The organism is Corallococcus terminator (assembly GCF_049194865.1).
In the GTDB taxonomy this organism is placed as follows: domain Bacteria; phylum Myxococcota; class Myxococcia; order Myxococcales; family Myxococcaceae; genus Myxococcus; species Myxococcus terminator_A.
Window position 1 is genome coordinate 1 of sequence record NZ_JBLZWL010000131.1, and the last position, 48,945, is coordinate 48,945.

43 protein-coding genes and 6 tRNA genes are annotated in these 48,945 nt (G+C 68.8%); 36 read left to right on the forward strand and 13 right to left on the reverse strand.

Translation table 11 applies throughout. From position 1 onward, the window contains the following. Positions 1 to 83: 83 nt before the first annotated feature. Positions 84 to 971 (reverse strand): patatin-like phospholipase family protein, encoded by an 888-nt coding sequence (locus ACN469_RS39150; RefSeq protein WP_498776735.1) that lies wholly within the window; start codon positions 969 to 971, stop codon positions 84 to 86. An 84-nt stretch (positions 972 to 1,055) separates the two neighbouring features. On the opposite strand from ACN469_RS39150, the gene ACN469_RS39155 reads away from it, so the two are divergent. Together ACN469_RS39155 and metH are read left to right on the forward strand one after the other, a co-directional pair. Further along, on the forward strand, positions 1,056 to 1,952 hold the full coding sequence (locus ACN469_RS39155; RefSeq protein WP_498776736.1) for an ArsR/SmtB family transcription factor: 897 nt from the start codon (positions 1,056 to 1,058) through the stop codon (positions 1,950 to 1,952). Beyond that, a complete protein-coding gene (gene metH / locus ACN469_RS39160; RefSeq protein WP_498776738.1) occupies positions 1,949 to 5,458 on the forward strand; it encodes a methionine synthase in 3,510 nt (1,169 codons plus the stop codon). Before ACN469_RS39155 ends, metH begins: the two co-directional genes overlap by 4 nt. A gap of 99 nt (positions 5,459 to 5,557) precedes the next feature. On the opposite strand, the gene ACN469_RS39165 is transcribed toward metH, so the two are convergent. Beyond that, on the reverse strand, positions 5,558 to 6,157 hold the full coding sequence (locus ACN469_RS39165) for an outer membrane beta-barrel protein (RefSeq protein WP_498776740.1): 600 nt from the start codon (positions 6,155 to 6,157) through the stop codon (positions 5,558 to 5,560). Positions 6,158 to 6,290: 133 nt separating this feature from the next. Here ACN469_RS39165 and ACN469_RS39170 point away from each other — a divergent pair, with 133 nt between their 5' ends. After that, a complete protein-coding gene (locus tag ACN469_RS39170) occupies positions 6,291 to 7,382 on the forward strand; it encodes a uroporphyrinogen decarboxylase/cobalamine-independent methonine synthase family protein (RefSeq protein ID WP_498776742.1) in 1,092 nt (363 codons plus the stop codon). Positions 7,383 to 7,398: 16 nt separating this feature from the next. Here ACN469_RS39170 and ACN469_RS39175 read toward each other — a convergent pair whose 3' ends face one another. The 3 genes from ACN469_RS39175 to ACN469_RS39185 all read right to left on the reverse strand — a co-directional run bounded on the left by ACN469_RS39175 (position 7,399) and on the right by ACN469_RS39185 (position 9,970). Then, complete coding sequence (locus ACN469_RS39175; protein WP_498776744.1) at positions 7,399 to 7,611, reverse strand: DUF2934 domain-containing protein; 213 nt, start codon at positions 7,609 to 7,611, stop codon at positions 7,399 to 7,401. Positions 7,612 to 7,781: 170 nt separating this feature from the next. Next, positions 7,782 to 8,864 carry an A/G-specific adenine glycosylase gene (gene mutY, locus ACN469_RS39180; protein ID WP_498776800.1) on the reverse strand — a complete coding sequence of 361 codons (1,083 nt, stop codon included), beginning with the start codon at positions 8,862 to 8,864 and terminating at the stop codon, positions 7,782 to 7,784. Positions 8,865 to 9,145: 281 nt separating this feature from the next. Then, positions 9,146 to 9,970 (reverse strand): SDR family oxidoreductase, encoded by an 825-nt coding sequence (locus ACN469_RS39185; RefSeq protein WP_498776746.1) that lies wholly within the window; start codon positions 9,968 to 9,970, stop codon positions 9,146 to 9,148. A 109-nt stretch (positions 9,971 to 10,079) separates the two neighbouring features. On the opposite strand from ACN469_RS39185, the gene ACN469_RS39190 reads away from it, so the two are divergent. After that, on the forward strand, positions 10,080 to 11,054 hold the full coding sequence (locus ACN469_RS39190; RefSeq protein WP_498776748.1) for a PD-(D/E)XK nuclease family protein: 975 nt from the start codon (positions 10,080 to 10,082) through the stop codon (positions 11,052 to 11,054). Between the two features lie 4 nt (positions 11,055 to 11,058). Here the strand turns inward: ACN469_RS39190 and ACN469_RS39195 are convergent, their stop codons facing one another. Beyond that, complete coding sequence (locus ACN469_RS39195; protein WP_498776750.1) at positions 11,059 to 11,946, reverse strand: tRNA threonylcarbamoyladenosine dehydratase; 888 nt, start codon at positions 11,944 to 11,946, stop codon at positions 11,059 to 11,061. A gap of 28 nt (positions 11,947 to 11,974) precedes the next feature. Beyond that, positions 11,975 to 12,772, reverse strand: a complete 798-nt coding sequence (locus ACN469_RS39200) for a TatD family hydrolase (protein WP_498776752.1) — start codon at positions 12,770 to 12,772, stop codon at positions 11,975 to 11,977. Positions 12,773 to 12,890: 118 nt separating this feature from the next. Here ACN469_RS39200 and ACN469_RS39205 point away from each other — a divergent pair, with 118 nt between their 5' ends. Then, on the forward strand, positions 12,891 to 14,396 hold the full coding sequence (locus tag ACN469_RS39205; RefSeq protein WP_498776754.1) for a TolB family protein: 1,506 nt from the start codon (positions 12,891 to 12,893) through the stop codon (positions 14,394 to 14,396). Positions 14,397 to 14,647: 251 nt separating this feature from the next. On the opposite strand, the gene ACN469_RS39210 is transcribed toward ACN469_RS39205, so the two are convergent. Beyond that, the gene (locus ACN469_RS39210; RefSeq protein WP_498776756.1) at positions 14,648 to 14,890 is read right to left on the reverse strand and encodes a hypothetical protein; all 243 of its coding nucleotides are present in this window, start codon (positions 14,888 to 14,890) and stop codon (positions 14,648 to 14,650) included. A 407-nt stretch (positions 14,891 to 15,297) separates the two neighbouring features. Here ACN469_RS39210 and ACN469_RS39215 point away from each other — a divergent pair, with 407 nt between their 5' ends. Both ACN469_RS39215 and ACN469_RS39220 read left to right on the forward strand, forming a co-directional pair. After that, the gene (locus ACN469_RS39215) at positions 15,298 to 16,380 is read left to right on the forward strand and encodes a zinc ribbon domain-containing protein (protein WP_498776758.1); all 1,083 of its coding nucleotides are present in this window, start codon (positions 15,298 to 15,300) and stop codon (positions 16,378 to 16,380) included. A gap of 13 nt (positions 16,381 to 16,393) precedes the next feature. Beyond that, complete coding sequence (locus ACN469_RS39220) at positions 16,394 to 17,356, forward strand: hypothetical protein (protein ID WP_498776760.1); 963 nt, start codon at positions 16,394 to 16,396, stop codon at positions 17,354 to 17,356. Between the two features lie 18 nt (positions 17,357 to 17,374). Here the strand turns inward: ACN469_RS39220 and ACN469_RS39225 are convergent, their stop codons facing one another. Next, positions 17,375 to 17,956 carry a Maf family protein gene (locus tag ACN469_RS39225; protein ID WP_498776762.1) on the reverse strand — a complete coding sequence of 194 codons (582 nt, stop codon included), beginning with the start codon at positions 17,954 to 17,956 and terminating at the stop codon, positions 17,375 to 17,377. 107 nt (positions 17,957 to 18,063) lie between these two features. On the opposite strand from ACN469_RS39225, the gene ACN469_RS39230 reads away from it, so the two are divergent. After that, positions 18,064 to 19,281, forward strand: coding sequence for a metallopeptidase family protein (locus ACN469_RS39230; protein ID WP_498776764.1), 1,218 nt, complete (start codon positions 18,064 to 18,066; stop codon positions 19,279 to 19,281). Positions 19,282 to 19,286: 5 nt separating this feature from the next. After that, positions 19,287 to 20,474 (forward strand): class I SAM-dependent rRNA methyltransferase, encoded by a 1,188-nt coding sequence (locus ACN469_RS39235; RefSeq protein ID WP_498776766.1) that lies wholly within the window; start codon positions 19,287 to 19,289, stop codon positions 20,472 to 20,474. 27 nt (positions 20,475 to 20,501) lie between these two features. Here ACN469_RS39235 and ACN469_RS39240 read toward each other — a convergent pair whose 3' ends face one another. Next, positions 20,502 to 20,999 carry a caib/baif family protein gene (locus ACN469_RS39240; RefSeq protein ID WP_498776768.1) on the reverse strand — a complete coding sequence of 166 codons (498 nt, stop codon included), beginning with the start codon at positions 20,997 to 20,999 and terminating at the stop codon, positions 20,502 to 20,504. A gap of 53 nt (positions 21,000 to 21,052) precedes the next feature. Next, positions 21,053 to 21,616: a hypothetical protein gene (locus tag ACN469_RS39245; protein WP_498776770.1), complete on the reverse strand. Its 564-nt coding sequence runs from the start codon at positions 21,614 to 21,616 to the stop codon at positions 21,053 to 21,055. A gap of 34 nt (positions 21,617 to 21,650) precedes the next feature. Between ACN469_RS39245 and ACN469_RS39250 the strand changes: the two genes are divergently transcribed. From ACN469_RS39250 to ACN469_RS39265, 4 genes are all read left to right on the forward strand, one after another. Then, positions 21,651 to 23,714 (forward strand): ATP-dependent helicase, encoded by a 2,064-nt coding sequence (locus ACN469_RS39250; protein ID WP_498776772.1) that lies wholly within the window; start codon positions 21,651 to 21,653, stop codon positions 23,712 to 23,714. Positions 23,715 to 23,909: 195 nt separating this feature from the next. Continuing rightward, complete coding sequence (rplM, locus tag ACN469_RS39255; protein ID WP_253997607.1) at positions 23,910 to 24,356, forward strand: 50S ribosomal protein L13; 447 nt, start codon at positions 23,910 to 23,912, stop codon at positions 24,354 to 24,356. Between the two features lie 14 nt (positions 24,357 to 24,370). Further along, on the forward strand, positions 24,371 to 24,772 hold the full coding sequence (gene rpsI / locus ACN469_RS39260) for a 30S ribosomal protein S9 (protein ID WP_046712181.1): 402 nt from the start codon (positions 24,371 to 24,373) through the stop codon (positions 24,770 to 24,772). A gap of 136 nt (positions 24,773 to 24,908) precedes the next feature. Then, positions 24,909 to 26,294, forward strand: coding sequence for a type IV pilus twitching motility protein PilT (locus ACN469_RS39265; RefSeq protein WP_498776774.1), 1,386 nt, complete (start codon positions 24,909 to 24,911; stop codon positions 26,292 to 26,294). 206 nt (positions 26,295 to 26,500) lie between these two features. Here ACN469_RS39265 and ACN469_RS39270 read toward each other — a convergent pair whose 3' ends face one another. Further along, positions 26,501 to 27,238 (reverse strand): hypothetical protein, encoded by a 738-nt coding sequence (locus ACN469_RS39270; RefSeq protein WP_498776776.1) that lies wholly within the window; start codon positions 27,236 to 27,238, stop codon positions 26,501 to 26,503. 35 nt (positions 27,239 to 27,273) lie between these two features. Between ACN469_RS39270 and ACN469_RS39275 the strand changes: the two genes are divergently transcribed. The 13 genes from ACN469_RS39275 (at position 27,274) to ACN469_RS39335 (ending at position 34,888) form a co-directional block, all read left to right on the forward strand. Then, positions 27,274 to 27,777, forward strand: coding sequence for a regulatory protein RecX (locus ACN469_RS39275; protein ID WP_498776778.1), 504 nt, complete (start codon positions 27,274 to 27,276; stop codon positions 27,775 to 27,777). 10 nt (positions 27,778 to 27,787) lie between these two features. Beyond that, positions 27,788 to 28,564 (forward strand): outer membrane protein assembly factor BamD, encoded by a 777-nt coding sequence (locus ACN469_RS39280; RefSeq protein WP_498776780.1) that lies wholly within the window; start codon positions 27,788 to 27,790, stop codon positions 28,562 to 28,564. Beyond that, a complete protein-coding gene (locus ACN469_RS39285) occupies positions 28,561 to 29,265 on the forward strand; it encodes a hypothetical protein (RefSeq protein WP_498776782.1) in 705 nt (234 codons plus the stop codon). Before ACN469_RS39280 ends, ACN469_RS39285 begins: the two co-directional genes overlap by 4 nt. A 41-nt stretch (positions 29,266 to 29,306) precedes the next feature. Continuing rightward, positions 29,307 to 30,029, forward strand: coding sequence for a tetratricopeptide repeat protein (locus ACN469_RS39290; RefSeq protein ID WP_498776784.1), 723 nt, complete (start codon positions 29,307 to 29,309; stop codon positions 30,027 to 30,029). A gap of 5 nt (positions 30,030 to 30,034) precedes the next feature. Continuing rightward, a complete protein-coding gene (locus ACN469_RS39295) occupies positions 30,035 to 30,970 on the forward strand; it encodes an FHA domain-containing protein (RefSeq protein ID WP_498776802.1) in 936 nt (311 codons plus the stop codon). 72 nt (positions 30,971 to 31,042) lie between these two features. Beyond that, positions 31,043 to 32,083, forward strand: a complete 1,041-nt coding sequence (gene selD / locus ACN469_RS39300) for a selenide, water dikinase SelD (RefSeq protein ID WP_498776804.1) — start codon at positions 31,043 to 31,045, stop codon at positions 32,081 to 32,083. 68 nt (positions 32,084 to 32,151) lie between these two features. Beyond that, positions 32,152 to 32,961, forward strand: coding sequence for an N-acetylmuramoyl-L-alanine amidase family protein (locus tag ACN469_RS39305; protein ID WP_498776786.1), 810 nt, complete (start codon positions 32,152 to 32,154; stop codon positions 32,959 to 32,961). 99 nt (positions 32,962 to 33,060) lie between these two features. Next, a complete protein-coding gene (rph, locus tag ACN469_RS39310) occupies positions 33,061 to 33,774 on the forward strand; it encodes a ribonuclease PH (RefSeq protein ID WP_498776788.1) in 714 nt (237 codons plus the stop codon). Continuing rightward, positions 33,771 to 34,376, forward strand: coding sequence for an XTP/dITP diphosphatase (locus ACN469_RS39315; RefSeq protein ID WP_498776790.1), 606 nt, complete (start codon positions 33,771 to 33,773; stop codon positions 34,374 to 34,376). Before rph ends, ACN469_RS39315 begins: the two co-directional genes overlap by 4 nt. 70 nt (positions 34,377 to 34,446) lie before the next feature. Further along, positions 34,447 to 34,520 (forward strand) — tRNA-Pro (locus tag ACN469_RS39320). A gap of 36 nt (positions 34,521 to 34,556) precedes the next feature. After that, positions 34,557 to 34,633: transfer RNA gene (locus tag ACN469_RS39325), tRNA-Arg, on the forward strand. Between the two features lie 84 nt (positions 34,634 to 34,717). Then, a tRNA-His gene (locus ACN469_RS39330) sits at positions 34,718 to 34,791 on the forward strand. 23 nt (positions 34,792 to 34,814) lie between these two features. Beyond that, a tRNA-Arg gene (locus tag ACN469_RS39335) sits at positions 34,815 to 34,888 on the forward strand. A 149-nt stretch (positions 34,889 to 35,037) separates the two neighbouring features. On the opposite strand, the gene bet is transcribed toward ACN469_RS39335, so the two are convergent. Continuing rightward, positions 35,038 to 36,126 (reverse strand): phage recombination protein Bet, encoded by a 1,089-nt coding sequence (gene bet / locus ACN469_RS39340; protein ID WP_498776806.1) that lies wholly within the window; start codon positions 36,124 to 36,126, stop codon positions 35,038 to 35,040. Between the two features lie 397 nt (positions 36,127 to 36,523). Between bet and ACN469_RS39345 the strand changes: the two genes are divergently transcribed. The 10 genes from ACN469_RS39345 (at position 36,524) to ACN469_RS39390 (ending at position 48,945) form a co-directional block, all read left to right on the forward strand. Then, positions 36,524 to 36,596 (forward strand) — tRNA-Lys (locus ACN469_RS39345). 117 nt (positions 36,597 to 36,713) lie between these two features. Then, positions 36,714 to 36,795, forward strand: a tRNA-Leu gene (locus tag ACN469_RS39350). A gap of 101 nt (positions 36,796 to 36,896) precedes the next feature. Then, positions 36,897 to 38,174, forward strand: a complete 1,278-nt coding sequence (tig, locus tag ACN469_RS39355; protein WP_498776792.1) for a trigger factor — start codon at positions 36,897 to 36,899, stop codon at positions 38,172 to 38,174. A 51-nt stretch (positions 38,175 to 38,225) separates the two neighbouring features. Beyond that, a complete protein-coding gene (gene clpP, locus ACN469_RS39360) occupies positions 38,226 to 38,846 on the forward strand; it encodes an ATP-dependent Clp endopeptidase proteolytic subunit ClpP (RefSeq protein WP_253997618.1) in 621 nt (206 codons plus the stop codon). A 215-nt stretch (positions 38,847 to 39,061) separates the two neighbouring features. Continuing rightward, a complete protein-coding gene (gene clpX / locus ACN469_RS39365; RefSeq protein WP_253997619.1) occupies positions 39,062 to 40,345 on the forward strand; it encodes an ATP-dependent Clp protease ATP-binding subunit ClpX in 1,284 nt (427 codons plus the stop codon). A 291-nt stretch (positions 40,346 to 40,636) separates the two neighbouring features. Further along, positions 40,637 to 42,706 carry a prolyl oligopeptidase family serine peptidase gene (locus tag ACN469_RS39370; protein WP_498776794.1) on the forward strand — a complete coding sequence of 690 codons (2,070 nt, stop codon included), beginning with the start codon at positions 40,637 to 40,639 and terminating at the stop codon, positions 42,704 to 42,706. A 198-nt stretch (positions 42,707 to 42,904) separates the two neighbouring features. Continuing rightward, positions 42,905 to 45,355: an endopeptidase La gene (lon, locus tag ACN469_RS39375; protein WP_498776796.1), complete on the forward strand. Its 2,451-nt coding sequence runs from the start codon at positions 42,905 to 42,907 to the stop codon at positions 45,353 to 45,355. A 242-nt stretch (positions 45,356 to 45,597) separates the two neighbouring features. Beyond that, on the forward strand, positions 45,598 to 47,184 hold the full coding sequence (locus tag ACN469_RS39380; RefSeq protein WP_498776808.1) for a peptide ABC transporter substrate-binding protein: 1,587 nt from the start codon (positions 45,598 to 45,600) through the stop codon (positions 47,182 to 47,184). Positions 47,185 to 47,251: 67 nt separating this feature from the next. Then, entirely contained in the window at positions 47,252 to 48,136 is an 885-nt protein-coding gene (locus ACN469_RS39385) for an ABC transporter permease subunit (RefSeq protein WP_498776798.1), read from the forward strand. Continuing rightward, on the forward strand, positions 48,133 to 48,945 hold the full coding sequence (locus tag ACN469_RS39390) for an ABC transporter permease subunit (RefSeq protein WP_253997622.1): 813 nt from the start codon (positions 48,133 to 48,135) through the stop codon (positions 48,943 to 48,945). Before ACN469_RS39385 ends, ACN469_RS39390 begins: the two co-directional genes overlap by 4 nt.

Below are 48,945 nucleotides of genomic sequence, written 5' to 3' on the forward strand. Positions count from 1 at the left end.
AGGTGGTGCAGGACCGCTGCCTGATGGTGGACCACCGACGCTACGGCGGGCGCTGAAGGCCGAGCGCGCCCGCGAGGGTCAGCTCACCACTGTGCCTGGGCGAATGGCACGGGAGGCCGGGCCAGCGAGACGGCGGCGGCCAGGCGCGCCTGGTCCAGGGCGTCGAAGCCGCGCTCCATGGTGGTGGGCGTCACCGGGGGCAGGTTGGAGACGACGACGTAGACGGGAATCTGCCGGCCCTCCAGCACGGTGAGCTGGAGGCGGAAGTGGTCCCTGCGCAGCGCGGCCGAGCCCGCCGCGAGCCCCTGCGCGTACGCCATGGGGCCGCCGACCACCTTGCGCGTCTTGCTCGGCAGGAAGTGCACGAGGATGGCGTCCAAATCCTTCCCCACGCTGCTGTCATGCAGCGACAGCGCGGGCGCCTTGTCCACGAGCCCGCCGTCCCAGTACAGGTTGCCCTCCAGCGGCACCGCGCGGAACAGGCCCGGGTACGCGCAGGTGGCGTGGACGCGCGGGGCCAGCTCGCCCGTGGTGAACACCTCGTGGCTGCCCAGCGTGAGGTTCGCGCCGACGAGCAGCAGCGGGTGCGGCAGGTCCTCGAACGTCCTGGCGCCCAGCGTGTCCTCGAGCAGCCTGCGGAAGCGCTCGCCCTTGAGCAGGCCCGTCAATCCGTGGCCGTTGGCGTCCGCGTTCATCACCGCGCCAATCGGGTCCGGGTCCCAGAAGTTGGCCCGCGTCTGGCGCAGCACCAGCTCTTCAATCGCGTGCACCGGCATGCCCGCCGCCGCGTAGGCCGCCACCATGCCGCCCGCGCTCGTCCCCGCGTACGCATGCGGCTTGAGCCCCGAGCTCGCCAGCCCCTTGAGGAAGCCGGCGTGCCCATAGAAGCCGAAGTAGCCCGCGGAGAGGACCAGGCCAAACCGCTTGCCTTGGAGGAGCTGGTGCAGGGAGGGAGACGCCATGTCCCACATCTACCACTGTTCGCCATGAAGCACGCGGTGCGTCGAAAGTCCGCTGGCCTCCGTTAGGGCATCGACGTATGTTGATGCGGCGATATGGAAGCCCTCTCCCAATCCTTCCGGGCCCTCGGAGACCCGACGCGGCTGCGCATCCTCCGGCTGGTGGCGGAGGCGCCGCTGAACGTGACGGAGCTGGTGTCGCTGGTGGGCGTGGCGCAGTCGTCGGTGTCGCACCACCTGGGGAAGCTCAAGGGGTTGGGGCTCATCCGCGAGGAGCGGCAGGCGGGCTTCAGCTACTACTCGCTGGCGCTGGAGGGGGATGACACCCGCTGGCCCCTCATCCGGTTGGCGAGGGAGGCGGAGGACGCGGCGGGTGACTCGGCGCGGTTGATGGACCTCTTGCGCGCGCGCGAGGACCGGCAGGCGCTCAACGAGCGGCTCCTGGAGCCGGGCCAGTCCTGGTTCCTGTGGGCGGGCGCGCTGGCGTCGCTGCTGCCGCCCCTGGACGTGGCGGACTTCGGCTGCGGCACGGGGGTGTTGAGCGTGGCCATCGCCCGCTGGGCGCGGCACGTGTGGGCCATCGACCAGAACGCGGCGGCGCTGGAGCAGGCGCGCGAGCGGGCCGGACGTGAGCAGGCCACCAACGTCACCTTCCTGTGCGAGGACCTGCAGCGACTGTCGCTGGAGCCGGGGCGGATGGACCTCGTGGTGATTTCTCAGAGCCTCCACCACGTGGAGGACCCCGCCAGCGTGCTGGCGGAGGCTGCGCGGCTGCTGAAGCCGGGCGGCAGGTTGGTGTTGCTGGAGTTGATGCCGCACGAGGAGCGCTGGGTGGTGGAGCGGCTGGGCCACCGCCACCTGGGCTTCGAGCCGGCGCAGTTGGAGACGGCGCTGCGTGAGCGGGGCTTCGCGTCGCTCACGCGCGAGGCTCATGCCCGCGACGGTGCCAGCCCCTTTCGAGTCTTTCTGCTGACTGGAGTGAAGCCATCATGACGAGTCCCGCTGCCCTTCCGCCCCCTTCTGGAGAGAACGGTCGCCGCGTGGAGGCCCTGCGCACCGCGATGCGTGAGCGCGTGCTGGTGCTGGACGGCGCCATGGGCACGCTGCTGCAGCAGCTGGACCTCAAGGCCGAGGACTTCGGCGGCGCCGAGTTCGAGGGCTGCAACGAGAACCTGGTCCTCACCCGACCGGACGTCATCAAGGACATCCACGCGCGCTACTTCGCGGCGGGCGCGGACGTGACGGAGACGGACAGCTTCGGCGGCACGCCGGTGGTGCTCAACGAGTTCGGCCTGGGGCACAAGGCGCTCGAAATCAACGCGGCCTCCGCGCGACTGGCGCGTGAAGCCGCCGCCGAGGCCGAGGCGAAGGACGGGCGGATTCGCTGGGTGGCGGGCTCGGTGGGCCCGACGACGAAGGCCATCAGCGTCACCGGCGGCATCACCTTCGAGGAGCTGGTGGAGAACTTCGCGGTGCAGGCCGAGGGCCTCGCGCTCGGCGGCTCCGACTATCTCCTGGTGGAGACGGCGCAGGACACGCGCAACATCAAGGCGGCGCTGCTCGGCATCGAGCGCACGTTCCGCAAGCTGGGCTACTCGCTGCCGGTGGCGGTGTCCGGCACGATTGAACCCATGGGCACCATGCTCGCGGGGCAGAGCGTGGAGAGCCTGGCCGCGTCGCTGGAGCACGTGGAGTTGCTGTACCTGGGGCTCAACTGCGCCACGGGGCCGGACTTCATGACGGACCACCTGCGCTCGCTGGCGGCGCTGAGCTCGTTCCCGGTGTCGTGCGTGCCCAACGCGGGCCTGCCGGACGAGAACGGCAACTACCTGGAGACGCCGGAGATGCTCGCGCGCTCGCTCACGCGCTTCTGTGAGCAGGGCTGGCTCAACGTGGTGGGTGGCTGTTGCGGCACGCAGGAGGGCCACATCCGCGCGCTGGCCCAGGCGGTGAAGGGCTTGAAGCCGCGCTCGGCCCTGCCCAAGCCCCGCTCCACGCTGTCCGGCGTGGACTACCTGGAAGTGACGGACGAGCTGCGCCCGGTCATCGTCGGCGAGCGCACCAACGTCATCGGCAGCAAGAAGTTCAAGGAGCTCATCGTCGCGGGGCAGCTGGAGGACGCCTCGGAGATTGCCCGCGCGCAGGTGAAGCGGGGCGCGCAGATAATCGACATCTGCCTGGCCAACCCGGACCGTGAAGAGCTGGAGGACATGCGCGAGTTCCTGGAGGTGGTCATCAAGAAGGTGCGCGTGCCCTTGATGATTGACTCCACCGATGAGCGCGTCATCGAGATGGCGCTGACGTACAGCCAGGGCAAGGCCATCATCAACTCCGTCAACCTGGAGGACGGAGAGGAGCGCTTCGAGAAGGTGGTGCCGCTGGCGCGCCGCTTCGGCGCGGCGCTGGTGGTGGGCTGCATCGACGAGATTGGCATGGCCGTGACGCGCCAGCGCAAGCTGGAGGTGGCGGAGCGCTCGTTCGAGCTCTTGACGAAGAAGTACGGCATGAAGGCGGAGGACCTGTACTTCGACCCGCTCGTCTTCCCGTGCGCCTCTGGCGACGCGCAGTACACGGGCAGCGGCGTGGAGACGGTGGAGGGCGTGCGGCTCATCAAGCAGCGCTTCCCGCAGTGCCGCTCCGTGCTGGGCATCTCCAACGTGTCCTTCGGTCTGCCGACGGCGGGCCGCGAGGTGCTCAACTCCGTGTTCCTGTACCACTGCGTCCAGGCGGGCCTGGACATGGCGCTGGTCAACTCGGAGAAGCTGGAGCGGTACGCGTCCCTGCCCGAGGAGGAGCGCAAGCTGGCGGAGGACCTGCTCTACAACCGGGGAGCGGATCCGGTGACGCCGTTCGCCGCGCACTTCCGCGAGCGCAAGCCCGCCAAGGCGCAGGTGAGCACGCTGCCGCTGGAGGAGCGGCTCCAGCGCTACATCATCGAGGGCTCGCGCGACGGCCTCTTCGCGGACCTGGAAGCGGCGATGGCGAAGTACCCGCCGCTGGAAATCATCAACGGGCCGTTGATGAAGGGCATGGACGAGGTGGGCCGGCTCTTCGCCGCCAACGAGCTGATTGTCGCGGAGGTGCTCCAGAGCGCCGAGTCGATGAAGGCGGCGGTGGGCTTCCTGGAGCCGCACATGAGCTCCGCCCAGGCGGCGATGCGCGGCAAGATTGTCCTGGCCACGGTGAAGGGTGACGTGCACGACATCGGGAAGAACCTGGTGGAGATCATCCTGGCCAACAACGGGTTCCACGTCGTGAACCTGGGCATCAAGGTGCCGCCCGAGCAGTTGGTGAAGGCGGTGCGCGAGCACAAGCCGGACATCGTCGGCCTGTCGGGGCTGCTGGTGAAGAGCGCGCACCAGATGGTGGCCACGGCGGAGGACTTGAAACGCGCGGGCGTGGACGTGCCGATTCTGGTGGGCGGCGCGGCGCTCAGCCGCAACTTCGTGGACCGCAACATCGCTCCGGCTTACGGCGGCGGCACGGTGGCCTACGCGCAGGACGCGATGAACGGCCTGGACCTGGCGAAGCAGATTGTGGACCCGTCCTCGCACGCGAAGCTGCGCGGAGAGCTGGCCGAGCGCCGCGTGAAGCTGGCGCAAGAGGTGAAGGAGCGGCCTCGCGTGGAGGCTCCGACGTCGCGTGCGCGCAGCGCGGAGATTCGCATCCTGGACACGGTGCCCGTCGCGCCGGACTGGGAGCGGCACGTGCTGACGAACACGCCGCTGGACCACATCTGGAAGTTCATCAACCCCGTGATGTTGTACGGCCGCCACCTGGGCCTGCGCACGTCGTCGCGCGCGCTGGGGACTCCGGCGGAAGCGGAGCTGGCGAAGACGGAGGAGGGGCGCAAGGCGCTGGCGTTGAAGGAGGCGGTGGAGGAGCTCAAGGGCATGCTGCGCGGCGGGCTGATGCAGGCGCGCGCGGTGTTCCAGTTCTTCAAGGCGGGCAGCGACGGCAACCGGGTGGTGCTCTTCGACGGGACCACGGGCAAGGAAGCGGCGTCCTTCGACTTCCCCCGGCAGGACCGCGAGGGCGGGCTGTGTCTGGCCGACTACCTGCGTCCGCTGGAGCGCGGCGTGCCCACGGACAACGTGGGCATGTTCGTGGTGACGGCGGGCTCGGGCATTCGCGAGCTGGCCGAGGGCCTCAAGGTCAAGGGCGAGTTCCTGAAGATGCACGCGGTGCAGGCGCTCGCGCTGGAGACGGCCGAGGGCTACGCGGAGCTGCTGCACACGCAGCTGCGCAGCATGTGGGGCACGCCGGACAAGCAGGACATCACGATGCTGGAGCGCTTCCGCGCGGAGTATGCGGGCAAGCGTTACTCGTTCGGCTACCCCGCGTGCCCTCGGCTGGAGGACCAGTCCAAGCTCTTCGTCGCGCTGCGCCCGGAGGACATCGGCGTGCAGCTCACCGACGGCTGCATGATGGAGCCGGAGGCGTCCGTGTCCGCCCTCGTCTTCCACCATCCGCAGGCGTCGTACTTCTCCGTGACGTGAGCCGAAGGCGCGGTGAGGCCCGGGGGGCGGGCTGCACCATCCCGGGCATCGTGCTCTCCCGTGACGTGAGTAGCGGTGCCGTGAGGCTCGGGTGGACTGTCAGAACCGTCCGCCCAGGCTGAGCCCGGCGGTGAAGAGGTCGCCGCTGTCGTCGGCGCCGGGGGCGAAGTCTCCGCCGCCGGCGAACACGCGATAGGTGGCGCGGGCGCCCGCCGTCACTCCGTTGTACCGGTACTCGAGTCCGGCGGTGAGCGGGACTTCGGCCAGGAAGGTGTCGTCGAACTGGCGTGCATTGGCCTCGGACGTCGCGTCCAGGTAGCTGACGCCCACGCCCGCGCCGACGAAGGGCTTCCAGCGCTCGCGCACGGTGGGCCCCACCTTGGCCAGCGCGCCCAGGTTGTGGCGCCACAGCGTGGCGTTGTCGATGTCAGCGAAGCCGTTGGCGGAGCCCTCGTAGCCCAGCTCCAGTCCCATCGACGGGAGCAGCTGCGCATCCGCCTGGAGTCCGATGAACGTGCCCACGTCCACCTCCGTGCCCAGGTCGCCGGTGTAGGCCGTGACACCGCCTCGGACGGTGAGGCCGGGGGCTCCGAAGAACGGCGCCGCCTGCTGCTTGCGCGGCGGGTCCTTCGCGAGGGAGGGAGCAGCCCATCCCAGGGCCGCCAGCAGGAAGCCTGCTCGCCAGCTTGGACGCACCATGTCGGATTCCTCCTCCTTTGGACGCCCCGAGGGGCCTCTGGCAAGGATGAGGTCGTCCCGTTCAGGGAAGGCCCGGCGCCCGGGGAAGCCCGAGCCGCCCCGCTGGCGGAGGGAGCGAGTAGACTCCGCGGCCATGAGCGCCCCGAACATCCGCCGAGCCGTCCAGCTACTGCCCGCCTGTGCGACGACGGGCATTGGAAGCCTGCCCCATACGCAGGTGGAGCTGGGGCTCCAGGTCGCCCTGTCGATGGACATCCCGTTCCTCCCGCAGCTCCCGGTGGGAAAGCCCTCGGAGCTGATGATTCCCGCGGCGCTCGAGGGCCTGCCGGGCCTGCGCTTCGACGAGGAGGGCCTGTGCACGGTGGACCTGAAGGCCTGGGAGGAAGGGCGCGGCGAGTTCGAGGCGAAGCTGGATGCGGCCCTCGCCGCGGGGACGCTGGAGGCGTACGAGCCCACCCCCGAGGCCTGCCGCGCGTGGCGCCCGTTCCTGTGGGAAGTGGAGCATCGCAAGCTGGCGTTCGCGAAGGCGCAGCTCGCCGGTCCGTTCACGGTGCGCTCGGTGGCGCGCACGGACTCGGGCCTTTCCGCGCTGGAAGTCCCGGGACTGGACCAGGTGATTTTCCGACTGGTGCTGGCGCGCTCGCTGGCGATGGTGAAGGCGCTGCGACGCGCGGGCACCACGCCGCTGTTCTTCCTCGACGAGCCGGGGCTCTACGCCTTCCAGCGCATCAACCCGCGTCACCTGCTGGCGATTCAGGAGCTGAGGCTCCTGGTGGTGGCGCTCCAGCGTGAAGGCGCGCTGGTGGGGCTGCACTGCTGTGGCAACACGGACTGGGCCGCGCTGCTGGACGTGCAGCCGGACCTGTTGTCGCTGGACGTGCGGCTGTCGCTCGACGCGATGCTGGAGGAGCGCGAGGCGCTGGAGCGCTACCTGAACTCTGGCGCGACGCTGAGCCTGGGCATCATTCCCACGGACCTGGCGTCGACGTACGAGGTGACTGAGCTGGCGGACTCGGTGGAGGCGTCACTGAAGGCCGCGTTGCCTCGCGGCTTCACGTTCCCTCGGGCGGTGTCGACGGTGTTGCTGACGCCCGCGTGCGGACTGGCGATGCGCACGGTGCTGGACGCGGAGCGAGTCCTCTCCGAGCTGAAGGTGGCGCAGCGCAGGCTGCGTGGAGCGCTCGACGCCGAGCGCCCCGTGTTGCACTCGCCACCTCCGCACTGAACTGAGCGCGGTGCGACTACTGGCGGCCGAGCTTCAGCTCACGCTCGGCTTGCTGCCAGTCCTGGTCGTGACTGCCGTGGTTGCCACCTCGCGCCAGATAGATTTCGTAGGCGCGTCGGGCAATCTGTTCGTGTGGAATCGGGCCGCGTGAGGCCTTGGACTCGTTGGCGTGTTCCTTGGGCTGCGTCGCCGTATGCGGGGTCGACTTGTGTGTGCTGTTGCGAGCCATCGAGGCGCCTCCGGGAAAGGGCGCGCGAAGCTTGAGTCCCGGGTGGTGCTGGCGAAAGCGACCCGGTGAGTCGGAGGTTGACGACGCAACACGACGAGTGACGCCGTGTCGCGAGCTGGACAGCAGGGCCATGTGACGTGACTCGCGAGACAGGGCGAGCAGGCACGGACCTACTTCAGCGCGGTCATCGCCGCATCGAGCGCGCGCTGCATCGCGGTGCTCATGCCGAGCGTCGCCGCCTGGGACGGTGTGCACCACCTCAGCTCCTGGAAGGCGGCTGAGCGGGTGGGGCGCAGCGGGCCCGACACGCGGTAGAGGCGCAGCGTGAGGTCGCGGTGGGTGAGCTGGCGCTTCACGGTGCCCAGCAGGGCCTCCAGCTTCACGCCCGCCCCCAGCGCGGCGGTGAGGCGGAGCGTGGTCTCCGGCTCAGTGGAGGCCTCGTCCACCTCGGCGGCGGGAAGCTCCCAGAGCCCACCGAAGAGGCCGGAGTCCGCGCGCCGCGCGAACAGCAGGGTGTCCGCGTGGGCCCACACGGCGAGGGCCAGCGTGAGCTTCTTCGGCGCGGCGCGCACCTTGGCGGGAGGCAGCTCATCCACGCGGCCCTTGCGGAAGGCGACGCAGCCGGTGCGCACCGGGCACAGCAGGCACAGCGGGTTCTCCGGGCGGCACGTCGTGGCGCCGTGCTCCATGAGGGCCTGGTTGAAGTCACCGGGCCGCTCGCCCTTCACCAGCAGGGTGGCGAGCTCCCAGAGCGTGGCCTCGCGCTCGCGGTCTCCGGGGAGGCCTTCGACTTCAAAGAGGCGCGACAGCACGCGAGCGACGTTGCCATCGACGAGCGGCGCCTCCTCTCCGTAGGCGATGGAGGCCACCGCGCCGGAGGTGTAGCGGCCGAAGCCGGGGAGGGTGAGCAGCTCCGCGGCGGTGGAGGGCAGCTTGCCACCGAAGCGCGACACCATCTCCTGCGCGGCGCGGTGCAGGTTGCGCGCGCGGGTGTAGTAGCCCAGGCCCTTCCATCCGGAGAGCACGTCATCGAGTGGCGCGGAGGCGAGGGCGAGCAGGGTGGGGAAGCGCTGGAGGAAGCGCTCCCAGTAGGGAATCACGGTGGCCACCTGCGTCTGCTGGAGCATGACCTCGCTCAGCCAGATGGCGTAGGGGTCCTTCGTGCGGCGCCAGGGCAGGTCGCGCTTGTTGCGGTCGTACCAGTCCAGCAACGGCCCACGGACCGAGGCGAGGTGCGTGGCGCTCGGCGTCACCGTGGGAACACGGGTCGACGCGGCGGCGCGCTGCGGACGACCGCGCTTCGCACGAGGCGTCTCCACGGGCGCGGACTCATGCGGCGCCTCGGCGACAGGGGCCGAGGCCTGGACCGGCGCGGTGTCAGGCGAGCGCGGAGGTCGACCACGGCGCGGACGGGACACGTCCCTGTCCTGCGCCTTCGCGGGGCCCTCCGGGGCCACCGCAACCGGGTCCAGCATCCCGAGCTGCGTCTGGGTGTCCGGTGTGGCGGCGCGCTTCGCGGGGCGACTGCGGGGACTCATGCGTCTTTCTTCACGGGGTTGGCCATGCGGTGGGCAACGCGGTCGAACAGGCCGGGGACGAACCGGTTGGCCAGTACCATGACGCGACCGGGGAGGGTGAGGATGGTGTCGCGCCGTCCGCGCACGCTCGCGCGCACCATCGAAGCGGCCACTTCCTCCGACGACATGGCCTTCAACGGAACGGCCGCCTGCGCCCAGCCCTCCGCGTTCAACCGGTGCTCGCGAAACTCGCTCTCGGTAAGGCCAGGGGACACGAGCAGCACGCGGATGCCCTCCGTGGCCAGCTCCGTGCGCAGCGACTCCGTCATCGCATTCACCGCGGCCTTCGACGCGCAGTACCCGCCCAGCAGCGGCAGCCCGCGATGGCCCAAGACGGAGCTGACATTCACCACCTGCGCCCCACGCCGTCCACGCAGCAACGGCAGCGCGGCGCGAGTCACCCGCCACAGCGCGAACACGTTCAGCTCGAAGACCTGTCGGAGCTGCTCCTCGCTGATGGACTCCAGCGGCCCGTAGAGGCCCTGGCCCGCGTTGTTCACCAGCACGTCCAGTCCACCGAAGGCGGTGAGCGTCTCGCGCATCAGGTGCTCCACATCCTCGCTGCGCGTCACGTCGCACCGCACGCACAGTGCCCTGACGCCGAGGGACTCCACTTCACGGGCCGCGTCCTCCAGCCGCTCCAGGCGCCGCGCGGCGAGTACGACATGCGCCCCCGCCGCGGCGTAGGCTCGGGCGGCCGCGCGGCCGATGCCGCTGGAAGCCCCTGTGATGAGGACCACTCGCTCCTTGAAGGGTTGGCTCTTCATGGTGGCGGGGACCATACTCTCGGGGTAACCCACCCGGACTGGCATTCAACCCACCCGGAGGGCTCGTTTCCCCGCCTGTTCCCCTTCTGGCTGAGCGAGCGAACGCCTAGGATGCGCCGCTTCCATGCGGCGCCCCCCTCTCAGCAACGACTTCTCCTGGTCCAAGAGCCGCCACGAGAAGTTCTCCGAATGCCTGCGCTCCTACTACTTCTACTACTACCGCTCGTGGGGCGGCTGGGAGTCGGACGCGCCGAGGGACGTGCGGGAGCTGTACGTGCTGAAGAAGCTGGCCAACCGCTTCAGTTGGGCGGGCAGCATCGTGCACGAGCAGATCAAGGACGTGCTGCTGGACTGGCGAGCGGGGCGCACGGTCGACCCGGCCGCGGTGGAGGCGCGGGCTCGCAAGGTGATGCAGGACGACTTCCGGCACTCGCGCGGGAAGCTCTACTGGACGCAGAAGTACCGCAAGCCCTTCACCGGGCTCGTCGAGCACGAGTACGGCGACGTGCTGCCCGACGAGGCCTGGAAGCAGAACTGGGAGACGGTGCGCGCGGCGCTGGCGTGGTTCTTCACGTCGCGCTGGCCCGTCATCTCCAAGGGCCTCAAGCCCGAGCAGTGGCTGGAGGTGGACGCGGGCTTCGACTTCGCCCACTTCACGCTGAACGGGCTGAAGGTGTTCGCCATCCCCGACTTCGCCTTCGTGGACACCGACGGCACGCCCGTCGTCGTGGACTGGAAGACGGGCAAGTCTCGCGACGGCTATGACGAGCAGGTGCTGGGGTACGCGCTCTACGTGTCGCAGCGCTACCGCTTCCCGGTGGAGAAGGTGCGCGCGTCGCTCGTGTACCTCAACGAGGGCAAGGAGCAGGACGTCCAGGTGGACCTGGGCGCCATGGCGTCCTTCCACCAGCACTTCGAGACGAGCGTGGCGAAGATGCGCTCGCTCCTGAAGGACCCCGCGACGAACACGCCGCTGGACGCGTCCGCCTTCCCGACGTCGGAGTCCCTGTCGCCGTGCGTGCGCTGCGTGTTCCGCCGTCCCTGCGGGCGCGAGGCCGCCGTGGCGGCGCACCAGGCCGCGCCCCAGCAGGTGGCGTGAGGCGCTAGCGGGTGGAGGCCAGCCGGCGCACGACGACGCCGGCCGCGTTCATCCCGAAGCACGACGTGACGAAGGACACGCTGCCGTCAATCTGCGTGCGGTGGTCGCACGTGTGGAAGTCGTTGTCGTTCGGGCACACGCAGAGGAAGCCGTCGGTGGAGTCGTCGTACTTGAGGGCCACCGGCATGCGCCGCGCTTCGATGGAGTAGACGGCGGTGATGCCGGTGTGCCGCTCCGTCTCCACGCCGTACTTGCGCTTGAGCAGCTTGCGGATGTCCTTGGCGAACGGGTCCATGTGCGTCTCGGACAGGTCCTCCACGCGGATGGCCGTGGGGTCCAGTCGCGCGGCGGCGCCCATGGAGCTGACCACCGGAATGCCCAGCGTCACGCAGCGGTGCAAGAGGTGCAGCTTCGCCTTCACGTTGTCGATGGCGTCGACGACGAAGTCGTACTGGCCGGCCTGGAGCATCTGCTCGGCGACGTCCTCGCGGTAGAACTCACGCACGGCCTCGACTCGCGCCTCCGGGTTGATTTCCCGGCAGCGCTGCGCCATCAGGTCCGCCTTCGGCTTGCCCACGGCCTTCACCGTCGCGTGGAGCTGGCGGTTGGTGTTGGTGACGCACACGTCATCGTGGTCCACCAGCGTGAGGTGGCCGATGCCGCTGCGCACCAGGCCCTCGGCCGCGTAGCTGCCCACGCCGCCCAGGCCGAACACCACCACGCGCGCGTTGGCCAGCCGCTCCATCGCCGTGTCGCCCAGCAGTCGACCGGTGCGGTCGAAGCGCCGGGACAGCTTGAAGGGTCGGGCGAGCGAGCCCGTGGCCTCGTTCGGCGCAGTGACGGGCTGGGACTCGGGCTGGGGAGGGGCGGGCGGTGGGGGCTGCGGGTTCATGGGAGTCCTCTATAACGCGACCGCTCGCCTACCGCGAAGCGGGGGGAAAACCTTCCCGGAACAGGCGGCGGGCATTCTCGGTCGTCCGCTGGGCGACCTCGTCGAGGGGCTCCCCCCGCACGCGCGCCATCCCCTCCAGGATGTGGGGCAGGTAGGCCGGCTCGGAGCGGCCTCCCCGGTGGGGGGTGGGCGCCTGGTCCGGCGCGTCCGTCTCCGCCATCAGCCGCTCCAGGGGAATGGCGCGCAGCGCGTCCAGCGGCTTGCGCGCCTCCGCCCACGTCACCGGGCCCGCGAAGGAGAAGTGGCAGCCCTTCTGGAGATAGAACTTCGCCAGCTCCACGCCGCCGCTGTAGCTGTGCATGAGCACGCCCGCCTCCGGCATCGTCTCTTCCTTGAGCAGCTCGATGAGCGCGGGATGGAGCCGGTGACAATGCATCAACACGGGCAGCTGGTGCTTGCGCGCCAGCGCCAGGTGGCGCCGGAGCACCGACACCTGCCGCTCCAGGGGTGCGCCTGGGAGGGAGGGGCCGTCGAGTCCACACTCGCCCACGGCCACCGCGCCGCCCTTCGACAAGAGCACGTCGAGCAGCTCCAGCGCCGCGTCGTCCTCCTCCGGCGTCATCTCCGGCAGGAGCTGGGGATGGATGCCCAGGCCCACCTGGAGGCGAGGCTCCTGTCGAGACAGCTCCAGCAAGGGCTCCCAGTCGTGGGTGCCCACGCCGGGGATGAGGATGCCCTGGAGCCCCGCGGCCCAGGCGCGCTCCAGCACGAGGGTCCGATCCTCATCGAATCGAGTCGCGTCGAGATGGCAGTGGGTGTCGATCATTCATCACGCTGTGGGCAATCGCCGTTCAATCAGAAACACGCTTGTGGAACCCACCCTGGGGAACCATCGCGGGCATTTTCCCGAGGCTATACGCCCTGCTCTCTTTTGGAGGGGCAATATGGACAAGCGAATCGTCGGCGCGCTGTGCTGCGCGCTGTGGGTACTCTCGTCGGGGTGTTCTGACGAGTGCGTCGACCAGTTCGACTGTCGCGCGGACAATGGCCAGCCCGCTGAGGGGCAGGAGTGGGTCTGCAACGACGACAATAAGTGCGAGCAGCGTCCCATCCCCGCGCCGCCCACGCCGGACGCGGGTGAGCCGGATGCAGGCGAGCCGGAGGCAGACGCGGGTGTTCCGGATGCAGGCGAGCCGGACGCGGGTGAGCCGGATGCGGGGCCGGTGGACGGTGGCGGTCAGGGCACCGCGGGGAAGGGCGAGAGCTGCGCGGCCTCCGGGGACTGCATCGCGGGTCTGCGTTGCGAAGGCGACCCGCTGACGTGTCAGGCGCAGCATGTCGCGGTGACGGGGCGTGACGACGCGGGCGTCTCCAAGGCGCTGGTCATGCGCTACGACACGCCGGGAATGACGGCGCTGTCGGATGGAGACACGGACAGCCGCTACCCGCGCTGGGGCCCGGGCGGCACGCGCGTCTCCTTCGCGCAGGGCGCCGTGGACACCTCCGCGGAGAAGGTCGCGGGCAACCTGACGGTGCGCGACATCCCGCTCGTCGCGGGGCAGGCCAACGTCCTCGCCGACGGGGGCTCGGGCAACACGGAGAGCTTCCGCTCCATGGAGTGGGCGCCGAGCAGCTACATCGCCTGGGTGCGGCAGAATGGCAGCAGCCGCTCCGGCATCTCCGTGGTGTCCACGGATGCGGCGGGCGGCGTGGTGACTCAGGCCACGGCGACGGGCGCGTTCCCGGACTGGGCGCCTGACGGCACGACCTTCGTCTACAACATCTCGGGCGAGGGGCTGCTGACCTCCACGCTCGGCGCCGCGCCGACGCCGCTGACGGCAGCGGGAACCACCGCGGAGCAGGCCCACTACAATCACACCAACTCCCAGCTCCTGTTCCTCGCCAACCCGAACAACGAGACGGTGGTCTTCTCCGGAGACCCCATCCCCGTGCCGCTGTTCCGGCTGCACTCGGTCAACGTGACGGGCGGAGGCCAGCCGCAGGTCGTCGCGGACGTCTCCTCGGAGGCGGCCACGGACGGCACCATCAACACGTTCATCGCCAGCCCCATCTGGGCTCCGGATGGGACCTGGTCCGCGTACGTGCGCGCGTACTACTTCAAGCCCACGACGGGAGACGCGGTGCTGTGTGGCGGTGCCCCCTCGCCGTGCGAGACGCGCCCGGGCAACGTCATCTTCCTACGCGCCATCAACCCGGCGGATGGCACCGCCACCGGCACCGAGGTGCGGCTCGCGGATGACGGCACGCTCCCGTCGTTCTCTCCGGACGGCCGCTTCGTCGCCTTCATCAAGGCGGGCCAGCTCCACGTCCAGCAGATCGACCCGGCCACTGGCGCGCTGGTGAACGCGGCCATCGTCCACCCGAGGGCGGGCTACACCCTCCAGACGAGTGACAGCGACGACCACCGGCCGCGCTGGCAGCCCCGGTAGTCAGTCCGTCCTTCGTGGTGCGCGGCCCGCGTTCCGGTGAGGTGTCCGGGGCGCGGGCCGTTGCGTCCTCCACGCGCGACGCGTCGGGCCTTGCGGCTCGGGGTGTCACCGGAACAGGCAGGAGCCCGGGTCCGAGCAGGGCGGGCCCAGGCCTCGGAGGACTCGGATGAAGACGGGCCTGTTGAGGCTCGGTGTCCTCGCGAGCGAGTGACGCCCGGGGCGAAGCCCGGCTGCCCTTCCTGTGTGACGCTTCAGCCTACGACGATGATGCGGCGCCCCAGCGCCCGCGCCATCTGAGGCGAGGTCATCAACTCCAGCGCTTCACCGAGCTCGCCACCGGCCGTGTCGAAGGCCGCGGCGATGACTTCCCCCACGGTGAGCTGGGCCTTCTCCGCGGCCACCCGGGCCCGCTGAGCCGTCCGCCGGAGCGCCGGCATCACCCGGCGACCCTGCCTGCGGACCGTGACGCTCTTGCGTGTCGTCCTCTTGGCCATGTGCTCCTCCCACCACGCGGTTCAGGGCGGGTGAGTACACCTGGGGTCTGACATATGCAGACGAGGTGCCAGTCGGCAGGTCACCTGGCAGGTAACGCGCACTACGGGTTTTCCCTGTGATGAAGCAGGGTTCCAGGTTCACCACCGCACGGTAAACGTCGGGGTTCGGAACCGATTCCTCGTTCTGTCGAGATTTTTCGTTCAGCCAGCCCGGTAATCTCTACGTTTCGTTCAAGAGTTGAGAGTCGGCCAGAAGCCGCAAGGACTGTGAGTGTGCTCAGTCTTGAATGACTCAGGTGTCATCCGAGCCCCGCCCTTTTTGTCGAAAAATTGGCAGTGCGGGGTGCGGGCTGACACGCGGGTCGCGCTCTCGTGGGGAGAGTGTTCAGTGCGCTATACGCCGGCTCATGCCTCAGACCCTTTGCCCGAGCTGCGGTCATAGCCCCATCCCCCGGGGTGCCACTGCCTGTCCGTCCTGCGGCGAGCCCTTCGACTATCTGCAGTCGTACAAAAAGGTCGGCCGCACGCGGCTGGACCGGATTGGGGCCCCGGTGGACGACGAGGCCACGGTGTTCGGTGGCGACCTGGTGACGAGCGCGGTGTCCGCGCATCCGGGGCCCGCGGCGGGCGTGCTGGGCGCGAGCGCGGCGGCGTGGTTCCTGCGCGCGGGTGGGGTGCTGGGCTCGCTCCAGGACCCGTCGTGGACGTACGGGCTGGTGGCGTTGAACCTGGTGCTCGCGCTGGTGCTGGTGCTCAACCGGGGCCCCGCGAAGGGGCTCGCGCAGACGGGCCTGGTGGTGCAGCTGCTGGCCACGGCGTGGCTCGCGCGCGAGGCTCCGACGGCTCCGGTGCACGTGGCCTACTTCGCGCTGGGCCTGGTGGCGCTGACGCTGGTGGTGGGCGAGCCGGGCGTGGCGCGGCGGTACGCGGGCCTGGGCCTGGGGCTCGCCATGGTGCTGGTGTCGGCGGCACTGCTCGCGATGCCGGGGACGTTGACGCCCGGTGGCGGCGGTGGAGTGCGGCAGCTCCTGGTGGGCAGTGAGCTGGGGTACCGGCTGGAGCTGCCCGTGGGGTGGGAGCGGCTGACTCGCGAGCAGCTCTCCACGCACCTGCGGCTGCCCACCGCGACGCTGCATGGCAGTGGCGTGGGCTTCGGCGACGCGGCGCGGGGGCGCTATGGCCTGCTGTGGGTGGAGCGCACGCCGGGCGTGTCCCTGGCGACGGGCTGTCAGGAGCTGCTGCGCTCGCTGGGTGGAGCGTCGGACGCGCCGTTGACGCGGCCCGCTCCGGCGGCGCTGGGTGGGCGTACGCAGCTGTACGCGCTGAACACCTCGGCGGGAGCGCGAGGCACGCTGGGCTGCGGGCTCCTGGTGGATGGTCGACTGGTGGGGCTCGCCGTGGTCGCCGCCGGGTCGGGTGATGCACAGACGGGCGAGGCGCAAGGGGCCGCGGCCTTCGCGGCGGTGGGCGAGGGGCTCGCGTTGCAGTAAAGGGCGGCCCGCCATGAACGTTCAGGTCCTCTTCCACGACAACTGCTTCGACGGTGCCGCGAGCGCCGCGGTGTTCTCCCGCTTCTATCGGGAGTGCGTCCGCGCGGACGCGGCCTTTGGCTATCAGGGGCTGAATCACAAGCCGGGCGCGGAGGGCATCGACCCGGCGGTGTTCACCGGCGAGGAGAACGTCATCGTCGACTTCCGCTACAGCCAGGACGCGCGGCTGACGTGGTGGTTCGACCACCATGCCTCCGCCTTCCAGCAGCCGGGGGACGAGGCGCACTTCCGCGCGGACACCAGCGGGCACAAGTTCCACGACGGGCACCGCAAGAGCTGCACGAAGTACCTGGCGGACATCGCGCACGAGCGCTTCGGGTGGGATGCGTCGCCGCTCTCGGACCTCATCCACTGGGCCGAAATCATCGACGGCGCGCAGTTCCCGTCGCCACAGATGGCGGTGGCGCTGGAGGAGCCCGCGCTGCGCATCATGACGGTGCTGGAGGCGAACAAGGACCCTGCGCTCATCCCCGAGGTCATCCGGCGCATGCAGTCGGAGTCACTCGCCCAGCTCGCCGCGTCGCCGCTCATCGCCACGCCGCTGGCTCCGCTGCTCTCGCGTCACCAGGGGAACATCGAGCTGGTGCGCGCGAAGGCCCGCTACGAGCGCGGCGTCGTCTTCTTCGACCTGGTGGACGAGGGCGTGGACAGCCTCAACAAGTTCATCGCGTACGCGCTCTATCCGGACGCGCGCTACACGCTGTGGGTGGGCAAGGGCGCCTCGCGCGCCAAGGTGTCGATTGGCTCCAACCCGTGGAAGCCGGAGCTGCGCAAGCATGACCTGTCCGCGATTGCGGGCCGGTTCGGCGGTGGCGGTCACCCGGTGGTGGCCGCGGCCAGCTTCAAGGCGGACCAGTCCGACAAGGCCCGCGCCGCGTACCAGGAGATTCTCGCGGAGCTGTCCACCGCGGGCTGACGGAGGCTGTGCGCGGCGCTACCGGCGCTCGAAGAACGAGAAGCCGGCCTGCCGCAGCAGTCGCACCACCGTCACCATGGGCAGGCCCTGCACGTTGGCGCGGTCTCCTTCCAAGCGCGCCAGCAGCGCCTGTCCCGCGCCTTCCACGCGGTAGCTGCCGCAGCATCCCTCCCACTCGTTCAAGTCGAGGTAGCGCTCCAGCTCGTCGGGCGTCACCGAGTGGAAGGTGAGGCGGGCCGTCTCCACGGCTTCTTCGAGGTGGCCTCCGGGGCCGACGAGGCAGACGCCGGTGTGGATGTCGTGGGTGTGACCCAGCAGCTTGCCGAGCTGGGTGCGCGCGGCGTCGCGGTCCACGGGCTTGGTGAGCGTCTCGCCCGCGACTTCGACGAGCTGGTCGGCGCCCAACACCCAGGAGTCCGGGTGGCGCGCATGGACCGCGCGGGCCTTGCGGGCCGCCAGCTCCCGCACGGCCTTCTTGGCGGACAGGTGGGGGGCCACCGCTTCGTCCACGCCCGGGGACTGGGCGCGGTAGGGCAGGCCCAGGCCATCCATCAACGCGCGGCGGGCGCTGGATGTGGATGCCAGAATCAAGTCAGTCATGGGGCTCCCACCCTAGTTCACCCCAGCGCCGGAAGGGCGCCGCCCGCCGAGCGAGCATGCACGTCCCCGCTTCCCGGCCACGAGGTGATGCCGTAGCCTCACGCCCCATGTCGCGGCGCGGTCTGCTCGCCCTCTGTCTCCTCCTCACCGCGTGTAAGCGGAACGCCTCGGCCCCGGAGACGGGAGACGCCGGTCCGCCGGAGGTGTCCGCGGTGAAGGCCCCGGCGGCGAACGCCGCTCCGGTGGACGGTGTCGAGGGCGCCTCGCGTCCGGTGCAGCCGCTCGCGGTATGTCGCGCGCAAGGCAGCTCCCCGCTGGATGCCGCGCGCGGGTACTACGACGGTGGCCGCTTCGAGGAAGCGCTGTCCTGCGCGGCGCAGGCGGCGGCCCTGGAGCCGGACCTGGCGGCGGCCCATGCCGAGCGCGGCGTGGCGCTGGCCGCGCTGGGGCGCGAGCCGGAGGCGCAGCTCGCCTTCGCGCGGGCGCTCGCCATCGACCCGGGAGACGCGGACGCGCTGCTGGGCGCGGCGCACCTGTACGCGGTGCAGTTGCCCTCCACGCGCGAGCGGGACGAGCTGGGCACGCTCTACGCCGAGCGAGGCCTGTCCCACCCCGGCACGCCCCCCGAGCTGATTCCCCACCTGGCGCTGGTGGCGGCCATGGCCTTCAACGACCTGGGCCAGGCGGAAGAAGCCCTGGCGCGCGCCGCCATCGTCCTGGCCCGGGAGCCGGGAAGCCGCGAGGCGCTCTACGAGCGAGCCCTGGCCCTCTTCGAGCTGTGTCGCTTCTCCGAGGCGAAGGCGGCCTTCCAGGGGCTCGTCGCCGACGCGGAGCGCGCCGCGCACGCGCACCAGCACCTGGGCCTGTTGCTGGAGCGCGAGGGCAAGTGGAAGTTGGCGCAGGGGCACTTCGACAAGGCGCGGACCCTGGCGCCCGAGGACTTCCCGACGCCGCCCCTGCCTGGCGAGGACGCCTTCCGCGTGGACGTGGCGCGCGCCGTGTCGGAGCTGCCCGTGGACATGCGGGGCGACCTGGAGGGCGTGCCCGTCACCGCGGAGGAGCTGCCGGCCGAGAGCGACTTGCTGGCCAACCAGCCGCCGCTGTCGCCCACCATCCTTGGGTTGTTTCGAGGGCCGCCCCTGGGCTCGCCGTGCGACGGAACGGAGACGCCGTGCCGCTCCGTGGTGCTCTACCGACGCAACCTGGCGAGGGCCGTGCGCACGCCGGCGGAGCTGCGCGAGCAGATTCGCGTGACATTGCTGCACGAAATCGGGCATCTGCGAGGGGAGGACGATGAAGAACTGGCCGCGCGCGGCCTGGAGTGACGCGAATGGCCATCCCCGTAACGCTTCCCGTTGCACGTACGACTCCCAAGGGCGCGAAGTCCCTGCGCACCGGCAATCCCTGGCTGTACCGCACCGAGCTGGCCGCCCCGCCCGACGTGACGGGCCCCGGCGCGGTGGTGCTGGTGGTGGACTCGCAGGGCAACCCCATTGGCCAGGCTCTCTATGCGAGGCGCTCACCGCTGGCGCTGCGGCTGCTGACGCGCAAGCCTCCTCGCGAGCAGCCGGTGAACGACCTGTTCTTCCGCCGTCGCCTGGAGGCCGCGCTCGCGCGCAGGTCCTCGCTGTCCGGGCGCGACGGCCTGCGTCTGGTGCATGGTGAGTCGGACCAGCTGCCCGGCCTCTTCGTGGACCGCTACGGCAAGGGCCTGACGCTCCAGACCCTCTCCGAGGGCATGGACGCTCGCAAGGAGTCCCTGGCGAAGATGCTGGTGGAGCTCACCGGCGCCACCCACGTGGTGTGCCGCGACGACGCCTCCGGCCGCGACTTCGAGGGCCTTCCGCGCGAGGCGCGCTTCCTGTACGGCGAGGGCGAGTCGCGCTTCACGTACCACGAGGGCGAGAACCGCTTCGAGGTGGACCTGCTGGGCGACATGAAGACGGGCGCCTTCCTGGACCAGGTGGACAACCACCTGCGCGCCGGAGAGCTGGCGCGCGGCGAGGCGCTGGACCTCTTCAGCTACCACGGCGGCTTCGCGCTGGCCCTGGCTCGCACCTGCGAGTCGGTGCTCGCGGTGGAGCAGGACGAGAAGGCCGCCTCGCGCATCGGTGACAACGCCCGCGCCAACAACCGGACGAACGTCAGCGTGGAGAACGCCAACGCCTTCGATGTGCTCAAGCGCTTCGACTCACAGAGCCGGCGCTTCGACACCATCGTGTTGGATCCGCCGGGGCTCGCCAAGCGCCGCGAGGGTCTGGAGACCGCGCTGCGCGCGTACCACGAGCTGAACCTGCGCGCGCTGCGCTGCTTGAAGCCGGACGGACTGCTCGTCACCTGCTCGTGCTCCGGCAAGTTGGATCGCGCGGGCTTCGAGGAGATGCTGCTCGGAGCCGCGGCGGACGCCAAGCGCCCGGTGCAGATCCTGGAGCGCCGGGGCGCGGGCCTGGACCACCCCGTGCTCGGTGGGTTGCAGGAGACGGAGTACCTCAAGGCCCTCTACGTGCGCGCCCTCTAGCAGCGCGCACGGGGACCGGGGGGCTGCTCACGACAGCCCCAGCTCCTTGCGCAGCTTGCCTACGATCTTGAAGTACTCGGTCCGGGGGAAGGGGACATTGAGGATGTGGAAGTCCTTCTTGGCCAGCCCCACGCAGCCGAAGCAGTAGTTGCAGTCCTGCAGGTTGCGGCAGAGCACCAGGTACGCGCTGGTGGTGCAGTTCTCGCTCTGCAGGCAGTAGGCGCACGCGTGACAGCTCTTGCACTCCACGCAGTGCGAGCAGTTGTTGCACAGCTCGCACCGCGTGCAGTGGGTGCACTGGAAGCAGCTGTCGCAGTCCTTGCAGAACATGCAGTTGGCGCAGCGCTGACAGCCCTCGCACGCATACGAGCCCGGGTTGCCAGGGTCCGACGCGTAGCTCTTGGTGAGCTTCTGCAACTGCTCCAGGAACTCCCGCTTGCCGAGCGCCGACACCACCGCGCGCGCCGCCTTCTCCGCGGCGAGCGGATCCACTGCGTCTGGCCGCGTACCTTTCTCCTTCACCACCCGGGACACTCCTTGCCCGTCGTCAGGGCTCTCTTTGGGGCTCTCTTCGGGGCTCACTGAAGCCGGGCCAGCCCGGCCAGGTCGATTCCTCGCGCCACCCGCCGCACCTCCACCGTCCCCGGGAAGCCTCGGCTGGTGACGGCCACCACGAAGCGGTCCCCCACCAGGAGGTTCGCCTCCGCCAGCGACTCCTCCGCGTCGTACCTCACGAAGCCCACCGCGTCCTTCCAGTGGATGGGGGCCGCCGGGTCACTGGGCGCCCGCCCCTTGGCCCGCTCCGCCGCGTCGCGGATGGCCTGGCCAATCTTCTCGCCCATCGTGGTGTCCACGATGCGCACCTTCACCTCTCGCCCCTCACCTCGGGTGAACAGGCGCTCGGCCTCGGAGACGGAGACTTCTCCGTACTTGCCCGTGGAGCCCTGGGTGCGCGCGACGGTGAAGCCATCCAGTGCCTCTGGCAGGAAGGGGGCCAGCGTCTTGAAGTACACGCAGGGCGCGCTCGCGGCGGGCACGGAGGCTTCTACCTCGCCAAGGGCGGCGTCACGGTCCAGGCATCCGACACCCGGAGCGAGCGCGAGCAGGGCGGCGGTGAGGCGGAGGAGAAAGTTGTCGCGCACGGACGAATCAAAGGGTATCCCCGGCCCGCGCGCAATGGACCTCTCGAAGCTCAACCCTCCTCAGCGCGAGGCCGTGGTTACCCTCCAGGGGCCCTTGCTGGTCCTCGCGGGCGCTGGCAGCGGGAAGACTCGCGTCATCACCCACCGCATCGTCCACCTGCTCGACGAGCGACCAGACCACATCCTGGCTCGCAACATCCTCGCCGTCACCTTCACCAACAAGGCGGCCACGGAGATGAAGGAGCGCCTGGTCCACATGGCCGGGCCGCGTGCGCAGGGGGTGCTGGTGTGCACCTTCCACGCCTTTGGCGCGGAGATGCTCCGCGAGGACATCCACCGCCTGGGGTGGCCCAAGAAGTTCGCCATCGCGGACATGGGCGACCAACTCGCCATCATCCGCCGCGCCATGCGCGAGCACCGCGTCGACGACCGCTCCTTCGACGCGCGCAAGGTGCTCAACCTCATCTCCAAGGCGAAGAACTCCGGCAAGGCCCCGGAGCCCAAGCTGGAGGGCATCGGTGATGACTACGACCTCATCACCCACATGGTGTACCCGGACTACCAGCTCGCGCTGAAGGCGCAGGGCTCGGTGGACTTCGACGACCTGCTGTTGTTGCCCGCGCGCCTCTTGCGTGAGCACTCGGACCTCTACGTCAAGTACACGCGCCGCTTCCGCTATCTCCTGGTGGACGAGTTCCAGGACACCAACCTGGCCCAGTTGGACGTGCTCAAGCTGATGGCCGGCGAGTCGCGCAACGTGTGCGCGGTGGGTGACGACGACCAGTGCATCTACTCGTGGCGCGGCGCGGAGGTGCGCAACATCCTCCACTTCGACCACTTCTTCCCGGGCAGCAAGGAAGTGCGGCTGGAGCAGAACTACCGCTCCGTGCAGATGGTGCTGGACGCGGCCAACGCCGTCATCGCGAAGAACCCCGAGCGCAAGGCCAAGCAGATGTGGACCGACCGCAAGGGCGGTCCGAAGGTGAAAATCGTGGCGTGCCCCAATGACGAGGAGGAGGCCCGCTTCGTCGCGCACGAAATCCAGAAGCACGTGTCCCTGGGCGTCCCCGAGGACGACATCGCGGTGCTCTACCGGACCAACGGCCAGTCCCACCCGGTGGAGGAGATGCTGCGCGAGAAGGGCATCCCCTACGAAGTCGTGGGCGGCAGCGAGTTCTTCGACCGGCGCGAGGTGAAGGACGTCATCGCGTACTTCAAGGTCATCGTGAACCGGCTGGATGAAATCTCCCTCATGCGCATCGTCAACGTCCCGTCCCGGGGCATCGGCGACGTGACGATGGAGCGGCTGCACGGGCACTCGCGCTCCGAGGGCGTCACCCTGTGGACGGTGATGCGCAAGGCCACCGAGTACGAGGACCTGCCGCCTGGCGCCGGCGAGAAGGTCCACGAGTTCGTGGAGCTGGTGGAGCGCTACCGCGCCGCGTACGAGCACGGCCAGCTGGCCACCGTGACGCGCAAGCTCTTGGAAGAGATTGGCTTCCGCGAGGCCACGCGCGCGCATGCGCCCAGCGCCACCAGCGCGGACAAGAAGCTCAAGGGCGTGGACGGGGTGCTCGGCTCGCTGGAGCGCTTCGAGAAGCGCGAGGGCCCCAAGGCCAGCCTCTTGACGTACCTCAACCGCCTCAGCCTGGACACGAAGCAGGAGGAGGAAGACGACGTGCCCGGCGCCAACCGCCGCGTCACCCTGATGACGGTGCACGCCTCCAAGGGCCTGGAGTACCGGCTCGTCTTCTTCATCGGCATGGAGGAGGACCTGATGCCGCACGGGGGCATGCAGGGCGAGGCGCAGAACCTCGAGGAGGAGCGACGCCTCTGCTACGTGGGCATCACCCGCGCCAAGGAGCTGCTGTACCTCACCCGCGCTGTCACCCGCGTGAAGCGCGGCAAGGAGGTCCCCCGGACGCCCTCGCGCTTCCTGGAGGACCTGCCCGCCGAGGTCGCCGAGCACGTCGCCATGGACGCGCCGCGTCAGGGCGACCCCACGCCGGAGGAGAAGAACTTCTTCGCGAACCTGAAGGAGCGGTTCAAGAAGCCCGCGCCCGGGGCTCCTGGGGGCGGTGGGGTGCCTGGGCGGTAGGGTGGGGTGGGGGCGGCAGGCGAGCTTTCCAGGGCCGAGGCCCCGCCAACCTTGACTTGATCCTCCATGCCGACTAGGAGGGTCGGCCTTTCCAGGCCTCCGTGGAGTTTCAACGGCGGACCTGCGGTTGGTTAGGCACGTTCAGCGGTTCCCCGGCATGCACCTGGCGGCCGCGAGAAGTTTGGAGTGCAAGAAATGTCGCAGAAGACCTACAGCGCGAAGGCTGGGGACATCAAGCGCCAGTGGCACGTCGTTGACGTGTCCGACAAGGTGCTGGGCCGCGCGGCGAGCCAGATTGCCACCCTCCTCAAGGGTAAGCACAAGGCCATCTACACGCCGTCCATCGATACGGGCGACCACGTCATCGTCATCAACGCCGAAAAGGTGAAGGTGACGGGGACCAAGGAGCAGGACAAGCTCTACTACCGGCACTCCCGTGCGGGTTTCCCCGGTGGTTTGAAGATCACCAACCTGGAGAAGCTCCGCCAGCGTCACCCCGAGGACGTCATCCTCAACGCCGTGCGCCGCATGTTGCCCCGCAACGCGCTCGGTCGGCAGATGATGACGAAGCTGAAGGTCTACGCAGGTGACACCCACCCGCACGCCGCCCAGAAGCCGGCCGCGTTCGCGGTCGAGGCGTAAGGGAGATAACGTCCATGCCCATTCACCAAGAGCTCGGTTTCTACGCCACCGGCCGCCGCAAGGAGGCCACCGCCCGCGTTTGGCTCCGTCCCGGCACGGGTCAGGTCACCATCAACGGTCGGGAGATCAACGACTACTTCGGTCGTGAGACCTCGAAGATGGTGCTCAATCAGCCCCTTGAGATCCTCGAGCAGAAGGGGAAGCTCGACGTCACCGTGAACGTTCGCGGCGGCGGTCTCTCTGGCCAGGCTGGCGCCATCCGTCACGGCATCGCCCGCGCCCTGTGCGCCTTCAACCCGGAGTTCCGTCCGGCGCTGAAGAAGGCCGGCTTCCTCACCCGCGATGCTCGCGCGGTCGAGCGCAAGAAGTACGGTCAGCCGGGCGCGCGTCGCCGGTTCCAGTTCTCCAAGCGCTAACCGTTCAGGTTGGTTGCTCGGTTGTCTCCCGCGGCGGAGGCTCTCTCACGAGGGTCTCCGCCGTGGTGTTTTCCGGGACTCACTGTTTCCCTCGGTCGCCTCGGCGCGGGGGCGTCTGCTACGATTCCAGGCGCCCATGGAACTGAATGAGATCCTCCAGATCGCCCTGCGCGGCGGTGCCTCCGACATTCATCTCAAGGCAGGTCTGCCGCCCATGTTCCGGGTGGATGGCTCGCTGGTGCCGTTGAAGGACGGTCGTCGCCTCCCTCCGGAGGAGGTGGCGCGCATGGCCTTCGGCATCATGAACGAGTTCCAGAAGGAGAAGTTCAAGTCGAGCAACGAGGTGGACCTGGCGTACGGCGTTCCGGGCCTGGGTCGCTTCCGAGTGAACGTCTTCCAGCAGCGCGGCACGGTGGGCGCGGTGTTGCGAGTCATCCCGTTCAAGGTGATGACCATGCAGGACCTGCTGCTGCCGCAGGTGCTGGCGAAGATTTGTGGTGAGGAGCGCGGCCTCGTCCTGGTGACGGGGACGACGGGCTCGGGCAAGTCCACGACGTTGGCGGCGATGATCGACCACATCAACGCCAACGAGACCAGCCACATCATGACGATTGAGGACCCCATCGAGTTCCTCATCCGCGACAAGCGCTCCATCGTGAACCAGCGCGAAGTCGGCGTGGACACGATGAGCTTCTCGCAGGCCCTCAAGAGCGCGTTGCGGCAGGACCCGGACGTCATCCTCGTGGGCGAAATGCGAGACCACGAGACGATCGAGACAGCGCTGCACGCGGCGGAGACGGGCCACCTCGTCATGTCGACGCTGCACACGCTGGACGCGACGGAGACGGTCAACCGCATCGTCTCCGCGTTTCCTCCGCACCAGCAGAAGCAGGTGCGCATCCAGCTCGCGAGCGTGCTCAAGGGCGTGGTCAGCCAGCGTCTGGTGCCGCGCGCGGACGGCAAGGGTCGCGTGGCCGCGGTGGAGGTCCTGCGCGTCACCGCGCGCGTGCGCGAGCTCATCGAGGACAAGGACCGGACGAAGGAGATTCACGACGCCATCGCCCAGGGCACCGACTCGTACGGCATGCAGACCTTCGACCAGTCGTTGATGAGCCTGGTGCGACAGGGCCTGGTGACTTACGAGGAGGCCCACCGGCAGGCGTCCAACCCGGACGACTTCGCGCTGCGCTTCTCCGGCATCAGCGGCACGTCCGACTCGAAGTGGGACAACTTCGACGCGAAGCCCGGCGATGCCCGGCCGATTCCCGGCTCGGCCGCCTTCGCTCAGAAGGGCGCGCCCGTGGGGGCAGCGCCTCCTCCGGCTTCTCCGCCCACGCCGGTGCCCGCCCAGGCCCAGCGTCCGGCGCCGCCCATGGCTCCCGCCGCCGCGCGTCCGCCCGCACCCGCTCAGGCGGCGAGGCCTCCGGCGCCCGCACCCGCACGTCCTCCGGCGCCCGCGCCAGCCCCGGCACCCGCGCCAGCGGCGGGTGGGGACGACGACTTCCAGATCGAACGCTTCTGAGTGCCGGAGCCGGGCCCATCCATCTCACCGGATGGGCCGGCGCGCTCTGAGCGGTGGCGCCGGTCGGTTCAGCGCGGCCACGCAGGACCGTCCGAGCGCTTCGTCTTGAACGGATCCGCGAGGGCAGGGCAGGGGCCTCGCTGCCCAGCGTGGATCCGGTACCCGCGAGTGCGGGTGCATCCTCGACGTACGGCGTTGCCGCGTCGCTACGCGTCTTCCTCGCCCAGCATGGCGCGCAGGCGCGACAGGCGCAGCGGCCCCATGAGGCCCTCGCGCGCGAGCACCTGGAGCAGCTGCGCGGTGGCGTGCACCTTGGCCTCCTGCTCCTCCTCGGGCTTGTCGGCGATCTCCGCGTCGATCAACGCCTCGATGTGCTCGGGGTTGATGGGAGCGGGCCCCTCCTCCCAGGCGATGTCGAACAGCGTGCGGGCCATCGTCTCGCGCACCTTGCGCTCGTCGTCGTTCGGCGCGCCCTTCACGAACCCGAGGCGGAGGGCGTCCACCGCCTCCTTGGTGAGGCCCGCCAGCGCGGGCACCTCGCTCAGGGACTCCTTCACGAAGTCGCGGTCGAACGAGTCCACGTCCTGCGCGTATCCGAAGGCCTCCTCCAGGAGGATGGAGGCGATGAACGCGTCGGTCTCCTCCTCGCTGGCGCCTTCCTCGGCCAGCGCCTCGCGGGCCTTGCGGGTCGGCTCGGCCAGCTCCGCGTCTTCCATCAGCGCGCGCGCCGAGGCATGGGCCGCCAGCAACACGAGCGAGGCCTGGGCGTCCGAGGACAGGACGCGGCCTCCCACGTCCATCAAGATGGCGGCCTGGCCTGGGTTCGCCTTGGCGGCCTCGGTGAAGGACTTCTCCTCCGGAGCGAGGGACTCTCCCGCCTGTTGCTTGCGGAGCGTCTCCTTCGCGACATCGGCGGTGAGGAAGTGGGCGAGGACAGGGTGCATGCCCGCGCCTGTTACCACATGCTACGTATCCCGCCATGCTCTCGGAGGATGAAGGACCGGAGGCCGTCCAGCGCGCCACGGATGCGGGCCTCAAGCTCCTGGCCGCACGTGCCCGCACCCGCCACGAGCTGCTCCAGGCCCTGGAGCGCAAGGGCTTCCCCGCCTCGGTCCGTGACGCGGCGCTCGCCCGGCTCCAGGGGTGGGGTTACCTGGACGACGCTCGCTTCGGCCGCGAGCGCGCCGCCTCTCTCTTGAGCGGCGGCAAGGGGCCCGCCGCCGTCCTCCATCGCCTGCACGCCCATGGGCTGTCCGAGGACGAGGCCCGGGGCGCGCTCGACGCCGCCCGCGACACGGTGGAGTTCGACGCCGTCACCGCGGCGCGCACCGCCCTGGAGAAGCGCGGGCTGTCGGCTCGCCCGCCCGACGGGAAGGCGTGGGCCCGCGCCGCCCGGTTCCTGTCGGGTCGTGGATTCTCCCAGGACGTCATCCATCAGCTCCTGGGCGAACCTTCGCTGGACCCCTCGGGGCCGGACGAATAGCGTGGCGTCGATGCGTTCCGCCGTCGCCTTCCTGACCACCGTCCTGCTGCTTACCTCCGGTTGCGCCACCCTGTCCGGCAGCCAGGGCGGAGACCCCGACTACGCCGCCACCGCCGAGGAGAACCTCCTGCTCGGCAGCGATGCCCTGGAGAACAAGGACTTCCTCAAGGCCCAGAAGTACTTCGAGTACGTCCGCGCCAAGTTCCCCTACCAGGAGGCCGCGCGCGAGGCGGAGCTGCGGCTGGCGGACGTGGACTTCGACCGCGAGGCCTTTCCGGAGGCCCGGGACCAGTACCAGTCCTTCATCAAGCTCCACCCCACCCACGCCAAGGTGGACTACGCGGCCTTCCGCTCCGCCCTCACCCACGTGGAGGACTACCCCTCCGACTTCTTCGCCCTCCCGCCCTCGGAGGAGAAGGACCAGGGCGAGATTCGCGCGGCGCTGTCCACCATGGAGGAGTTCCTCCGCCAGTATCCGGATTCGCAGTACGCCCCGGAGGCCAAGAAGCACGCCGATGAGTCACGCAAGCGGCTGGCCGAGCACGAGATGTACGTGGCCCGCTTCTACACGAAGCGCGAGCGCTGGAAGGCCGTCGCCCAGCGCCTGGAGTCCCTGCTCGTCAAGTACCCGGGCACGCCCCTGGAGGAGGAGGCCCTCTTCGATCTCCACGAGGCGTACGTGAAGCTGAATGACCCGAAGCGCGCGGAGGAGACGCTGCGCCAGGTGCTGCGCCGCCTGCCCGGGACTCCCGCCGCGGAGAAGGCCCAGCGCATGCTGGGCACGTGAAGACGACGGAAGAGTGGAGCCGCCTGGGCGGCCTGGTCATCGCCGGACTGGCGGTGCTCGCCGCCTGCGCGGTGCTCATCCCCCGGCTGCTGGGCTTCGCCGCCGGGCCCGAGGCGGAGATCATCACCGCCCTGAAGCACACCGAGGCCTACGGGCTTTCCCTGCCCATCCCCCACGCCTCGGAGCCGCTCACCTCCCAGGAGCACCACTTCGCCCGTATCACCGTGAAGGTGGAGCCCGGGGCGAAGCGCGCGGAGGCCTTCGCCACCCTCGACTTCGAGGGAAAGCTGGGCGCCACCCAGGTGGGCACGGCCGGGGTGGAGCGGGTGCCCTTCGTCTTGAAGGACGGTGACTGGACGCCGGAGCCCTCCGCCGCGCCCCGACTGGTGGCCGTCGTCGCCGCTCTGGAGGCCCGACGCCGCGCGCTCGAGACAGCGGACACGGAGGCCCTGGGCCGACTGTTGGCGCCCGGAAATCCCGGAGTGGCGGGCCCCGAATGGGACGAGCTGAAGATGATGCGAGGACGCGTCTATCGGGCGGAGGCGTGGTACATCCGCCTGGAGCGGGAAGAAGCGGTCGTCACGGAGCACTGGCGGCTGCAGGGCTCTCTCCCGTCGAGGCCGGTGGACACCCGGGGCCAACGGTCTCTGTCGCTCACGCTTCACGGTGATGAATTCTTGTTTTCGCCCGGGCTCATGTAGGCTACCTGCGTCGGAGGCAGGGCCCGAGGACGGGCCGAGTCATGGAAGAGCCCCTCAAGCAGCTACTGACCCTCGGGCGCGGCTACTTCGAGAAGAAGCAGTACGCCCAGGCCGAGCAGTACCTCGCGAAAATCGTCGAGCAGAATCCGACGTTCGCGGACGTATTCAACATGCTCGGCATCATCTACCACGACCAGGGCCAGTTCGCCCGGGCGCAGCGGGCGTTCGAGTCCGCGCTGAACCTGAATCCGGCGTACACCGAAGCGGCGCTGAACCTGGCGGTCATCTACAACGACATGGGGAAGTACGCCGAGGCGAAGGAGGTCTACCAGGCCGCCTTGTCCCGGCAGAAGACCGGCCCTGGCGAGCTGGACCCCTACGTCGAGAAGAAGATCGCCAACATGTACGGCGAGATTGGCGACGTGTTCGCGTCGAGCGGGGCGTGGCAGAAGGCGATTGAGGAGTACCGGCGCGCGCTGGGCCTGTGTCCCCAGTTCGTGGACATCCGCCTCAAGCTGGGCAACGCCCTGCGCGACGCGGGTGACAACGTGGCGGCCATCGCCGAGTACGAGCAGGTCATCGCGCAGAACCCGGCCTTCATCCCGGGCCGTATCCAGTACGGCGTGGCGCTGTACTCCGCGGGACGCAGGGCGGAGGCGGTGCAGGTGTGGGAAGACGTGCTGGCGCGCAGCCCCGACAACAAGAGCGCGCAGATGTATCTCAACCTGGTGAAGGACCCCGGCAAGGTGGAGCAGGCGGGTTGATGACCATGGATATCGCGAAGACCTATGCCCTGAAGTTCATCTCCGGGAAGTACCAGGGCGGAGAGTTCCCGCTGAAGGCGGAGAAGCAGATCGTCATCGGCCGCTCCAGCGAGCTGGACATGGTGCTCGTCGAGGACATGGTCTCGCGCAAGCACGCGAAGATCAGCTTCTCGGATGGGAAGATCACCATCGAGGACCTCGGCTCCACCAACGGCACCTTCGTCAACGGCGAGAAGGTGAAGCAGGCCCGGCTCAAGGAGGGGGACCGCATCCTCATCGGGACCTCCATCCTCAAGCTCGTGCACCAGGGCGCTGACGGCGCCAACGTGGACGAGAGCATGGCCAAGGTGAAGCTGGAGGAGGCCGCCGCCGCCCAGGCCGCGCGGACCACCACCAAGGGCAGCTCCATGACGGGGAAGATTGAAGAAATCCCCCTGCCGGACCTGCTCCAGCTCTTCCACACCTCCAAGAAGAACGGCGTGCTGGTGGTCAACAGCGCCCAGGAGGGGAAGATCTACCTGCGCCAGGGTCGCGTGTACTACGCGGTCATCAACGACAACCACAACCTGGGGCCGCAGAAGAGCTTCAACCGCATCATCACCTGGGAGCAGGGCGACTTCGAGCTGCGTCCGGCGGACAGCCAGGAGTTCATGGTGGAGCTGGACTCGTCCACGGAGGCGCTGCTGATGGACGCGCTCCGTCAGCTCGACGAACTCAAGCGCCTCCAGCCGAGCATGCCGCCCCCGGAGGCGATGCTTCAGCTCGTCGTCCCGCTGACGCCGCCGCTCAAGGAGCTGACGCCGGAGCTGCTGGACGTGCTCCAGCTGGTCATCAACCAGGGGACCCTGGCGGGCGTGCTGGACCGCGCGGACGCGGACGATGTCGTCACGGCCGAGGGTCTGGTGCAACTCCTCAAGCGCGAGTACGTGCGCATCATCTGAGTCGTACACAGGGCCCGCCCCTCATCCGGGCGGGCCTGAAAAGGGGAACACGCCGTGGCGGACGCGAAGTCGGTGAAGCGCCTGCGCCTCACCGAGCTGAGTCACTGCGCGGGTTGCGCGGCGAAGCTCAAGGCCGGGGACCTGTCGAAAATCCTGGGGGGACTGAAGTCCGCCCGTGGCCCCCAGGCCCTGGTGGGCTTCAACACGAACGACGACGCGGCCGTGTACCGCCTCGCGCCGGGCCTCGCCGTGGTGGAGACGGTGGACTTCTTCCCGCCCGTGGTCGACGACCCGTTCCAGTTCGGCGCCATCGCCGCGGCGAACGCGCTGTCGGACATCTACGCGATGGGCGCCAAGCCGCTGTTCGCGCTCAACCTCGTGGGCTTCCCGGACGGCCTGCCGCTGTCGGTGCTGTCCAAGATTCTGGCGGGCGGTCAATCCAAGGTGGAGGAGGCGGGCATCTCCATCCTCGGCGGCCACAGCATCCGAGACCCCGAGCCGAAGTACGGCCTGGCCGTCACCGGCGTGGTGCATCCGAAGAAGGTGCTCACCAACGCGGGCGCGAAGCCGGGTGACGTGCTGCTGCTCACCAAGCCGCTGGGCACGGGCATCGCCACCACGGCCATCAAGCGCGGGCTCGCCTCGAAGCAGCTCCAGAAGCGCGTCATCGCCGTGATGACCCTGCTCAACCGCGCCGCGGGCGAGGTCTTCGCGTCGGGCAGGTTCAAGGTGAACGCGCTCACGGACGTGACGGGCTACGGCCTGTTGGGCCACCTCCTGGAGATGATGACCGGCTCGAAGACGCGCGCGGCCATCGACCTGGAGCGCATCCCCCTCATCGCGGAAGTGCCCGCGCTGGCCGAGGCGGGGGTGGTTCCGGGTGGCACCCGTTCCAACCTGGCCCACGTCCAGAAGAAGGTCCGCTTCCCCAAGGGACTGCCGGAGGCGATTCAGTGGGTGCTCGCCGACGCGCAGACCAACGGAGGCCTTCTGGCCAGCGTGCCCGCGAGCGACGCGCCCAAGGCCCTCAAGGCCCTGGAGAAGGCGGGCGTGGACGTGGCCCTCATCGGTGAAGTGCGGGCGGGTCGCTCCGCCATCGAAGTCATCGGCTGAACGGCCGAAGCAGGGCAGGGCGGGGAGTTCGCGCCCGGGGTGGGGCTCCGCTAGCATTCCACCCCGGCATGCCGCTGTCCCCTCGCCCCCTCCTGGCCCTCGTTGCCTTCCTCTGGCTCGTCCCCGTCACCGCCGGTGCCGGCGAGCGCCCCGCGCGCATCGTCATCGACCCGGGGCACGGTGGCCTCAAGGAGGGCGCGAAGGGGCCGGGCGCGCTGCGCGAGAAGGAAGTGGCGCTGCAGATTGCCCACCGGCTGCGCTCGAAGCTGGAGGCCGCGGGGGGCGAGGTCTACCTGACGCGGGAGCGCGACGCGCTGGTGACGCTCACCGAGCGCGTGGAGATGACCAACGACCACGGCGCGGACCTCTTCATCTCCATCCACGCCAACTCCATGCCCACGCCCCGCATGCGCGCGCGCACCGAGGGGGTGGAGACCTACTTCCTGTCCGCCAATGCCTCGGGCGAGGCGGCCCTGGCGGTGGCGAACCGGGAGAACGCGGAGGCGCCCATGTCCCGCGTGGCGCGCGGCGACTCGACGCTGGCGCTCATCCTCGAGGACCTGGTCCGCACGGAGGCGCACTCGGACTCCTCCCGGCTGGCCTATGCCATCCACCCCCGGCTGGTGGCGCGCACGCGCGCGGCGGACCGGGGGGTGCAACAGGCGCCCTTCTTCGTGCTGTCCGGCGTGGAGTGTCCGGCCGTGCTCGTCGAGGTGGGCTACATCTCCCATCCGGAGGAGGGTATGCGGCTGGGCCGGGACGACTACCAGGAGAAGCTGGCCGAGGCCATCAGCGAGGGAGTGCTCGCCTTCCTGCGCGAGACGCGTCGGCGTGACGCCGCCCGGCCCGCCCAGGTAGCAGGCCCCGTCTCCCCTTGATGGGCTCGGTGATTGGACAGGGGGGCGACGCGGACGACACGCGCGCCGTGCGGCTCTGGTAGAGAAGGGAGGTTCGCCTCACTTCCCCAGGAGCTCGCCGTGCGTTCCTTCCAACGTGGTGCACTGGACCTTCGCCCCGTCATCATCACCCCCGGAGTGTCCCGCTATGCGGAAGGCTCCGTGCAGGTGGAGTTCGGCCACACCAAGGTGCTCGTCACGTGCTCCACCGAGGAGCGCGTCCCCCCGCACCTGATGGGCAAGGGCACCGGCTGGGTGACGGCCGAGTACGGCATGCTGCCCAGGGCCACGCACACGCGCAACCATCGCGAGGCGGCCAAGGGAAAGCAGACGGGCCGCACCATGGAAATCCAGCGGCTCATCGGCCGCTCCCTGCGCGCCGCGGTGGACCTGTCCACGCTGGGCACGCGCACCCTCACGCTGGACTGTGACGTGATTCAGGCGGACGGCGGCACGCGCACCGCCTCGATTACCGGAGCCTACGTGGCGCTGGTGCTCGCGCTGCGCTCGCTGCAGAAGGCGGGCACCCTCACCAAGACGCCCAAGCTGACGCCCATGGCCGCGGTGTCCGTGGGCGTGGTGGGCGGCGAGGTGCGCGTGGACCTGGACTACGACGAGGACTCGAAGGCGGACGTGGACCTGAACATCGTGGCCACGGGTGACGGGCGCATGGTGGAGGTGCAGGGCACCGCCGAGCACCAGCTCTTCGACCGCAAGACGATGGACGCGATGCTCGACGGCGGGCTTGCCGCCATCCAGCAGCTCGTCGCCGCGCAGGCCAAGGCCCTCGAATGACGACGGGCAAGTCCAAGCTCCTCTTCGCCAGCACCAACAAGGGCAAGCTGCGCGAGCTGCGTGAGCTGGTGGGGGACTCGGTGGAGGTGGTGTCGCTGGCGGACCTGGCGCCCATCCCCGAGCCCGAGGAGGACGGCGACACCTTCGAGGCCAACGCCGTGAAGAAGGCGCTGGAGTATGCCCGGGCCACCGGCCTGCCCGCGCTGGCGGACGACTCCGGGCTGTGCGTGGACGCGCTGGAGGGCCGGCCTGGTGTGTTGTCGGCCCGGTACGCGCCGGGGGACGACAAGGCCCGGTACGAGAAGCTGCTCGTCGAGCTGACCGGGGTGCCCGACGCGAAGCGCACGGCGTCGTTCCGCTGCGCGCTGGCGCTGGCGTGGCCGGATGGCCGGACGCACGTGGAGGAGGGGCGCTGCGAGGGCCGCATCGGCCACGCGCCCAGCGGGACGCATGGCTTCGGTTATGACCCCATCTTCATGTTTCCGGACAGTGGCCGGACGATGGCGGAGCTGACCCCGGAGGAGAAGTCCGCCGTGTCGCACCGGGGCGCGGCCTTCCGGAAGATGAAGCCGAAGCTGCTGATGCTCTCCACCAGCACTTGAGCGAGCCCGTCAGACACGTTGCTCTTGCGCGTCCGTCCGCGATGGTTCAACAATGCCGCACTCTACTTTTCGGGGCGTAGCGCAGCCTGGTAGCGCACCTGCCTTGGGCGCAGGGGGTCGGAGGTTCGAATCCTCTCGCCCCGATTTTAAGTAGCGCAGTGGAAGCAGGCGGCCCGGCCAGCTCCAGTAGCTCAGCTGGATAGAGCACCGACCTTCTAAGTCGGGGGTCGCAGGTTCGAGTCCTGCCTGGGGCGCCAACCTGGTCGCCGTGACATTTGGGCCTTGTACTGGCCCGGCTTTCCACGGTAGGGAAGCCACGCTTCAAACGCCGTTGCGGAACGGCGGCCATAGCTCAACTGGTTAGAGCGCTGGACTGTGACTCCAGAGGTTGCCGGTTCGACCCCGGTTGGCCGCCCACGTTTTTCTCCTCCGTACTCTGCGCTCGTAGCTCAACTGGATAGAGCACTGGGCTTCGAACCCAGGGGTTGGGGGTTCAAGTCCCTCCGAGCGCGCTCCAGTACCCCGTCACTCCGATGATCCGCGCCCGAGCAACGGCGCCTCCGGAGCGACTCCCAGCACCCCTCACCGTGTGGATCCGCGAGGCCCGTCCTCCGCCGAGGCCCTTCCGGCGGAGGAGGACTTCACCTCATCCGTGCACGGCTCAGACGCCGTGCGAGGCGCCGTTGCCCTTGTCGACGGTGGGGACGCGGCAGCGCAGCTCCGTCTCCGCCTCCAGCGCGAGCAGGTTCTCCCGCATCGCCTTGGCCCAGCGCGCGCGGGGCTGCTCCATCAGCTTCTCGTTCGCCAGCTCGATGCTCTCGCTCAGCTCCTCGTCCGAGAGCTCCGAGGCCGTCTTCCCCTTGTAGGGCCCGAAGGCCACCACCACGGCGCTGGCCTTGGGGCTGGGGCGCGGGGCGGGCGGTTCGGCGGGGAGAGGCGCTTCAGCGGCGTCCACCTCCACCGCCTTCGCCGACTCCTTGGGGGGAAGGGGAGGCAGCGGCACGTCGACGTCGAGCCTCGCCTGCTTCTGCTCCTTGGCGGGCGCGGAGGGCAGGGTGGGGAAGGACGCCTTCACGGGGCCGGGACGCGCGCCCAGCACCTCGTAGGCGCCCGTGGGCTCCGCGTGGCTGGGGGCCGCCGGCTCGAAGTCGTCCGCCGGCATCTCCTCGCGGACGTACAGGCCACCGAAGGCCTCGGGATACGCCTTGCGCAGCGCCGCCACCCGGGCGCACTTCTCAATCATCGTCGTGGGAATCTTGGCCCACAGCGGCGTCTGCTGGACGTAGCCGCTGAAGTCCAGCCACACCACGACGGGCAGCTTCCCGTCCCGCACCACGCGGGACCAGCCCCCCACCAGCGCACCCTTGCGCTTGGCCGGGTTGAAGCGATGGACGACCTCGCCCTTCCCCTGGTCCACGACGATGTCGTCCTCGGCGAACACCGCGCTCGCCTGGATGCCCTTGAAGTCCGGGAAGCGCTCGGCCCGGGCGAGCATGCCGGCCTCGGAGGGCTGGAACTCGTACTTGTTCACCCAGTTGGGGCGCTCGCGGTTGCCGATGTTCTGCCGGCGGGCCACGCAGAAGGCCTCCTTGAGGAGGGGGTCCAACCCGCTGCGCTTGCACTGCTCGATGAAGAGGGCGAACTCGTCCTCGCTGATTCCCCTCGGGCAGATGGTGCGTCGAATCAGCTCCATCCGCTCCCGGCTCCAGCCGCCGTGGGCCAGGCCCGCTTCTTCCACCTTGGGGGACATGTTGGCTTCAGTCACTGTCGTCTCTCCTGCATACGTCTGCGCGAAAAGGGCGGACGACCTCCGTCCGCCCGCCTGTGCCTCGGCGGTGCACCTGTTCGAAGCCCGAATTGGGGGCCGTGCGTGCCTGTTCGCCCCGGTGGACCGGGACGGAAAAAGACCCGACGTGGCCCCGTTCAACAGAGGTGCTGGGAGTCTGTTTCATCCGCGCGCGGACACACGGTGGCGCCAGCCAGTGGGGCGGGCGGCGCGGCGTCACCCGGACTCGGCGTCTCCGAGAGGTGATCGCTCAGCGTGGGAATGCAGGGGGGACGAAAATACTTTTTGACAGCGCGGGCGGCCTTCTGTAGTTACCGCCGCCACTTGGACGTCACGCAGCCGACGGGCCAAGCGCAGTGCCGGGAGCGTAGCTCAATTGGCAGAGCAATGGACTCTTAATCCATAGGTTGTGGGTTCGATTCCCTCCGCTCTCATCACGGGGTCTCTCCAGAAATGGAGAGACCCCGTTTGTTTTTCCGCACAGCGCCGCCGCATGCTGACGTCCAGTGGACGTTTCGCGGTATGTACGGAACACGGCACGCGGCGCATCCGGGCGGGTGGCGAAACTGGTAGACGCGCCAGACTTAGGATCTGGTACCGCAAGGTGTGAGGGTTCGAGTCCCTCCTCGCCCATTTCGCGTTGACCCGTTCGTGCCTATCCCCTAAACGCGCACGTCCCACTTATCCGGCGCCGCTCGGGACGATTGTCCGAGGCGGCGGCGAGCGAGGCCCGTATGAAGGTCCAGGTCGAAGAGCTCTCTCCCGTCGAGAAGAAGCTCTCCATCGAGGTCGAGTCCGCCCGCGTGGCGGAAGAGCTGAACCGCGCTTATTCCGCGCTGAGTAAGCAGGTGAAGCTGCCCGGCTTCCGTCAGGGCAAGGTTCCCCGCCGCATCCTGGAGCAGCGCTTCAAGGATCAAATCGAGGACGAGGTCATCCAGCGCGTGGTGCAGAGCGCCTACCTGGATGCCGTGCGCGAGCACAACGTGGAGGTCGTCGCCAGCCCGCAGGTGACGAACCAGGGCCTGAAGGCCGACGCCCCGTTCAGCTTCGAGGCCCGGGTGGAGGTCAAGCCCAAGGTCGAGGCGAAGGAGTACGCGGAGCTGCCCCTGACCAAGACGGACGCGTCCGTCACCGACGAGCAGGTCAACGAGCAGCTGGACCGCATGCGCCAGTCGCTGAGCCGGCTGGAGCCCGTGGCGGACCGCGACTCGGCGGCCTCCGGCGACTACGCCACCGTGGACTACGACGCCACCGTGGACGGCCAGCCGTTCACCGGCAGCAAGGCCGAGGGCATCACCGTCCAGGTGCAGCCCGGTGAGCTGGTCGAGTCGAAGATCGCCGCCCTGGAAGGCGTGAAGGTGGGCGAGTCCAAGGACATCGACTACGCCTTCCCCGCGGACTACCGGGTGGAAGAAGTGAAGGGGAAGACGGGCCGCTTCCACGTCACCCTCAAGGCGCTGAAGAAGGAGATCAGCCCCGAGCTGAACGACGACTTCGCCAAGGAGACGGGCATCGCCCAGTCCATGGAGGAGCTGCGCGGAAAGCTGCGCACCGACATGGAGAAGGCGCGCCGTTCGCAAGCGGACAACGACGAGCGCGAGGCCCTGGTGAAGGTGCTCGTGGAGCGCAACCCGTTCGAGGTCCCCCGCGCCATGGTGGAGCGCGCCATGGACTCCATGCTGCGGGGCGCCCTGCAGCAGCTGCAGCGCTCGGGCGTGGACCCCAGCCGTCTGAACCTGGACTTCAACCGGCTGCGCGAGGAGATGCGCGAGAAGGCCCTCCAGGAAGTGAAGGGCACGCTGCTGCTGGAGTCCATCGCCCTCAAGGAGGGCGTGCAGGCGTCCGACGCGGACGTCGAAGCGCGGATTGAGCAGCTCGCCGTCGAAGCGGGCCAGCCCGTGGCCGCCGTGAAGAAGTACTTCAAGGGTCCGGACGAGCGCCTCGGGTTGTCTCTGCGACTGCGCGAGGAAAAGACGATTGAATTCCTGAAGGGCCGGGCGAAGTATTCCTGAGGTTCTCTTCCGAGCCGTCTCCAGAGCTTCAGCGCCCTACTCGAGGTCGACATGCCCTTCATGCCCGTTCCCTACGTCATCGAGCAGACTCACCGCGGTGAGCGCTCGTACGACATCTACAGTCGGCTCCTGAAGGACCGCATCATCATGCTGGGCACCGAAATCGACGATGACGTGGCCAACGTCATCGTCGCCCAGCTGCTGTTCCTCGAGTCCGAAGACCCGGACAAGGACATCAACATCTACATCAACTCGCCGGGCGGCTCCGTGACGGCGGGCATGGCCATCTACGACACGATGCAGTACGTCAAACCGCCGGTGTCCACCATCTGCGTGGGCCAGGCTGCGTCGATGGGGGCCGTGCTCCTGCTCGCCGGGACGAAGGGCAAGCGCTACACGCTGCCCTCCAGCCGCATCATGATCCACCAGCCCCTGGGCGGGGTGCGGGGCCAGGCCACGGATATCGAAATCCAGGCCCGGGAAATCCTCCGGATGAAGGCGAAGCTCAACGAGATCATCGTCAAGCACACCGGGCAGACCATCGAGCGAGTCGAGAAGGACACGGATCGCGACTACTTCATGGGCGCCACGGAGGCGAAAGCCTACGGAATCGTGGATGAAATCCAGAACCCGAGGAAGGTCGTCGGGCTGGGCAAGGACGAGAAGAAGTAACGGTTCGCCGGGGCTTGACGCCTCGGCCGGTGGCCGGAGCCGCGGGAATTCGTCCCCGCGCCTCCGGCTTTCTGCTTTCTGCGCCGACCTATTCTCCCTGTTAAGTACCGGGAAGGCGCGTGGACGTCCCTGATGGGGGCTGACTAGATTGCTTTGAGGCCGGGTTGGGTGGCGCGAGGCAGGGTGGCGGCTTTACAGGCGCAGCGAGGGATTTCATGGCGGGCAAGAACGTGGAGAAGCGAGACAACCAGACCCTCTGCTGCTCTTTCTGCGGCAAGTCGCAGAAGGAAGTGAAGAAGCTCATCGCGGGGCCAACGGTCTACATCTGCGACGAGTGCATCGGGCTGTGCAACGACATCATCGCGGAGGAGATTGACCGCGAGGAGACCAAGGACACCAAGCTGCGCATCCCCCGGCCCTCTGAAATCAAGGCCGTGCTGGACGAGTACGTCATCGGCCAGGAGCGGGCGAAGAAGACGCTGTCGGTGGCCGTGCACAACCACTACAAGCGCATCGAATCCAAGGTCGCGCTCGAGGACGTGGAGCTCCAGAAGAGCAACATCCTCCTCCTGGGCCCCACGGGCAGCGGCAAGACGCTGCTGGCGCAGACGCTGGCGCGCATCCTCAACGTCCCCTTTACGATTGCGGACGCCACGTGCCTCACCGAGGCCGGCTACGTGGGCGAGGATGTCGAGAACATCATCGTCAACCTGCTCCAGGCGGCCGACCACGACATCGAGCGGGCGCAGCGCGGCATCGTCTACATCGACGAAATCGACAAGATTGCCCGCAAGTCGGAGAACCCCTCCATCACCCGCGACGTCAGCGGCGAGGGCGTGCAGCAGGCGCTGCTCAAAATCATCGAAGGTACGGTGGCCAACGTTCCGCCCAAGGGCGGTCGCAAGCACCCCCAGCAGGAGTTCCTGCAGGTGGACACCACCAACATCCTCTTCATCTGCGGTGGCGCCTTCGGCGGGTTGGACCAGGTGATTGAGCGGCGCCTGGGCGGCCGCAACCTGGGCTTCGGCGCGGACATCCAGTCCAAGAAGCAGCGCAACCTCACGGAGCTGCTCAAGCACGTGGAGCCGGAGGACCTGCTCAAGTTCGGCATGATTCCGGAGTTCATCGGCCGTCTGCCCATCATCACCGCGCTGGAGGAGCTGGATGAGCCCGCGCTCATCAACATCCTCAACCAGCCGAAGAACGCGCTCACCAAGCAGTACAAGAAGCTCTTCGAGCTGGACGGCGTGGCGCTGAAGTTCACCGACGGCGCGCTCAAGGCCATCGCCAGCGAGGCCATCCGCCGCAAGGCCGGTGCCCGTGGCCTGCGCTCCATCCTCGAGTCGGCCATGCTGGACGTGATGTACGAAATCCCGTCCCGCAAGACGGTGCGCGAGGTGCTCATCTCCGAGGAGGTCATCCTCAAGAAGAGCGAGCCCGTCATCCTCCACTCCGCGGCGGAGAAAGAGCCCGCCGAACCGAAGAAGGAATCCGCCTAGCGCGGAGGGCAAGGGCCGCCTCTTCCAGGGGCGGCCCGCTTTAGATGTGACGGGGCGCGTCAAGGTCCAGGAAGCGGGCCCGACGCGCCCCATTCATTCTGGCGTGGGGCGGCATGGCAGGCGGCCCACGGTTTTTGTGGGACGGGCCTGGGGCTTTCTGTATGTGCTGGCTCCATGACACGGCTGCCCTTGCCCGCCTTGTTGTTGATGCTCTCTGCCTGCGCTGGCTCGAAGCCAGCGAAACGGGACGCTCCCCCAGTGGGGACGCGGGCCCAGGAGGAACACTCGCGCATGGCATACCCGGCGACACGGGTGGACGCGGTGGTGGACACGGTGCACGGCACGACGGTGCCGGACGCCTACCGCTGGTTGGAAGACGAGAAGGCGCCAGAGGTCCAGGCGTGGATGAAGGCGCAGGACGCCGTCGCGCGCGAGGCCCTGGCGAAGGTGCCCGGCCGGGACGCGCTGGTGCGCCGCTTCCGCGAGCTGTTCTACGTGGACTCCATCTCCATCCCCGCCCGGCGCGCGGGCCGCTACTTCTACATCCGCACCCACAAGGACAAGGAGAAGGCGGTCCTCTACTGGCGTGACGGCGAGAAGGGCGCGGAGAAAGTCCTCCTGGACCCCAACGGCTGGAGCCAGGACGGCTCCGTGTCGCTGGGCACGTGGGCGCCGTCGTGGGACGGCAAGAAGCTCGTCTTCGCCCAGAAGCCCAACGCGGCCGACGAGGCCGTGCTGCATGTGATGGACGTGGACTCGGGCCAGTGGTCGAAGGTGGATGTCATCGAGGGGGCCAAGTACGCGCAGCCCCGTTGGACACCGGACGGCAAGGGCTTCTATTACGAGTGGCTGCCCTCCGACGCCTCCATCCCCGTGGACGCGCGGCCGGGCTACACCACGCTGCGCTTCCACGCGCTGGGCGAGGACCCGAAGAAGGACGCGCTGGTGCACCCGCACACGGGCGACCCGTCCACCTTCCTCCAGGGGGACTTGAGCCGCGACGGCCAGTTCCTCTTCGTCTACATCCTCCGCGGCTGGAACGAGAACGACGTCTACTGGAAGCGGCCCGGGGAGAAGGACTTCCGGCTGCTGGTGAAGGGGCAGGGGGCCCGTTACAACGTGGTGGCCTGGAAGGGCCGCTTCTACGTCAACACCGACGAGGGCGCCCCGCGCCAGCGCGTGTTCGAGGTGGACCCGGCCAAGGCCGAGCGCTCGGCGTGGAAGGAGATTGTCCCCGAGGACCCGGTGGCCTCGCTCCAGAACATGAACGTCGTCGGGGAGCATCTGGCGCTGGAGTACATGAAGGACGCGACCACCGTCATCCGGGTGACGACGCTGCGGGGCAAGCCCGTGCGCGAGGTGGAACTGCCGGGCGTGGGCGCGGCCTCCAACCTGTCTGGCCTGGAGGACGAGGACGAGGCGTACTTCGTCTTCACGTCCTTCACCACGCCCCGGCGCGTCTACAAGACGTCCGTCCAGAGCGGGAAGTCAGCGCTGTGGGCCCAGGTGGAGCTGCCCATGGACCCGACGGCCTACACCGTGGATCAGGTCTTCTACCCCTCCAAGGACGGCACCCGCGTGCCCATGTTCCTGGTGTACCGAAAGGGCCTGAAGCGGGACGGGAACGCCCCCACGCTGCTGTACGGGTATGGCGGCTTCAACGTGAACATGGAGGCCAACTTCCGAGCCAGCATCCTGCCCTGGCTGGACGCGGGAGGGGTGTATGCGGTGGCCAACCTGCGCGGAGGCGGCGAGTACGGGACGGCCTGGCACGAGGCTGGCCGGCAGGCGAACAAGCAGAACGTCTTCGACGACTTCCACGCCGCCGCCGAGTACCTCATCCGCGAGAAGTACACCCAGCCCCGGAAGCTGGGCATCCAGGGTGGCAGCAACGGCGGCCTGCTGGTGGGGGCGGCCATGACTCAGCGCCCGGAGCTCTACGGCGCGGTGGTGTGCCAGGTGCCCCTGCTGGACATGGTGCGCTACCACCTCTTCGGAAGCGGGCGGACGTGGATTCCGGAGTACGGGACGGCGGAGAAGGCCGAGGAGTTCCGGACGCTGCACGCCTACTCGCCCTACCACCACGTCCGTCCGGACGTGCGCTACCCCGCGCTGCTGATGATGTCCGCGGACCACGATGACCGGGTGGACCCCATGCACGCTCGCAAGTTCATCGCGGCGGTGCAGAACGCACCTGGCGGCTTGTCACCCGCATTGCTGCGCATTGAGATGAACGCGGGACATGGTGGCGCGGACCAGGTGGCCAAGAGCATTGAATCCAGCGCGGACCAATACGCGTTTTTGTTCCAGGCGTTGGAGGTGGGAGGGCTCCAGGGTGGGCAGGCAGCGCAGGGCCGCTGACACGCCAGGCGGACATCCGAGTCGGCTCCGGGTGTTCCCTTGAAGGCAGCAAGTGGTTCCCCAATCTTGAGGCGGGGAACGGCGCCTGAAACCGACGTGTTATAGACATGCTTCACCCCGGGTAAGCGCTCGTCGGGCGAGCAACCGGGCAACTCTTCAGGGGCCTACCCTCCCGGTAGGCCAGCAGGTGGCGGATACATGTTCTTCGGACGTGACGACAAGAAGGAAGCCCAGAAGCGGGGACTCACCGTCCCGCTCTTGCCCCTTCGGGACATCATCGTGTTCCCGCACATGGTGGTTCCGCTGTTCGTCGGCCGGGAGAAGTCCATCGCGGCGTTGAAGGACGCGATGGCTCACAAGGGGCCGGACGACAAGGCCGTCATCCTGCTGGCCGCCCAGAAGAAGGCCAAGACGAATGACCCCTCTCCTGACGACATCTTCCACTTTGGAACCATGGGCCATGTCATCCAGCTGCTTCCCCTGCCTGACGGCACGGTGAAGGTGCTGGTGGAAGGCGTGCGCCGGGCCAAGGTGAAGAAGTTCCACCCCAACGACGCCTTCTTCATGGTGGAGGTGGAGGAGGTCGAAGAGCAGACGGAGAAGAGCGTGGAGCTGGAGGCGCTGGTTCGCAGCGTCCACTCCGTGTTCGAGGCCTTCGTCAAACTCAACAAGCGCATCCCGCCAGAGATGCTGATGCAGGTCGCCAGCATCGACGACCCGGCGCGGCTCGCTGACACCATCGTCGCGCACCTGTCGCTCAAGCTGAACGACAAGCAAGCGCTGCTCGAGACGGAGTCCCCGGCCAAGCGGCTGGAGAAGCTGTACGAGCTGATGCAGGGGGAGATCGAGATTCTCCAGGTGGAGAAGAAGATCCGCACCCGCGTCAAGAAGCAGATGGAGAAGACCCAGAAGGAGTACTACCTGAATGAGCAGATGCAGGCCATTCAGAAGGAGCTGGGTGAGCGCGACGAGTTCAAGAACGAGATTCAGGAGATTGAAGAGAAGCTGAAGAACAAGCGGATGAGCAAGGAGGCCACGCTCAAGGTCAAGAAGGAGCTGAAGAAGCTCCGGATGATGAGCCCGATGAGCGCCGAGGCCACGGTCGTCCGCAACTACATCGACTGGATCATCAGCCTCCCCTGGTACGACGAGACGCAGGACCGGCTCGACGTGACGGAAGCGGAGACGGTGCTCAACGAGGACCACTACGGCTTGAAGAAGCCGAAGGAGCGCATCCTCGAGTACCTGGCCGTGCAGCAGCTGGTGAAGAAGCTCAAGGGCCCCGTGCTGTGCTTCGTGGGTCCTCCGGGCGTGGGCAAGACGTCGCTGGCGCGCTCCATTGCTCGGGCCACGGGCCGGAAGTTCGTGCGCCTGTCGCTGGGCGGCGTGCGTGACGAGGCCGAGATTCGCGGCCACCGGCGCACGTACATCGGCGCGATGCCGGGCAAGCTCATCCAGTCGCTGAAGAAGGCGGGCAGCAACAACCCCGTCTTCCTGCTCGACGAAATCGACAAGATGTCCACGGACTTCCGAGGCGACCCGAGCGCGGCGCTGCTGGAGGTGCTGGACCCCGAGCAGAACCACAACTTCAACGACCACTACCTGGACCTCGACTACGACTTGTCGAAGGTGATGTTCATCTGCACCGCGAACACGATGCACAACATCCCCGGTCCTCTCCAGGACCGCATGGAGGTGATTCGCATCGCGGGGTACACCGAGCCGGAGAAGCTCTCCATCGCCCGTCGCTACCTCATCCCGAAGGAGCAGGAGGCCAACGGGCTGGCGGACATCAAGGTGGACATCAGCCGAGAGGCGCTGAAGACCATCATCCACCGCTACACGCGTGAGTCTGGCGTGCGCTCGCTCGAGCGTGAGATTGGCGGCGTGTACCGGAAGATTGCCCGCGACGTGCTGAAGAACGGCAAGCGGGACATGGTGGTGGACCGCAAGACGGCGATGAAGTTCCTGGGCACCCCGCGCTACCGCTACGGCGTGGCGGAGCAGGAGGACCAGGTGGGCATCGTCACTGGCCTGGCGTGGACGGAGCTGGGCGGTGAGATTCTCACCACCGAGGCCACCGTGATGCCGGGCAAGGGCAAGCTCATCATCACCGGCAAGCTGGGTGAGGTGATGCAGGAGTCCGCCCAGGCGGCCATGTCGTACGTGCGCAGCCGCGCCGAGCGCTTCGGCATCGACCGCAAGGTGTTCGAGAACTACGACATCCACGTCCACCTGCCGGAAGGCGCCATTCCGAAGGACGGTCCCTCGGCGGGTGTCACCATCTGTACGGCGCTGGTGAGCGCGCTCACGAGGGTCCTCATCCGTCGCGATGTCGCGATGACGGGTGAAATCACCCTGCGCGGGCGGGTGCTCCCCATCGGCGGCCTGAAGGAGAAGACGCTGGCCGCGCACCGGGCGGGCATCAAGACGGTCCTCATCCCGAAGGCGAACAAGAAGGACCTGAAGGACATCCCGCTGAAGATTCGCAAGCAGCTGCGCATCGTCCCGGTGGAGTTCGTGGACGACGTGCTGCGCGAGGCGTTGGTGTTGGAGAAGCCGGAGGAGTTCGGCCGCAAGCCGTACTCCGACAGCCTGAAGGCCGCGCCGCCGGACCTTCCGTCCACGCCGGCCCCCGCTCCAGTCTGATGCCGGGGTGACAGCGGAGGAGCTTCCTCCGTGAGGTACCGAAGCCAGGATGCCGGCCGACCAGGAGTCGCCGGTCTCCTGGCTTCTCCTTTTCGGGAGAGCGGTGCTTCGGGGTACAACGTGCCCCGGTGGCTCCTCGCGCGCGACTCGCCTGGTGGTGTCTTCTGCTGGCCTGGGTGACCGGGGCCTGCGGGCCGTGCGGCTTCCAGCCCGACGCGGGCGTCAAGGTGGTGGTGCCCGCGATGCCCACCACGCTCGACTGGAGTCACTCGGACCCCGAGAGCTGGGCCAACTATCCGGTGATGCTGGCCACGCAGCGGGGGCTGACGGTTCTCGGCGCGGACCACTCGGTCAAGCCTGGGTTGGCGGAGCGCTGGGAGCGCACTCGGGACGCGAAGGGCCGCGAGGTCTACGTCTTCCAACTGCGTCGGGACGTGCACTGGTCCGATGGCTCGCTGCTCACCGCGCGCGACTTCGTCGTGGGATGGCGACGCGCGCTGCGAGGGCGAGAGCGCGGGGAGATGGCGGACCTGGATGGCGCATCGGAGGTGCTGGCGCTCCAGGAGCGCATGGCGCCCGAGGCGGAAGTCCGCGCGGCGATGGAGCGCGTGGGCGTGGAGGCCGTGGACGCGCACACCCTGCGGGTGACGCTGGTGCATCCGCGCAGCTACTTCCTGGCCCGCGTGGCCAACGTCTACATCTTCTATCCGGCGCCCGCCGCGGACCTGGAGGGCAGGGCGGACGAGGAGGTCCGCGACTACTTCGACCGGCCTCGTGACGGACGCCCGCTGGCGCTGGGGCCGTATCGCGTGGAGAGCTGGGACCGCGCGGGCGAGCGGGTGCGGCTGGTGTACAACCCGCGCTCCGCGTTTCCTCCACCGATGGTGCCCGGTGAGGCGCCCGTGCCCGTCATCACCTTGATGAAGTCGGAGATTGGACCGGCGCTGTATGAGCGGGGCCGTGTGGACTTTGTCTTCGTGGACAGCGCGGCGGCCCTGCGCGTGAAGCGGCCTGGGGATTTGCAGCGCGAGCCGCTGCTGTCGACGTACTACCTGGCCTTCAACACGGAGCGCGCTCCGCTGGACAGGCCCGAGGTTCGTCGCGCGCTGTCTCGGGCGCTGGACCGCGAGGCGTTGGTGGCGGGGTTGCTGCCGGCCTCGCGTCCGTCGCATGTGCTGTTGCCTCCGGAGCTTCCAGGGGCGGCTTCGACGGAGGAGGCCGCGCGACTGCCGCACTACGAGCCCGAGCGCGCGAAGCAGGAGCTGGCGGGAGTGCCCGGGTTGGAGCGGCCGTTGCGGCTCGTGTATCGCTCGGGCGACAACTTCGTGCCGGAGGTCGCCATCGCGGAGCGCGTGGTGGCGCAGCTGGCTCGCGTGGGTGTGCAGGTGGTGCTGGAGGCGCGCTCGGACTTCACGGCGGAGGTGGCGCGGCGTACGGCGCAGGGGCCTCGCGCGTATGACCTGTATCTGCGCCGGCTGGGCGGCGACTACGCGCACCCGAATACGTTCTTCACGCTCTTCGAGCGCGAGGGCAACCATCAGACGGGCTGGGAGACGCAGGCGGCGGGTGAGCCGATGGGCCGCTTCGAGCGACTCCTGGAGGCGGCGGATGGTGAGGCGGATGAGGCTCGCGCCCATGCGCTGTACACCCAGGCGCAGGAAGTGCTGGTGGGGGAGCAGGCGGTGATTGCTCCGATTTACCACCCGGACCGCTACTACCGTGCTCGGGACACGCTGCGTGGCCTGGACGTGGACCCGTTCAACTTCCTGGCGCTGCGCACGCTGCGGCAGTCCACTCCGGAGCCGAAGCAGGCCGAGGTGGCGCCATGACGGCGCACGTGTCGCTGTCCACGACGCGGCAGCTCCCGGTGGAGCCACAGCGCGCCGAGGTGAAGTCATGAGGTCGGTGCTCCAGAAGCTGGCGCGACAGCTCGTGCTCGTGCCCCTGGTCGCGGTGGCCTCTTACTTCCTCATGGCGATGCTGCCGCTCACCACCGAGAGCGAAGCGAAGCGGCAGGTGTCGCCCGAGCTGGCGGCCTCGTATCGACGGGACCTGGGCATCGGCGAGCCGCTGGGCTTCCTTCGGCCTTGGCAGAAGCTCTGGCGCGGCGAACGACTGGGCACGAGCGCGCAAGGCGTCACCGGTGACGAGCTGGCGCGCAAGCTGTCCGGCAGTGTCGGCGTGGGATTGCTCGCGTTGCCCCTGGCGCTGACGTGGGCCCTGGGCTTCGCGATGGTGCGCACGCGCTGGCGTCGGGGACGCTGGGCCGCGCTGGGTGACGTCGTGCCCGCGCTGGCCTTCGGCACCCCTGTCTTCATCCCCGCGCTCCTCCTGGCTCCCTCTGTCGTGGAGCGCGGCAACATGCTGCCGGAGCTTTGCGCCGCGCTCGTCACGTCCATCTGGCCCGGCATCTTCCTGGGCACCTTGGTGGGAGACTCGCTGGAGACGGAGCTGTCTCGCGACTACGTGCGAACGGCGCTGGGCAAGGGGCTCGCTCCTGGCACGGTGCTGCGCCGTCACGTGTTGCCCAACGTACTGCCCGCGTTGCTGGACGCCGTGGGGCCGGTGGCGACGGCGCTGCTCGCCGGCTCGTTCGCGGCCGAGCGCGTGCTGGGCCTTCCGTACTTCGGACAGCTCTACGTGCTGGCCGTCCTCAACAAGCAGGTGGCCGTCGTCGTGGTCGCCACCACCACGTTTGCTTCGCTGCTCGTCGTCGTCAGCCTCGCCGTCGAGTTGACGCGGTACGCGGTGGACCCTCGCTCACGGGAGGCCCGCGCATGAGCCGCGTCCCCGCTCGCGCCCGCTTCGGGCTCCTCCTGCTCGTGGGCCTCGGGGTGCTGAGCCTCGTGGCAGGACGCTTGTTCCCCGACGTGCTCGCCAGCACCTGTCCGCTGGGCGAGGACCCGATGCGGCCGGACCGCACCGTGTGCGAGCTGGCCTTCGGTGGACTCTGGGTGTCCCTCGCCGTGGGCCTTTGCGCGGGCGGGCTCTCCACGCTCATCGGTCTCATCGTCGCGGCCGTGGCACGACTCGTCGGTGGCGCTTGGGAGCAGGCCCTGCTGCGCGGCGTGGACGCTGTCTTCGCCCTGCCCGACGTGCTCGTGGTGATGGTGCTCCAGCTCGCGGGCCAGTCCCTCGCGGACGCGGGACACAGCGGGGGGCTGGGGCCTTTTGGCTTGATGGTGGCGTCACTCGCGCTCGTCGGCTGGGCGGGGCCCGCTCGCATGTTCCGCAATCGCCTGGCCACGCTGGAGGGACAGGAGTTCGTCGCCGCGGCGCGCGCGCTCGGCGGGGGTGGAACACACGTGCTGCGCGTCCACCTGTGGCCCGCGCTGCGGCCCTTCGCGCTGGCCGTGTTCCTCAGCCGCCTGCCCACCGCCATCCTCACCGAGTCCACCGTGAGCTTCTTCGGCATCGCCCGCATGGAGCCCATGTCCCTGGGCCGCTATCTGGGCACCAGCTACGCGGCCCTCATCTACGAGGGCGGCGCTCGCGTCGTGCTGCCCGCCTGGGCGCTGCTCGTCCTCCTGGTGCTCGGCGCTTCGCTCGCTTCCCAGGCACTCTCCGCGAGCCCTCGCAAGGCCACCTGA

What these genes read in the sequence shown, in the direction of transcription:
- ACN469_RS39150 (WP_498776735.1), bottom strand. Translation starts at nt 971, where the DNA reads ATGTGGGACATGGCGTCTCCCTCCCTGCACCAGCTCCTCCAAGGCAAG.
- ACN469_RS39155 (WP_498776736.1), top strand. Translation starts at nt 1,056, where the DNA reads ATGGAAGCCCTCTCCCAATCCTTCCGGGCCCTCGGAGACCCGACGCGG.
- metH (WP_498776738.1), top strand. Translation starts at nt 1,949, where the DNA reads ATGACGAGTCCCGCTGCCCTTCCGCCCCCTTCTGGAGAGAACGGTCGC.
- ACN469_RS39165 (WP_498776740.1), bottom strand. Translation starts at nt 6,157, where the DNA reads ATGGTGCGTCCAAGCTGGCGAGCAGGCTTCCTGCTGGCGGCCCTGGGA.
- ACN469_RS39170 (WP_498776742.1), top strand. Translation starts at nt 6,291, where the DNA reads ATGAGCGCCCCGAACATCCGCCGAGCCGTCCAGCTACTGCCCGCCTGT.
- ACN469_RS39175 (WP_498776744.1), bottom strand. Translation starts at nt 7,611, where the DNA reads ATGGCTCGCAACAGCACACACAAGTCGACCCCGCATACGGCGACGCAG.
- ACN469_RS39185 (WP_498776746.1), bottom strand. Translation starts at nt 9,970, where the DNA reads ATGGTCCCCGCCACCATGAAGAGCCAACCCTTCAAGGAGCGAGTGGTC.
- ACN469_RS39190 (WP_498776748.1), top strand. Translation starts at nt 10,080, where the DNA reads ATGCGGCGCCCCCCTCTCAGCAACGACTTCTCCTGGTCCAAGAGCCGC.
- ACN469_RS39195 (WP_498776750.1), bottom strand. Translation starts at nt 11,946, where the DNA reads ATGAACCCGCAGCCCCCACCGCCCGCCCCTCCCCAGCCCGAGTCCCAG.
- ACN469_RS39200 (WP_498776752.1), bottom strand. Translation starts at nt 12,772, where the DNA reads ATGATCGACACCCACTGCCATCTCGACGCGACTCGATTCGATGAGGAT.
- ACN469_RS39205 (WP_498776754.1), top strand. Translation starts at nt 12,891, where the DNA reads ATGGACAAGCGAATCGTCGGCGCGCTGTGCTGCGCGCTGTGGGTACTC.
- ACN469_RS39210 (WP_498776756.1), bottom strand. Translation starts at nt 14,890, where the DNA reads ATGGCCAAGAGGACGACACGCAAGAGCGTCACGGTCCGCAGGCAGGGT.
- ACN469_RS39215 (WP_498776758.1), top strand. Translation starts at nt 15,298, where the DNA reads ATGCCTCAGACCCTTTGCCCGAGCTGCGGTCATAGCCCCATCCCCCGG.
- ACN469_RS39220 (WP_498776760.1), top strand. Translation starts at nt 16,394, where the DNA reads ATGAACGTTCAGGTCCTCTTCCACGACAACTGCTTCGACGGTGCCGCG.
- ACN469_RS39225 (WP_498776762.1), bottom strand. Translation starts at nt 17,956, where the DNA reads ATGACTGACTTGATTCTGGCATCCACATCCAGCGCCCGCCGCGCGTTG.
- ACN469_RS39230 (WP_498776764.1), top strand. Translation starts at nt 18,064, where the DNA reads ATGTCGCGGCGCGGTCTGCTCGCCCTCTGTCTCCTCCTCACCGCGTGT.
- ACN469_RS39235 (WP_498776766.1), top strand. Translation starts at nt 19,287, where the DNA reads ATGGCCATCCCCGTAACGCTTCCCGTTGCACGTACGACTCCCAAGGGC.
- ACN469_RS39250 (WP_498776772.1), top strand. Translation starts at nt 21,651, where the DNA reads ATGGACCTCTCGAAGCTCAACCCTCCTCAGCGCGAGGCCGTGGTTACC.
- rplM (WP_253997607.1), top strand. Translation starts at nt 23,910, where the DNA reads ATGTCGCAGAAGACCTACAGCGCGAAGGCTGGGGACATCAAGCGCCAG.
- rpsI (WP_046712181.1), top strand. Translation starts at nt 24,371, where the DNA reads ATGCCCATTCACCAAGAGCTCGGTTTCTACGCCACCGGCCGCCGCAAG.
- ACN469_RS39265 (WP_498776774.1), top strand. Translation starts at nt 24,909, where the DNA reads ATGGAACTGAATGAGATCCTCCAGATCGCCCTGCGCGGCGGTGCCTCC.
- ACN469_RS39270 (WP_498776776.1), bottom strand. Translation starts at nt 27,238, where the DNA reads ATGCACCCTGTCCTCGCCCACTTCCTCACCGCCGATGTCGCGAAGGAG.
- ACN469_RS39275 (WP_498776778.1), top strand. Translation starts at nt 27,274, where the DNA reads ATGCTCTCGGAGGATGAAGGACCGGAGGCCGTCCAGCGCGCCACGGAT.
- ACN469_RS39280 (WP_498776780.1), top strand. Translation starts at nt 27,788, where the DNA reads ATGCGTTCCGCCGTCGCCTTCCTGACCACCGTCCTGCTGCTTACCTCC.
- ACN469_RS39290 (WP_498776784.1), top strand. Translation starts at nt 29,307, where the DNA reads ATGGAAGAGCCCCTCAAGCAGCTACTGACCCTCGGGCGCGGCTACTTC.
- ACN469_RS39295 (WP_498776802.1), top strand. Translation starts at nt 30,035, where the DNA reads ATGGATATCGCGAAGACCTATGCCCTGAAGTTCATCTCCGGGAAGTAC.
- ACN469_RS39305 (WP_498776786.1), top strand. Translation starts at nt 32,152, where the DNA reads ATGCCGCTGTCCCCTCGCCCCCTCCTGGCCCTCGTTGCCTTCCTCTGG.
- ACN469_RS39315 (WP_498776790.1), top strand. Translation starts at nt 33,771, where the DNA reads ATGACGACGGGCAAGTCCAAGCTCCTCTTCGCCAGCACCAACAAGGGC.
- bet (WP_498776806.1), bottom strand. Translation starts at nt 36,126, where the DNA reads ATGTCCCCCAAGGTGGAAGAAGCGGGCCTGGCCCACGGCGGCTGGAGC.
- tig (WP_498776792.1), top strand. Translation starts at nt 36,897, where the DNA reads ATGAAGGTCCAGGTCGAAGAGCTCTCTCCCGTCGAGAAGAAGCTCTCC.
- clpP (WP_253997618.1), top strand. Translation starts at nt 38,226, where the DNA reads ATGCCCTTCATGCCCGTTCCCTACGTCATCGAGCAGACTCACCGCGGT.
- clpX (WP_253997619.1), top strand. Translation starts at nt 39,062, where the DNA reads ATGGCGGGCAAGAACGTGGAGAAGCGAGACAACCAGACCCTCTGCTGC.
- ACN469_RS39370 (WP_498776794.1), top strand. Translation starts at nt 40,637, where the DNA reads ATGGCATACCCGGCGACACGGGTGGACGCGGTGGTGGACACGGTGCAC.
- lon (WP_498776796.1), top strand. Translation starts at nt 42,905, where the DNA reads ATGTTCTTCGGACGTGACGACAAGAAGGAAGCCCAGAAGCGGGGACTC.
- ACN469_RS39380 (WP_498776808.1), top strand. Translation starts at nt 45,598, where the DNA reads ATGCCCACCACGCTCGACTGGAGTCACTCGGACCCCGAGAGCTGGGCC.
- ACN469_RS39385 (WP_498776798.1), top strand. Translation starts at nt 47,252, where the DNA reads ATGAGGTCGGTGCTCCAGAAGCTGGCGCGACAGCTCGTGCTCGTGCCC.
- ACN469_RS39390 (WP_253997622.1), top strand. Translation starts at nt 48,133, where the DNA reads ATGAGCCGCGTCCCCGCTCGCGCCCGCTTCGGGCTCCTCCTGCTCGTG.